Source organism: Streptomyces camponoticapitis (genome assembly GCF_014646115.1).
In the GTDB taxonomy this organism is placed as follows: domain Bacteria; phylum Actinomycetota; class Actinomycetes; order Streptomycetales; family Streptomycetaceae; genus Streptomyces; species Streptomyces camponoticapitis.
This window is the reverse complement of record NZ_BMMV01000027.1, coordinates 57,672-109,800: the sequence shown is the minus strand read 5'-3', so window position 1 is coordinate 109,800 and position 52,129 is coordinate 57,672. Positions and strand designations below refer to the sequence as shown.

Here is a 52,129-nt window from a genome sequence, read left to right as displayed (position 1 = left end):
AACTCATGACGTCTCACCACGACTTACCAACGACCAACAGACTTTGCGGACACGCCCTAGGGCCTGTCTCGCGGCGGCGCCTCCCGCAGCGGCGCCGTCGCGAACTCCGCCATGCCCTCCCTGAAGCCCACCTCCGGCTTCCAGTCCAGCTCCTCGCGCAACGCCCGCGAATCGGCCGTGACATGGCGTACGTCCCCGAGCCGGTACTCACCGGTGACCACCGGCGCCGGCCCGCCGTGCGCCGACGCCAGCGCGGCCGCCATCTCGCCGATGGTGTGCGGCTCGCCGCTGCCGGTGTTGTACGCGGCGAAGCCCGAGCAGTCCGCCTCCGACACCGCGTCCAGCGCCGCCGCGTTGGCGGCGGCCACGTCCCGTACGTGCACGAAGTCCCGGCGCTGGCCCCCGTCCTCGTAGACGCGGGGCGCCTCGCCGCGCGCCAGCGCGGAGCGGAAGAAGGAGGCGACCCCCGCGTACGGGGTGTCGCGGGGCATCCCCGGCCCGTAGACGTTGTGGTACCGCAGGGACACCGCGCGCCCGCCCGTGGCACGGGCCCACGACGACGCCAGATGCTCCTGCGTGAGCTTCGTCGCGGCGTACACGTTACGGGGGTCGGTGGGCGCGTCCTCCGCCACCAGGCCGGGTGTCAACTCCGCCCCGCACACGGGGCAGTTGGGTTCGAAGCGCCCCGCGTCGAGATCGGCGGCCGCTCGCGGTCCGGGCCGGACCACACCGTGGCGCGGGCAGTCGTAACGCCCCTCGCCGTACACGACCATCGACCCGGCCAGCACCAGCGAACGCACCCCCGCGTCGGCCATGGCGGCGAGGAGCACCGCCGTACCGAGGTCGTTGCACCCCACATACGCGGGCGCGTCGGCGAAGTCCTTGCCGAGGCCGACCATGGCGGCCTGATGGCACACGGCGTCGACCCCGCCGAGCGCGCCGCCGACCGCGTCCCGGTCCCGCACGTCCCCGACCACCAGCCGCTCCCCGTCGCGCATCGGCCGGGCCGGCGCCCCGCCGTGCGCGGAGGGCAGCAGCGCGTCGTACACGACGACTTCGTGGCCGCGCGAGACGAGGGTGTCCGCGATCTCCGACCCGATGAACCCGGCTCCGCCGGTGACAAGTACACGCATGCCGCCCACGCTAGGCGCGCGGTCACGGAGCGGTCGGTACCCGCCACGGCATGTCACGGGACCGTAAGATCACGCGCGCGTCACCGAGCCGTCCGTCGCCGGGCCGTACCACCCCGTCACCACCCCTCGAAGGAGACGTTCATGGAGTACTTCGACCTCGGGACTCTCACGCGGCCCGTGTCGACGCGCTCGCCCGAGGCGCAGCGCTGGTTCGACCGGGGGCTGGCGTGGACGTACGCGTTCAACCACGAAGAGGCCGTCAGCTGCTTCGAGAGGGCGGCGGCGGCCGATCCCGACTGCGCCATGGCGTACTGGGGCATCGCGTACGCGCTAGGCCCCAACTACAACAAGCCGTGGGACTCGTTCGACCCGCTCGACCTGGAGCGGACCGTCCGCAGGACGCATGCCGCCGTCGAGCGGGCCCGCGCCCGCGCGGCCGGCGCGACCCCGACCGAGCGCGCCCTCGTCGACGCGCTGCTCGCCCGCTACCCGCGGCCGGAGGCGGCTGCGGACTGCACCGTCTGGAACCTGCCCTACGCCGAAGCCATGCGCGGCGTGTACGAACTGGCGCCCGACGATGTCGACGTCGCCACGCTCTACGCGGACGCCCTGATGAACCTCACCCCCTGGTGCCTGTGGGACCTGCGCACGGGCGAGCCCGCCTCCGACGCCCGGACGGCGGAGGCGAAGGCGGTCCTCGACCGGGCACTGCTGAGCGAGGGCGGGGCCGACCACCCGGGCGTCCTGCATCTGTACATCCATCTGATGGAGATGTCTCCGACACCGGAGGACGCCCTGGTGATCGCCGACCGGTTGCGCGGATCGATGCCCGACGCGGGGCATCTGCACCACATGCCGTCGCATCTCGACGTTCTGTGCGGCGACTACCGCCGGGTCGTGTCGGCCAACAGCGAAGCCATCAGGGCCGACGAGAAGTACCGGCGGCGGGCCGGAGCGATGAACTTCTACACGCTCTACCGCTCGCACAACTACCACTTCAAGATCTACGGCGCGATGTTCCTGGGACAGTCGCGCACCGCCCTGGAGACCGCCGCGGAGCTGGAAGCCTCCATCCCCGAGGAACTGCTGCGCGTACAGAGCCCGCCCATGGCGGACTGGCTCGAAGCCTTCCCGGCGATGCGCGTGCATGTGCTGATCCGTTTCGGCCGGTGGGCGGACATCCTCGCCCTGCCGCTGCCGGCCGACGCCGAGCTGTACTGCGTCACCACCGCGATGATCCGCTACGCCCGGGGAGTGGCGTACTCGGCGACCGGCCGGATCCCCGAGGCCGAGGCCGAGCGCGAGGCATTCCGGCTCGCCGTCGGGCGAGTGCCCGGGACCCGGATGCTGTTCAACAACACCTGCCACGACATCCTCGCCGTCGCGTCGGCGATGCTGGACGGCGAACTGCACTACCGCAAGGGCGAGTACGACGAGGCCTTCGCCTCGCTGGAGCGCTCGATCGAGCTGGACGACAGCCTCCCCTTCGACGAGCCGTGGGGATGGATGCAGCCGACCCGGCACGCGTACGGGGCGCTACTGCTCGAACAGGGCCGCGTCGCGGAGGCCGAAGCCGTGTACCGCGCGGATCTCGGACTCGACAACACCCTCCCCCGACCCTCCCAGCACCCCGGGAACGTATGGGCGCTGCACGGGTTCCACGAATGCCTCGTACGGCTCGGCAGGACGGGGGAGGCACGGATCGTGGCGCACCAGCTCACGATCGCCACCGCGCTCGCGGACGTACCGGTCAACGCGTCGTGCTTCTGCCGCCTCCCCACCGCCGGCCCGGCGGAGGACTGCTGCTCCACCTGACCCGCGCGGATTCGCCCCCTGTCTGTCACTCGACGTCTATGCCGTACTCCTCCACGAGAGCGACGAGCCCGCCGGGATACCCCTTGCCGCCGGTGACGAAGTCCCAGTCGCCGCCCGCCCGTTTGCGGAACGAGCCGAGGACCAGCGCGGTCTCGCCGGCCCGGCCGTCGGACACGGGCAGCTCGTCGATGCCCGTTCCCGACGGGTCCGACAGCCGGATACGGGCGTTGGTGAGGCCGGACAGGTCGGCGTCGGGATTGGCCTCCGGATCGACGGCGGCGACGAGCACCAGCCGGTCGGCCTCCCGGGGAAGCTGCTCGAAGCGCACCCAGACGGCGGCCTTGTCCTCACCGAAGCCCGGCATCATCTGCACGCTGTCGTCGGGGGTGCGGGGATTGTTGAAGAAGACGAACTGGTCCTCGGCGAGGACGCGTCCGCCCTTGCAGACGAGCGCGCAGACGTCCAGCGAGACGGACCCGGACCAGGCCAGACCGAGCACGCTCGCGTCGTCCAACTCGGGTTCGGGATCCGGTTCGGCTCCTCCGGCGGGATCGACATCGGGCGCGGGGTCCGCGCGTACCGGCTGCTGGGAGGGCCTTCCGAGCCGTCCGCTCAGACCGTGGCGGTGCAGCAGGTCGACCAGTTCCGAGCCCGCGATGAGCGTCAGCGGCTTCGCCACGGCAAAGGCGTGCGACCCGGGACCGAAGGTCGATGTCGTGATCAGCACGCCCTTGTTGGCGCCCGCGTCCTGCACCGTGCCGTAGAGATCGCGCACCGCGCTCGGCGGAACGGTGTTGCGGTACCGCTTCACCTGCACGATGATCTTTCCGCCCCGGATCGGCTCGGGATCCAGGGCGTCGACGTCCACGCCGCCGTCCCCCGACCGTTTGGTCGTGACGGCCTGCATGCCCATCGCCCGGAAGAGCTCGGCGACCAGCTCCTCGAACTCCAGGGGATCCATCTCGTAGAGGTCGGGCTCCTCGTCGCCGCCGTGCGTGACCACGTTGCGCCCGGCCTCGCCGGGCAGCCGGCCCGGCCGTACGGCGGTGCCCCGGTCCGGACGGTCGGAGAGCTGGCCCCGCAACCCGTCCACCAGGCAGTCGGGGGCGCTGACCTGGGCCAGATTCACCTGGTCGAACGCAGCCCGCGAGACCATCACCGTGGCCAGGAACTTCTGTGCCCGATGCCCGGTCGCGGGGTCGGTGTCGTCCACGAATCCGTTCAGGACCACCGAGTCCAGCACGCCGAACCGGTCGGCCGCGAACAGGTCGTGCAGCGCGAGGAGTACGCACTGCGCCAGGACGTCGCGGTAGAGCGTACGGCGCTCGGTCGCGGGACGGCGTACCTCCTTGTCCCGGTCGGCCCCCGGCATGTACCGCACGAGTGACGCGTCGGGTACGATCGACAGCGCCGGTAACTCCCAGTTCAGGATGAGCTGTCGGGCCGGGGCGTCGAACGACGCGGAGACCTGCCGGGGGATGTCCTCCGGCCAGCCCTGCGAGGCGTACAGCGCGGCGGTGAAGTAGTCGACGACGGCGCCGGGTTCACCCCGGTGCAGCGTGGCGACCAGCTCCGCGATGCCGGCGTTGTGGTGGCGTACCGCTGCCAGCTGCTCGTCCGCCCACCGCTGGTACTGCGCGCGGTACGCGGCGAGCTGCTGCTGTCTTCTGGCCTCCGCCTCCTGCGCGGCCCGCCAGTCGTACTCGAACCGCGCACGGGCCTGCTCCTGCGCCTGCCGGTTGGCACCGAACCCCCAACCGCCCTGCTGGGGCGGGTAGTTGTTCGGGTCCGGCATCGGTACGGGTACGCCGAGTTGCCCCGGCGCGAACGGCTCGACCTCCTCGGGCCTGGCGAGCGTGGCCGGCGTGAACGCCGCCGCCGCGCAGCCGGTGGCCAGCAGGTTCTCCAGGACATGGACCCGACGGTCGAGCTCCTCGGTGCGCTGCCGGGCATCGGCCTCCCGCCGCTGCCGGTAGGCGGCCTGCTGCTCACGCCGGTTGCGCGACGCGGCCCGCTCGGCGGCCCGCTGCTGCCGCTCCTGCTCCCGCTGCGCCTGCGCCCACGACCGCCGCTGCGCCTCTTCCTGTCGCCGTTGCTGCTGCTGGATCTCCGCCCAGGTACCTATCAGTCCGTGAGAACGGCGGCTCATTGAGTTCCGGCTCCTCCCCGGCACGCCCTCGGGCGCCCCAGATGCGGCAATTGGTTGAAGCCGCGACATTATCGCTCCGTGCACGTGGCTGCGACCTTTTCGCACAACTGGCTCATTTCCTGAGAAATGCGCAGTGTCAGACCCCTGGTGCAGGATCGGAGCACCGGCTCTTCGGAGGGGATGGGGATCAGCGTGTCGATCACGAACCAGCTGGTGGCGGAGCGCGCGTTTCTGCGGGCGTTGTGCGCCGACGAGTACTTTCCGGATCACCTCCTCGACAAGGGGCGGGACATCCTGACGCGCCTGTGTGAGCGCGTCGAGGCGGAGCGGCCGGCTGATCTGGCGGGGCTGTACGCGCTGACCGAGGCGGCGAGGGGTGCGAGGGATTGGCTTATTGGGGAGGTGGACACCGTGCGTCTGCGAAGAGGGTCTGGACGGGGCACAGTTCGGACGCGCGGGAGGGTCCCGCCGTTGCGTCCGTACGCCGCGTGGCTGAAACTTCCCGCTGCGCGAGCCGAGTCAGTCGGCGATCAGCCCCACGAAGCTGGCCCACGCGCCGGGTCCCAGGGTCAGCATGGGGCCACTCGGCCACTTCGAGTCGCGGATGTGCACGTGTGTGGGGGCGGCGGCGACCTCTACGCATTCGCCGCCGTTACCGGTGCTGTAACTGCTCTTGAACCACTCCAACCGCGGAGTAGTCGGTTCAGTGGGCTGAACAGTCATCTCTCCCCCAGCAGTTTCTCAATGAACTCCGAAGACTCACGCGGGGTGAGCGCCTGAGACCGGATGATGCCATAGCGGGCTTCCAGCTCGCGGACCTTTGCCTGGCCAGTGTAGAGACGACTGTCGCCCTGCACTTCGGCGTAGGCGATGCGCTGGCCTTTAACAGTGTCGATCAGCGTGAACGGCCCACCCAACGCCGCATGGTCCTCTCGGTTGGTCGGCATCACCTGGATTTCGACGTTTCGTTTATGGCTGACGAGGAGCACATGCTCCAACTGACCACGCAGAGCTGCCGCGCCACCGATTGGACGACGAAGCACGGCCTCTTCAACCACAAAGCTCAGCAGCGGCGCGGGGCGTCGGTCGTGAATATCCTGCCGGGCCAGCCTGGCCGAAACACCTTGCTCGATCACGTCGTCGTTCAGCAAGGGGCGCTCCATCTGGAACCCGGCTCGTGCGTACTCTGCCGTTTGCAGTAGACCGGGGATCGCGTACACGGCGTACACGCAGAGCGCCGCGGCCTTCGCCTCCAGCCTCGCCGCGTCCCGGAAGAACGCCGGGTACTGCGCCCGCGCCACCTCCTCCTTCAACGCCTGCAACACGCCCCCGCCGTCCAGCACTTCATCCGCACGGTCGATGAACACCGGCTGCGGGATCCGTCTGCCCTGCTCGAACGACGCGATCGACTGGGCCGCGTACCCCACCCGCTTCCCGAACTCCGTCCGGTCCAGTCCAGCCCGCACCCGCAGTAACTTCAGCTGCCGACCGAAGGCCAGGACCACCCCGGAGCCCGCCCGTCCTCCGGCGGCTGCCCGGAATCCGTATCCGTATCAGCGTCCTGACCCGCCTGCGCGTCCGTCTCGTCCTGTGTCGTCATCCCGTCACCTGTTCCACGCGCGTACATGCCGCACGCCGACGCGTACAACCGGTCCGCGACGGCGAGTCACCTCTGGTCACGCTATGCCACTGAGCGTCACCGTGAGGGCATGAACAGAAAACCGCCCCTTCCCGTACGTCCCATCCGTGCCACCCAACCCCCCGTTCCCACGCACCACTTCGCGATGCGCTTCTCCTCAACCCCGCGCGGTGCCCGTCTGGCGCGACGCCTGGCCGGGGAACGCCTCGATGTGTGGGGCATCGCGTACGGGAGTGACGCGCACGACGCGCTGACGCTGATCGTGGCGGAGCTCTGCGCGAACGCCGTGTGTCACGGGCACGTGCCCGGCAGGGACTTCCGGTTGGGGCTGACAGCCGCGCGCACGGTCGGCGGCGTTTCCGTAGGAGTCGAGGTCACCGACACGCGCGGCGAGAAGCCCCCCGCCCCCATCCCCGTCGGCACACCCGGCCCGCCAGATGACGAGGACGGTGGACGAGGACTCATTCTCGTGGCCGCGCTCGCGGACGACTGGGGTTGGTACCCCCGCTTCGACGGGCCGGGCAAAACGGTGTGGGCAACGTTGGGCGCGGGTCACAACCCCGCCTGCGGCTGACCGCCGTCGACCGGGACATGCGCGCCGTTCACGGCTCCGGAAGCCGGCGAAAGCAGGAAGGCGATGACACGGGCGACCTCCTCGGGGTTCAGCAGGCGCCCGCTGGGGTTGCGTTCCGCGTACTCCTCGTAGGTCTGCGGGTCACGCTGCCGCAGGCGGTCCCAGCTCTTGCCCGGCAGGAGGATCGAACCGGGGCTCACGGTGTTCACGCGGACCCGGTACGGGGCTAGCTCTTGGCACAGGGCGCCGGCCAAGTAGATCTCCGATGCCTTGGCCGCCCCGTACTGTGCCGGAAAGCGGGCCTTCCAACCGGAGATGGAAGCGACGATCACCACTGAGCTGCCGGGGCGCAGACAGTCCAGTGCCGAACGCACCGTACGAACCGCATGGCCGCCGTTCAGCTCCCAGGTCGCCTGCCAGTCCTCGCGGGTGGAGTCAAGGAGCCCGGCGCCGCGCTTGCCCCCGATATTGGCCACCAGGCCGTCGAGACCACCGAGTTCGCTTCCGGCCTGGCGCGTGAAGTCCTCCAGCTCGTCCGGCGCCAGGACGTCAACCGCTCCCGTCACGATGCGGGCGGCCTCCGGAAATTCCTCGCGCAGCGCCGACGACGCCCGCGCCAGGATCTCCGGATCGCGGCCACAGATCGCGACCGACGCCCCCTCGGCGACGAGCAGCCGGGTTACCGCGTACCCCAGTCCCCGGCTGCCGCCGGTCACCAGGAACGATCTCCCTCGCAGTCCGTAGCTGACAGCCGCCGCCCCCGCCCGTGCGTCAGCGTCCGCGCTCTCTTCCATGACGGCCACTCTGGCACGTCGGCCCACGACCGACCCGAATCTCAACGCACCAGCTTGCGGATGACCATGCCGACGATCAGCGTGGTGAACAGCAGCCCCGTCGCGGTGAACGACACCGCAAGTGCCGTCCATTCGGCGGTCTTGAGCTCCGACGGCATACCGGTTCCGACGTTCAGCCACAACGCGATGGCCAGAACGAAGGACTTGCCGACGGTGGTCAGGTCGGTCAGACCCTGGTCCGGTTCGCGTATCGCGCCTACGAGATGAAGGATCACGCCTGTCAGAAAGACCCCGGAGGCGAGCACACGTGCTGGGTTGCGGGCGCGCACTCCCCAGCCGAGGACACCACCGAGGATCCCTCGCCCGATTGCCCGCCGCAGCGGTGGGAGGTCGGCCGTCTCACGTTGTCGCGCGAGGTAGTAGAGCTCGTCCACCTCGCGGTTCCTGTTCCTTCTGACCAATGCGGACCGTACGGACTCCAGTGCCACAGCAGTCACTTCGGTGAAGGAGCGCTCCAGGAACGACAGGATCTGACCGCCGTCGCGGAAGACCTGGCCGGCGAGTTCCATGTCACCGACGCTGGAGGAACTGTCGAGGCTGTAGCGGGCATTGCCCGACGGAAGTCCGAGGGTGCCCGTGATCGAAGAGCCGTGCAGGCCGATCACCGATGACGCCTCGGACGAGGAAGTCAGCGAGGCGACTGTCGTGTTGTGCAGGGAGAGTCGTGCGGCGGCGTCCGTCCGATTGCCGTCCGTGCTGGCGCAGAGCCCCAGGTTGCGGACTTCCAGGGGGCCTCGGAGGGTGCTGTTGGTGATTGTGCTGTCCTCGGCGGGAATCACCAAGCCGTTCACTCGCATTGTCTCGGTGCAGCGAAGCTCGTTGGCCCGCAGCGGTTCGTCCAGTCGCACCCGCTGCAAGGTGAACTCAGGAGTCTCGACATCATCGAGGTCGAGCGCGGACAGCCAGAGGTCGTCGAACGTGATGTCCTCGCGTGCGCGTAGTCCGCGCGCCGTCACGCGGGGCCGTCCCAGACGGCCACCCGTCGCCTGGCTGCGGACCACGAGCGACGACACGCGGGTGTCGGTGATCCGGACCGGTCCTCGCAGAACGTTGATCTGTACGAGTTCCTCCACGCGCAGGCGCTCCAGCCGGGTGGAGCCGCAGGAGTGCAGAGCAAAGAAGTTCAGCGAGGAGTCGATGATCGTGACCTCGCAACCCATCGAGGTATTACGGATGGTCAGGCGGCCGATTTGGGAGTTGACGGTCCCGTGCTTGAGCTTGGTGACGAGTTGGAAGCGTGCGTCCTCTTTGCACAGAGCCGCCGTCACCGTGTCCTTGCCGGCGGTGGGCGGCCCGTAGAGAAGTACCGCGTTCACGAGTTCTCCCGCATCCGCTGCGCGATTGACTCGACCTGCTCGGCCAGCGGACGTGAGGTGCCGACGCGGTTGTCGATCACGTGATGAGACATGACCGGTCTACGACCGGTGTCGATGCCGCTGGTGTACGTCGGCCAGTGCGTCAGCTTCCACGTGTCGCGCGAGGCGTTGCGCGAGATGAGCCGGTCACGCATGGATTCCAGATCGCTGTGCACCCAGACCGTCTCAAGCTGGGCACCTGCCCTGCCGCAGCGGCGTGCCAGCCGGGACGCCCACTCCGCGTCGGCGCTCTCCATCAGGAAGGGCGCCACGGCGACCACGGATGTGCCGCACTCAAGGTTCTCCCAGGCTGCCTTCATGAGACACGCGTACTCCAGCGGCCTGGCATGCTCCAGATAGGTGGGACTGTGGCGGTCGTCCGGATCACCGCCCAGCGCCTGCAATAACCGCTCGGTCATGGGACGGCTGATGGTGTCCTTGTCGAGCATGGCCCAGCCCGTCGCCGCGGCAAGCAGCTTGCCGGCCTCGGATTTGCCCGAACCGGCGTACCCGGCGACGAGCGCGAGAGTGCACGTCCCTAACACGGTGGTCACGCTGCACGCCCCCGGGTCTCGAAGCAACTCTGCCCACCTTAAGGGTGGTTGGCGGGGACGAGTACGTGAACTCCCGGCATGTCGAGAAAGCAGGCCCGACGGAGCCGGCCCTTGACCGGAAAGTAATTACTCAAAGCCACGCCCACGCTCTGTCACAGTCGTGCTACAGATAGCCATACCGGGAGACTCGACTCCCAGCCACGCAGGGGCGGTGTCACCGCCAGACCGGTGGCACGTACACGCACACGCGGAGGCAAGGTGTCACGGCAGCCGATCGCCGGTCGTTACGAACTCCTGGAGCAGCTCGGCAACGGTGGCATGGGGGACGTGGCGCGGCTACGACGCCGTACTCGACCGGCCCGTGGCCGTGAAAAAGATCCGGCAGCAGGCTCGGCGGATCTCCGTAACCCGGCGATCGTCCAGCAGTTCTTGCGCGGCAGGTCCGACATTAGCCCGAGCGCCAACCGCGCAGCTCGACGCCGGGGTTCGACCCGGGCAAACCGGCTCGCCACGCGGCCCATCATGTCCTCGAAAGCATCTCGCCAGCGGGTCCCCTCGGGCGGGAATTCGCCGCGGGGCGCTCCCGCCCGAGGAGGAAGGTTCACAGCCCGGAGCCGCCCGTCGCGTCGATCACCCGTCCGGTCACCCAGCGTGCGTCGTCGGATGCGAGGAAGGCCACGATGTCGGCGACATCTTCGGGCTGCCCGACGCGGCCCAGCGCGGCCAGGGACGCGGCGTGAGCTTCGGCGTCCGGATTGCCGCGTAGCCAGCTTGCGTTGACGTCTGTGTCGATGATGCCGGGTGCCACTGAGTTCGCCGTGATACCTCGGGGCCCCAGTTCCTTGGCGAGGTTGAGGGTGAAGGTGTCGAGTGCGCCCTTGGTGGCGCCATAGGCCATGATCTCTGGTAGGGCGAGGCGGGCCGCGCCGCTGGAGATGTTGATGATCCGCCCTCCGTCGCACAGCCGCTTCAGCCCTTGCTGCACGATGAAGAACGGTGCGCGGACGTTCACGGCGAAGACCTCGTCGAAGCCGTCCTCGGTCAGCGACGCCAGGTCGGCGCTGCGGCCGATGCCAGCGTTGTTGACGATGATGTCGACGGCACCCCCGGGCGTGTAGTCGTCGGCGTATGCGTCGAAGGCACCCCACAGGGAGGCCGCGTCACCGTGTCGTCCCAACTCCGCATGTAGTGCGAACGCCCGGCCGTCGTCCTTGCGGATGCCTTCGACGACCTCGTTCGCTGCCGCCTCGTCGCGGGCGTAGGCGACGGCGACGGTGGCACCGTCGCGGCCGAGACGTCGCGCAATGGCCCGGCCTATGCCGCGGCTACCGCCGGTGACCAGCGCGATCTTGCCCTCAAGTGTGCGTGTACCCATCGCTGTTGACCACTCCTCGATTTGTTGAGTGATTATTCAATAAAGAACGTAGCATGCTTCTTGAGCGGACGTTCTAAAATGGGGGTGTGACTGACACACGCGCGAAGCGAGGACGGCCACGGGCCTTCGACCGCACTGCGGCACTGACCGCGGCCACCCGGCTGTTCTGGGAACGCGGCTACGAGGCCACCTCCATTGGCGAGCTGACCGAAGCGATGGGCATCAGGCCTGGCAGCTTGTATGCCGCCTTCGGAGACAAGAAGTCCCTGTTCAAGGAGGTAGTGCAGCACTACGGGCGTTCACCCGTCGGCGCGTTCGTTGGCGTCGCCCTGGAGCAAGAACCCACCGCCCACGCCGCGTTCACCCGCATCCTGCGGGAGGCAGCGGCCATCTATCCCGACCCCTCCCACCCGGCCGGCTGCCTGACCATCAGCGCAGCCACCAACGTCACCCCGCAAGACGTCGAGGTGGAGACGTTCCTCCGCGACCTTCGCAACGGGAACCTGGCCGTCTTCGAAGCCCGCCTACGGATGGCCCAACAGGCAGGCGAGCTGTCCGATGCAGCCAACCCCAGTGCCCTGGCCGCGTACTTCGCCACGGTCATCCAGGGCATGTCTCAGCGCGCCCGCGACGGGGCAACGGCGGCCGAGCTGACCGAAGTCGCCGAACTGGCACTGGCTGCCTGGCGCACCACACGACACTGATCCCCGCACCCCAACTGGCCATCTCGCATGCCCAGCCACACCGACCTGCCGTCGAGATCAGGATCTACGGCTGGAGTACTGAGTGTGGCCCGGGGGATACCCCCACCCACGGATGCGTGCCTGCCGCATGGGAAACATCCGGCCCTTCAACAACCCTTGCACCATGACCACTTACCGGAACATCAGCCAGAGAGCCCTCGTCCTCGCACTGTCCGTCGCCGCTGTCGCGGGGTCGTTGGCCGTCGGGGGGAGCGGGGTCGCGGCGGCCGTCGAGGGGCAGGGGGCGCGGGGGATCGTGTGGGAGCCGTGCGGGCAGGTCGGGGGGCCCGTGGGGCAGGAGTGCGGGGAGTTGGAGGTGCCGCTGGACTACCGGAAGCCGGGCGGGAAACAGGTGACGCTCGCCGTGAGCCGGGTGCGCGGTGAGCGGCCCGGGGCGCGGCGCGGGGTGCTGCTGATGATCCCCGGCGGGCCCGGGGGGTCCGGGGTGCAGGCGCTGACGCGGAAGGGGGCCGCGTTGCAGCGGGAGATGGACGGGGCGTACGACCTCGTGAGTTTCGATCCGCGCGGGGTCGGCGGCAGTACGACGGCGAGCTGCGGGCTCGACGCGGACGACCGGTATCTGGCGAACATGCGGTCCTGGCCCGGCCCCGACGGGGAGATCGGGGAGAACCTGGCCCGCTCGCGCCGTACGGCCGAGGCGTGTGACGAGAACGGGGGCCCGGTCCTGCGGAGTCTCACCTCCGCCAACGAGGTGCGGGACATCGAGCGGTTCCGGCAGGCGCTGGGGGAGGAGAAGCTGTCGGCGTGGGGGACCTCGTACGGGACGTACATCGGGGCCGTCTACGCGCAGAAGTACCCGAGCCGCACCGACCGTTGGGTGCTGGACAGCAGCGGTGACCCGGACTCGACACGGGTCGAGCGGGGCTGGATGGCCAACACGTCGAGGGCCGTGGAGGACCGCTTCCCCGACTTCGCGGCCTGGGCCGCCCATCCGGACCGGGAGGCGGAAGGGCTGCGGCTGGCCGAACGGCCTTCGGACGTAAGGTCGTTGTACCTCACGCTCGCGGCGAAGCTGGACCGCGAGCCCAAGGAGTCGACCACCGAGGGCAACCCGCTGACCGGCGGCATGCTCCGGCAGGCGTTCCTCGGCGGCCTCTACGCCGACACCAACTTTCCGCAGCTCGCGCGGCTCGTCCAGGCCGCCCAGGACCCGGCCGCCACACCCGTCCTGACCCCGGACGTCGCCCAGCCCGCGCGGGACGAGGACGCGGCGGTCACGATGGCGGTCGTGTGCAACGACGTGCGCTGGCCCAGCTCCGTCGCCGGATACGCGCGGGCCATGAAGGATGACCGCGCCCGCTACCCCCTCACCGCCGGCATGCCCAGGAACGTCCTGCCCTGCGCCTTCTGGAAGACCGGCCCGGCGGAGAAGCCGACCCGTATCACGGACCGGGGCCCGTCCAACATCCTGATGATCCAGAGCCTGCGCGACCCGTCGACCCCCTACTTCGGCGCCCTGAAGATGCGCGAGGCCCTGGGGGACCGCGCCCGGCTCGTCACCGTCGACCAGGGCGGCCACGGTATGTACCTGGCCAACGGCAATGCCTGCGGCGACAGCAAGGTCACCACCTTCCTGAAGACCGGCGAGCGCCCTGAAAAGGATGTGTACTGCGCGAGTTGATCCCGGCTACCGCGCCGCGCCGAACAGCTGGGTCCAGTACGTACCCCTCTCGCCGCCTCCACGGAAGCCGATGCCTATGTGGGTGAAGTCCGGCCCCAGGATGTTGGCCCGGTGTCCGGGGCTGTCCATCCAGCCCCGGACCACCTCGGCCGCCGACCGCTGACCGCAGGCGATGTTCTCGCCGATGCCACGGTGCGTGCAGCCTGCGGCGGCGGCCCGGTCCCACGGCCCCCGGCCGTCGAGGCCGGTGTGGGAGTAGAAGCCCCGCGCGACCATGTCGTCGCTGTGCGCCTGCGCGGCCGCCGTCAGCCGGGGGTCACCGGCCAGCGGGCGCAGGCCGGCGGCCCCGCGCTCCGCGTTCGTGAGCGCGACGACGTCGGACGCGAAGGCCGCCAGTCCGCGCGGGGTCAGGGGGCCCGCCCACACCGCCGTCCAGAAGATGTCACCGTCTGGGGCCGGGGCATGGGCGACCCCCACATCCGAGAGGGCGGGATCGCGCACCGTACGGCCCAGGCGCGCGTCGAGGAGGCAGTACGCCAGGAAGTCGGCCTCCGTACGAGGACCGGAGACCAGCTGCTCGGCGACCGTCAGATACGCGTACCCCTGGGCGGTGACCCGCTGGTAGAGGGAGACGCCCGGCCGGCCGGGCGCGGAGCCGAGCCGGCCGTCGGCCGCCATGGCGGCGCAGTGCGCCTGTGCCGCCGCCATGAGCCGGGCGTCGGCCCTGACGGGCGGCGCGCCCGACCGCGAGCGCTCGGCGTTGACCAGGGCGGTGAAACCGTCGTCGGGCGTGGGGTCGTCCTCGGCCACCTCCACGCCGAAGTCGCGCGCGATCCCGGCCAGCCCGTCCACATAGCCCTGGCCCAGGGCCCGTAGCTTCCAGCCGCCGCCCCGGCGGTAGATCTCCACCAGCAGCAGCACGCTCTCGTGCGCCGGGCGCGGTGGTGTGAACCGGGCGAGCCCCCGGCCGCCGCTCCCGGTCACCGTCAGCGTCGGCACGGGCAGCCGCCCGAGCGGGACCGCCGGATCGGCCGCGCTCACCACCACGGTGACCCGGCTCGCCCCGGCCCGCAGCCGCCCAGCGTCCACCGTGACCGTGTCACCCCGCAGAGTCGCGCCGGGCGCCGACGGCTGGTTGTAGAAGACGAAGTCACCGTCGCCCGAGACCTTGCCGTCCTCGCCCGTGACCAGTACGGACAGGTCGAAAGGCCCCGGCACCCGGATCACGAGCGCGCCCCCGGGCAGGGACACGTTCCCCCCGGCGATCAGGTCGAGCATCGTGCCGCCCTCCTCCCCCTCTGTTCCGAATCGTTCGTCGATCCGTCGATCCGTCGAGGAGAGAACGGCCGGTGCGAGCCGCCGGGTTCCCCCACCGCCCGCCATGGCCACCTCTCGCCAATTCGCGCGCACCGGGAACTCGGGCCCGCCACGCCGCGACAACTCATGAGGACGCGGACGGACGCACGAGGACACGTGGAGGCCGATGTGACACGCGACGACTGGTACGACGACGACAGCCTGTGGGTCGACTTCGCCCCGGCCATGTTCTCCGGCACCCGCGCCGAGACCGTCGCCGAGCTGGTCAGGACCGCCCCGCTGCTGGACTTCCCGCCCGGCTCCCGGGTCCTCGACCTCTGCTGCGGCCCCGGCCTCTTCCTCGTCCCCCTCGCCGCACGCGGCTACCGCGTCACCGGCGTCGATCTGAGCCCGGCCATGCTGGAGCGCGCCGAAGCCGCCTGCCGCGAAGCCCGCGAGGCCCCCGAAGCCCCCCAGGCGGCCGAGGCGGACATCCGGCTCGTACGCGAGGACATGCTCACGTACACCGCCCCCGAGGCGTACGACGTGATCCTCAACGTCTTCACCTCCTTCGGCTACTTCGAGGACGCCGCCGACAACTTCCAGGTGCTGCGCAACGCGTGGCAGAGCCTCGCCCCCGGCGGCCGGCTGCTGGTCGACGTCATGGGCAAGGAGGTGCTCGCGGGCTGGATCGGCCGTCCACAGGCTGTGGATCTGCCGGACGGTTCGTACGTCGTGCAGCGTGACACCGTCCTGGACAGCTGGCGCAGGCTCCGCACCGACTGGACGCTCGTCCGCGGAGACACCGCCCGCACCGCGTCCATCAGGTCCTTCCTCTACAGCGCCGCCGAACTGCACGACCTCTTCGTGGCGGCCGGGTTCACGGACGTCGAGTGCTTCGGGGACTTCGACGGCGGTCCGTACGACCAGAGTTCGCGCCGTCTGATCGTCCGGGGTCTGAAGAAGTGACGCCCGGCGACACCCGGGGCAGGGGCCCGCCCGGACCGCCCCGCCCCCCACTCCCGTACGCCACGCTCCACAGCCCCGGAGGACCCGTACGCCATGCCCCAGCTCAGCCCCGCCACCCCCCGCCTGTCGGTCCCCGTGCACGACCACATCACCGATGCCATGAAAGCCCCGGCCTTCCTCCGGCTCTCCGAGAACGTGGTGCTGGCCCGCTTCGAGACCATGAAGGTGTACGCGGCGCTCGGCGCCGTGCGCGAGCTGCTCGAACGCGGCCGGGTGGTACCGGGCCAGACCCTCGTGGACAGTTCGAGCGGTATCTACGCCCTCGCGCTCGCCATGGCCTGCCACCGCTACGGTCTGCGCTGCCACATCGTGGCCTCGACCACCGTGGACGCCACGATGCGCGCCCAGCTGGAGGTGCTCGGCGCGACCGTGGACCAGATGCCGCCGTCGCAGAGCCTCAGACTCGACCAGGAGCGACGGGTCCGGCACGTACGCCAACTGCTCGACTCCCGGCGGGACTTCCACTGGATGCGGCAGTACCACGACGGCGTGCACCACACCGGCTACCGGGAGCTGGCCGACCTGGCCGCCGCCGCCCTGCCCGGGGCCGAGCTGACCGTCGTCGGCACCGTCGGCACCGGCGCGTCGACCGGCGGACTCACGCGGGCGCTGCGCGCCGACGGGCGCCCGGTACGGCTGGTGGGCATCCAGCCCTTCGGCAGCGTGACGTTCGGCAGCGAGGGCTTCAGCGATCCGGACGCGATCATCGCGGGCATCGGCAGCTCCATCCCCTTCGGGAACGTGCGGCACGAGCTGTACGACACCGTGCACTGGCTCGACTTCCGGCACGCGATGGCCGGCGCCGTCGCGCTGCTCAAGGAGCACGCGGTGTTCGCGGGGCTGTCCACCGGCGCCGCGCATCTCGTCGCGGCCTGGGAGGCGGCGCGCGATCCGCGCCGTACGCACCTGGTCCTCGGCGCGGACACCGGACACCGCTACGCCGAGCGGGTGTTCGCCCGGCACACCGAGGCGTCCGAACCGGGCGCGCTGAAACCCCACCCGATCGACGAACTGGCCGAACTGCGCCCGCCCTGGGCCGTGATGGAGTGGGCGGGCCGGCCCGCGCCCCCGGGCGCCGTCGTCACGACGGAGAGCGAGGCCGGCCGATGACGATCGCCGCCCTGGAAGCACTCTCCTTCGGCCTCGGGCGTACGGCGCGGGCCTGCCGCGCCGCCGGGCACCGCTTCGTCCTGCTGACCGGCGACCGGAGCGTCTACCGCCACGAGCTGGCCACGGCGGACGGCGCCGACGGCGTGGAGGTCATCGACGTCGACACCTTCGACCCGCCCGCCGTACGCCGCGCGCTCGCGCGCGTGCCCGACCTCGCCGGGCTGATCAACACGACGGACACCTGGAGCGGGCCCGCGGCCGACCTCGCACAGGAACTCGGGCTGCCGGGTCCGGATCCGGAGGCCGTAAAACTGCTTCGTGACAAGGCGCGCGTACGGCGGACGCTGCACCGGGCGGGGTTGAGCGCCGGGACGTCCGTGGTGGTCCAACCCCGTCCGGACAGCGCAGAGTCGGTGCGCGAGGCCGTCGGGCTGCCCGCCGTGCTGAAGGTGTCCGCCGGGACGTCGTCGCGGGACGTGTGGATCACGCACGACGACGAGGCGCTGCGTGCGGCGCTTGCGGAGGCCGAGGAGCGTGCGCGGCGGCCGGGCGGGCTGAACGGAAGCCTGTTCGCAGAACCTTTCCTCGCCGGGCCTCTCTACAGCGCCGAGACCCTGAGCTGGGAGGGGCACACGCGGCTGCTGGGGGTGCTGAGCCGCCAGACGTCGCGCCGTCCCGCCGTACGGGAGGAGGCCGCCGCCTTCCCGGTGGCCCTGCCCGACGATCAACTGGCCCTGATCGAACGGTGGGTGGGCTCCGTCCTCGCCACGGCCGGGCACGACCAGGGCTTCGCGCACGTCGAGTTCGTCCTCACCGGGCGCGGACCGGAGCTGGTCGAGATCAACCGCAGGATCGGCGGCGCCCTCGTCGCCGAGGCGATGTGCCGCACGCTGGAGGTCGACGTCTACGAGGCGCTGGTCGACGTCACGCTCGGCCGCCGCCCGCGCCTGCTGGACGCCCCGCTGCGCCCGACCGGGCCTGCCGTGGCTTTCGTGCTCGTGTACGCGGACGAACCCGGCGTGCTCGACGGGTGGGCCGGGCTGGAGGGCCTCAACGCCTTCCCCGGCGAGGTGGGTTGGTACCCGGTGCGGGCTCCGGGCGACGCCGTGCAGCATGTGGGCGACCAGCGCGGCTGCACGGGCATGGTGCTCGCTCAGGGGGCGACCGCGGAGCTGGCGCAGCACCGGGCGTGGAGCGCGGCGACGACGGTGCGGCCGGTGATGAAGACGGCCGAGGGGAGGTGAGGGGGCGGCTCGGCGCGCCCGGCGCCCTGACGGGGCCTCAACTCTTCCTGCTCGGCGCCTCGTTCCTCATCACGATCGGCAGCTTCGCCGTACTCCCCTACATGTCGGTGCTCCTCCACGAGCGCTTCGGGCTCGGCCTCGGGGTGGTGGGCGCCGTACTGGCGGTCGCGTCGCTGGTGCAGTTCTCCGGCGGTGTCGTCGGGGCCGCGCTCGCGGCCCGGATCGGGTTGCGGGCCACGATGCTGGTGGCGCTCGCCGTACGCACGGCGGGCTTCGCCGCCTTCGTACCGGGCCTGACCCGGCCGGCTGTCGCGGTGGGCGCGCTGTTCCTGGTGTCGTGCGGCGCCGCGCTGTACCTGCCCGCCAACAAGGCGTATCTGGTGGCGGGTTGCGGGCAGGAACGGCGGCCGGCGCTGCTCGCGGCGAGCGGTTCGGCCTTCAACGCCGGCATCGCGCTCGGGCCGCCGGCCGCCGCTCCCTTCGTACTGACGTCGCCCGCGGGGCTGTTCACGGGCGTCGCGGTGCTGTTCGCCCTGGTGGGAATGGGGCACGTGCTGCTGCCGTCCGTGGCGGACGAGGCGGGGGCGGCGGAGGAGGAGCGCGCCCCGGGGACGGAGGAAGAGGCCTCCGGTGCCCAACGCTCGCTCCCGCTGCCGCCGTTCGCCTTCACCGTGCTCGCCGTCTACGTCTTCATGTTCTTCCAGCACTACCTCGCCCTCTACGCCGTGCCCCGCACCTCCACCGCCTTCTACGGGACCGTCCTCATGGGCTGCGCGATCCTCCTCGTCATCGCCCAGCCGCTGTTCGCGCGGCGGCTCGCGGCGCTGCGGTACGCGGCGGCGCTGCGGGTGGGTTTCGGCGCGATGGCGGCCGGTACGGCGGTGCTCGCGCTCGGCGGCCGGGCGGGGATCGCGGTCGGCGCGGTCCTGCTCTGCTTCGGCGAGATCGTCCTCTTCCTGAAGAACGACCTGGAGGCGCTCGACCGGTCGGCGGCCCCGTCCGCGACGGTCTTCGGCAGACAGCGGCTGGCGGCCGGGCTCGGGGCGTTCGCGGCGGCCGTGGTCGGCGGACAGCTGTACGAGGCGGCCGAACGGGCTTCGGCGGTACCGGTGTTCTGGGTGCTGGTCAGCGCCCAGGCGGTGCTGCTGCCCGCGCTGCTGGTGATGTACGTCGCCGGGACCGCGCGGCGCCGCGCGGGCGGCGAGCTTGCCGGGGCTCGCCACCCGCGCTGACACACGATTACGGGAGCGTCACCCGGCCAGGGCGGTCAACGCGCGCTCGTCCGCCGCGCGCGGCCCGCCCGCCCCGCTCCCGCCTGCCGCCGCCCTCTCGTCCGCCGCAGCTCTCGCGCCCTCGGGCTGCCAGACCGCCGCGAGATCCCGCCGGGCGCGGGCGACGCGGGACCGTATCGTCCCGACGGGGCAGCCCAGCGCGTCGGCGGCCTCCGCGTACGAGAGTCCGAGAAGCCGGGTCAGCGCGAACGCCTGCCGCCGCCCCGGCTCCATCGTGGCCAGCGCGTCCGCGAGCGCCACGGACTCCTCGAAACCCGGCAGATGACGGGGCTGAGCACGGTCCGCGACAGTCACCCAGTCCGTGGTGTCGGCGATCCGGGGCCGTACGGCCGCCCGCCGGTACCGGTCGACGACCACCCGGCGCGCGATCGCCAGCAGCCACACCCGCGCGCAGGAACGTCCCGCGAACCGCGCGAGGCTGGCCAGCGCCCGCAGATAGGTCTCCTGGGTGAGGTCGTCCGCTCCGCGCACGTCGGAGCTGAGGTGCGCGACGAAGCGGCGTACGTCGTCGTACGTGGCCCGTACGAACAGCTCGGCGGCGCGCCGGTCACCGAGACCGGCGGCCAGCGCCCACGCGGTGATCTCGGAGTCGTCGGGCCGCGCGCTTCTTCCGGTCGTCGGATGTATGCGGGTGGGGGGTATCTGTCTGGGCGCGGGCGCAGGGGTGTGCGGGGCAGCAGTTATCACGAGAAGTCCTTCGCGTCCGGGCCGCGTGGCCCGTGGAATCAGAGCGGTGAAGGTGGGGAGCGGAAATGCGCTCAGAACGCGAGGACCGGCGGCCCGCGCCGCGACACGACGTGCGGGGCCGGGAGTTGGGCCGGTGGCCGGATCGGCGGGTACGCGACGGGAGACGGCCGACGTACCGGGCGGTGCTCGCGCCCACCACCGCTCAGCACCGCGTGGGCGAAGCGGAGACGTTCGTACGCGAAGCCGTACGCGAACTCGGCGGCGAACAGGGCGAGCGCGCCCATCAGCCGTACGAAGGCGCGGTCGCCGCGCCACAGCCACCAGCCGCACACGAGGCCGGCGAGCAGGTGCGCGCCGAGCATGCCGGAGGTGAAGCCGGAGCTGTCGAGCAGTCCGGCGAGCCCGTTCAGGCTGAGGAGTTCACCGAATGCCTCGTGGGACAACTCGCCGCCACCGCCGGTGCTTTCGTGGCCGCCCCCGCCCGCGCCCGTACCGCTGCCGGTGGTGCCGGTGTGGCCGGCGCCGTGTCCCGCGTGGACGCCGCGCGGACGGGGATGCAGACCGCTGAACACCGCGTGCAGCAGTAGCTGTCCGGCGGCGCTCGCGCCGACGATCACGGCGCCGCCGCGTTCCCTCCCGGACAGCAACCACCCCGCGCCGCACACCGGCAGGAAGGCGAGAGCGAGCACGCGCGGCGGCAGCGGGCCACCGGACGACAGGGCGTGGCCGAGCCCGGACACCAGGACGCACACGGCGGCGAAGACCGCGGCGCGCGCGAGGCGGAGTGCGGGTCCGGCTCCCATGGCCGTCATGGTGCCAGCGTGACACGGCTGTCGCGAAAGGCCACCTGATGGGTATACATCGGATGTTCAGGCGCTTTGCGGGGACAACGAGTTGGTGTGATCCAGCTCACATAAAGAGCTCGGGAACTTCTCGGCTCCGGCCACCGACACCTCCAACAGTACGACCGTGCACCAATCCGTACGACGGCAGATGACGGAACCGGAGACCGCCCGATGAATCCGCCCCCAGAGCCTGTGACGCCCGACGTGCCCGACGCGCCCGAGGCAGAGAAGACCCCGGCCTCGTCCCCGGCGGCCGACCCCGTCGTCAACGGCCGGACGGCCACCCCGGCCGAGTCCGGCGCCGCGGCCACCCCGGCGCCGCCCGCCCCCGCCACGCCGCGCGTCACCCTCCGCTCGGACCTGCGGGCGAGCTGGCTCGACGGTCTGGTCGCCCTGGTGGTGACGGCCGTCGTCTTCGTCATCCTCTATGTGCGGATCGAGTCGGAGACGTCGTCCACCCTGACCGTCATGCCGTTCATGGCGGACACGAGCGAATTCTGGATGTACTACCTCAGCCAGGCGTTCGGCTGGGCCGCGCTCCTGTGGGCCTGGGGCACCGTCATCATCGGGCTGCTGCTCTCCGGCCCGCGCCCGGCCCGTCTGCCGCTCTCCGGCCCCCGTCTTGAGCGTCTGCACCGCACCACCAGCCTCAACACGATCGCGCTCATCGTCGCCCACGCGCTGCTGTTCGCCGCCGAGTTGATCTACCAGGACACCGACTCCTGGCCCTCGCGGCTGGGCAGCGCCGTCCTGGAGACGTTCATCCCCGGCGGTTACAACTCCGGCACCGGCGTCTGGGCCATGCCGATCGGCCAGGCCGCCCTCTACCTCGCGATCCCGCTCGGCCTGCTCTTCTACGTACGCCACCGAATCGGCCCGAAGACCTGGCGGATCCTGCACCGTTTCGTACTCGTCGTCTACGTCCTGAGTGTGTGGCACACCCTGCTGTACGGCACGAACGTCTGGTACGACGGTGCCTTCCGCAACACCGTATGGCTCCTCCAACTCCCCATCGCCGCGCTCTTCCTGCTGCGTCTCCTCCGTCCCGCCCGCCGCTCGGAACGGCTCGCGGCGCCGAGCGCCCACCGCGGGTCGAAGTCCGGCTGGACCCTGCGGCTGACGGGTCGTGTGGCGGCCGTGGCCATCATCGGTGTGCTGGTCGCGGTGATCGCGTCGGGACGCGACGGCGGACGTACGGTGCCGCCGGAGGACACGTCGTCCACACACGTGCACAAAGACTGACCACGCAGCGGGCAATGCCCATGTGAATTCCATTCAGTTGCCATGGAGCACGGCAGCCGAGGTCGCCATACTTTCCAGAGGGACAACCACCCTCGACATGGTCGATTCGGAGCGTGCTGTGATCGACGAGACGACAGCGGGTCTGCTGGAGGCGGCAGGCCCGCAGATGTACCGGCGGAACGCTTTCCGTATCACCGGGCTGCCTACGTACGCGGACCGGCGGACGGTACGGCAACGGCAGCAGCGCATCACACCCGCGCTCGAACTCGGCGCCGACGTCGACCTCGGGCACTCGCTCCCCGTCGGGCTGGACGAGGTCCGCGCCGCCTTCGACCGGATACTCGGCGACCCGCGCCGCCGGCTGGTCGACGAGCTGTTCTGGCTCTGGGACGCGGAGGGAACAGCGAACGGGAGCGCCAACGGGAGCGCGAACGGGAGCGCGAACCGGAGCGGGAGCGCCAACGGCAACGGGCCGGCCGGTCCCACCTGCGAGTGCCCGCGTTCGCTGCACACCGACCACGACGCCGCCGTACGCGCGCACAGCGCGGCGCTCGACATGAGCACCGACGACCTGTCGGCGGGGTGGGGCGACTCCGAGGCGACCCAACTGTGGACCGAGGCCTCGCGGTTGTGGGGCCAGGTGCTGCGCCGAGCCGTCTTCTGGGACCACGTCCGGCACCGTATCGCCGTCCTCGACGACCGGCAGCTCGACGAGTCCGTGATCGACACGCTCCGCGACGCGATGCCGGCCACCCTCGTCAAGCCCCTGATCGAGCTCGCTTCGACGGCCTCGAACACCGCCGACCGTCTGCTGCTCACCAAACTGGCGCACGGCTGGCCGCTCGTACCGTCCAGCCTGGTCGAGGACCAGTTGGAGGAGGCCGCCGCGCCTCACTACGAGTCGCTTCGTGCGACCGCCAAACGGGCGTCGTCCCAGTTGGAAGGGGGAGACTGGGACGGCGCCGCCGGTCAGGTGTACGAACACGCCCTGCCCGCCCTGAAGCAGCTGGAGGCACTGGTCCCCCACGCCAGGCACCGGCGCACCTCGACCGCCCGCAACGACGTCGCGGTCCTGCTCAACAACTGCGCCACCGCCGCCACGGACGCGCTCGGCCCCGGCGCGAATCTGCAGGCGTCGAAGTGGTTCCGTACGGCGGGCGAACTGGCGACGGACCCGATCACGCAGGAGACCATCAGGAACAACCGTGACGGTCTGCGCAACATGATGGAGACGTTCAACCAGATCCGGACGCAGGTCGACCAACTGGTCGCCGCGGGCCGCATCAGCCTCGCCAGAGCCATGCTGCTGAACGTCAAACGCCAGCTCGCCGGCGGTCCGGGCACCGAGGAGATCGACCGCATGATGGACGATCTCCGCAACTGGCCCGGTGCGTACGGAAGGAGCGGCTCGGGCGGCTCCGGCACCCCCGGCCGTGGGCGGAAGGTGTTCGCCTTGGTCGTGGCCGTCGTGCTGCTGCTCCTCCTCGCGCGGGCGCTCACGGGGGCGTTCGACAACGACGGCGGCGACAGCGGAGCCCGGCCGGGGGCCGGCACGTTCGTCCTCTCCGCCGCCGACGCCGAGGAGAACGATCCGGTGGGCGGGTGCATAGAGCAGGAGACGGACTGGGAGGTCGGCGCGCGTGAGGTGCCCGTGGTCCCGTGCGACGAGGCCCACTGGGGTGAGGTGGTGGCCTACGAGCCGCTGCTGAGCGCGGAGTCCACGTATCTGACCAGGACCTACCCGGGAGTTGACCAGGCGGTGGCCCTCTCCCGCTTCCGGTGCGAACTCGTACTGGCCCGGCTGGGCACGGAGGGAGAAGGACTGGCGGTGAAGAACACCGTGCCCGGCGAGGAGGCCTGGGGGCTGCCGGTCAGATCCCCGCTGGGCGGCGAGTACACGACGTGCGTGGTGCACCGGGCGGACAACGGGACCATGACGGAGGAGGACCGGGTGCCGGCGAACTTCACGGAAGGGGACCAGCCGGCGCTGATGGACACCTTCAGCCCGTTCATCCGTGACAACGCGCCGGTGGGGTCGTGCGTCCAGACCAAGAAGGACCTCTCCGCCGAGTCCGTCGATCTCCCCATCGTGCCCTGCGAGGAGCTTCATTGGGCGGAGATCGTGGGCTACCCCGTTCTGTGGACCGACGAAGAGCTGCCCGCGTGGCCGGGCAACGAAGCTGTCTACGCACGGGCGCAGGGCGCGTGCGAGGATCTGACGAAGGGCGTGCCGAACACCATGCAGCGGCACGTCGTCTATCCCGCTCAGGACTGGTGGAGCGGCCTGGACACCCCGATCTACGCCATGTGCGCGGTGTCCTACGTGGGTGACAGCAGCTTCGGCGGTGGGCTGTGACGATACGCCCGTCCGACCGGCGACTACCGATGATGACCATGGAGGAGAGACGGGTGGTGGGGGTCAAGGGGGCAGCTCTGCGGGTGAGTTCACCGGAGGGCACACAGACCGTCTTCGAGCTGAGCGGCGTGTCGGTCACCGTCGGGCGCGCCGTGCCCGAGCGGGCCCCCGACGTGGGGCTCGGTCCCGACCCGCAGCGCTGGGTCGGACGGCTGCACTGCACCCTCGACTTCGCCGACGGCATGTGGTCGGTGACGGACAACGCGAGCGTCAACGGGACGCTGCTGAGGCACGGCGACACCATAGAGCGGCTCCAGGCGCGCAAGCGCATACAGCACGGGGACACGGTGCTGATCCTGGGCGACATGGACCCCGAAGGGGAGCCGGTCTACTGGGAGTTGACCTTCCTGGACCCGCACACCACCCGTCCGGCGCCGTTCGGCTCGCCGTCCGACGTACGCCACACCGGGCCGTGCCTTCGGTACGACTGGGTCGCCGCCAGGGCGTACCGCAACGAGGACGGCGAGGAGACGCTGATCACCGGACTGCGGCCCCAGGGACACCAGTTGCTGAGGTACATGGCGGGGCGCAGCACAAGCGGTGCGGCCGTCGCCTGTGAACACGCCGAACTCATCACGGCGTTGTGGGGCTCGAACGAGGAGTGGGCGCCGCACCGCTCGTACAGCAGGGCCGACATCGCGGGTGTGGTGCGCGCGGTACGGCGCTGTGTCGAGGCGGATCCGTCGAATCCGAAGATCCTGGAGACGGTGACGGGGATCGGGTACCGGCTCAACGTCCTCGCGGGCGGGGGCAGTACGGGGCAGTCGGCGTCCGGTGAGCGGAAGGACCCCGCATGAGGGCGGCGGCCGTGGGCCGACCGGGGACATCGGGGACGACGAGGGCAACGCGGACCACGGGAACCGAGGCGACTACGGGGGAACAGGGGGAGTTACGGCGATGACACTGCTCGTCAGTGGTGACCGGGTCAGCGACACCCTCGTGATCGACCGCCCGCTGGGTGAGGGGGCGTTCGCCGAGGTCCACCGGGTGCGCCACGAGTACCTCGGCTGGCAGGCGATGAAGCTGTTCAAGCGGGTGGCGTCCCTGGAGGAGACGCGGCGGATGCTGGACGAGGCCCGGCTGCTGTCGACTCTCGGACACCCGAACATCGTGCGGCTCTTCGACGCCAACACCGTGCGTACCCGCGAAGGGCTGCGGGGCTTCTTCACGATGGAGTACGTCGCGGGCGGCAGCCTCGAACGCCTCGCCGCCGCACACAAGTCGATGGTCCCCAGGGATCTCGTCGCCGAGGTGATGACACAGATCGCGAGCGGCCTCGCCGTCGCGCACGCCCAGGACCCGCCGATCGTGCACCGGGACGTGACCCTGGCCAACGTACTGATCGGGTACGACGGTTCGGGCATGCGCGTACGGGTGAGCGACTTCGGGCTGGCCAAGCGCGCCGATCCGTTCACGCATCTCGCCAGCGCCCAGGGGACGTACGCCTTCATGGCACCCGAAGTGATGCGTAACCAGGGCTACTCGTGTGCCAGCGATGTTTGGTCGGTCGGCGTGATCGCGTATCTGCTGCTGACCAACCGCTTCCCGTTCCACGGGGGCGGGGAGGAGTTCTCGTCGTTCTCCTTCGGGCGGTTCAACCGGTCGCTGCTCCCGCCGAGCAGTTACAACGACGAGGTCGACGCGGACCTGGACCGCATCGTCCTCGCCACACTTGAGATCGACCCGCAGAACAGGCCGGCCACGGCCCAGTTCCTCGCGGACGCGCTGCGCGAGCGCGCGGAGTCCATGGCCGGAGCGGCGGCCGAGGCGGCACAGGCGGCGCGGCGCGGGGACGGGGCGACCGGCCCCAACTCCGTTGGCGCCGAGGGCACCTCGTCCGCCGAGCCGCCCAAGGCCTCGACCAAACGTGCCAACAGACCGCCCACGGAACGCGCCAGGCGGCTGGCCGAAGAAGCACTCGCACTGGCCCGCTCGCCGGGGGAACTCGACCGCGCCGCCGACCTCATGGAGGAGGCCGTCAACTTGTCGCCATACCTGCGCGACCTGCATCTTTCCAAGCTCACGCTGTGGCGCCGGGGGGTGATGATGTGAGCGGGCGCATCTCCCGGCTCAGGGAGAACCTGAAGCAGCGTCGGCACCACCGCGCGTTTCGCATCGCGCCGCTGCCGTGGGACGAACCGTCTCGCGAGGAGCTGGAACGGTTGCTCGCGTCGGTGGCGGAGGCGGCGGCGGTAGCGGAGTCGTCGGCGTCGGCTGAGGGTGTGGGGGCGGGGGCGGGGGCGGGGCCCGGGGCTGACGGCGTTGCCGGTTCCGTATCCGCGGATGAGCCGACGGGTTCGGACGGCTCCGGAGAGTCCGCCGATCCTGTCGGCGTTCCCCTGGACGCCAAGGCGCTGGCCGATGCAGCGACGAATCTGTGGCGCGCCCAGCGAAGGCTCAACCGCCAGGGCGAGGCGGCGACTTCGCGCTCGCGGCAGACCAGCCGCTATCTGCGTTCGTGTCGCGAGGCGCTGGACGAGGCGGGTCTGCTTGTGCAGGAACACGAAGGCGACGCGTTCCACACCGGCCTGTCGCTGGAGGCACTGACCTTCCAGGACGATCCCTCGCTGACGGCCGAGACGGTCCTGGAGACCATCAGGCCGACGATCTATCTCAACGGCCGTCGGATCCAGATGGGCCAGGTGATCGTCGGCTGCCCGCCGGCGCCGTCGCTTGCGCCGTCGCCCGAACCCGTTGACGCCGTGCCGGTGCCCGAGGACTCCGTCCCCGAGCCCGAGCCCGCTGCCGCATCCGCCCCCGCATCTGCCTCTGCTCCTGCCCCTGCCTCTGTCTCAGAAGCACCGTCCAGCTCGGACCACGAGAGGACCGATCATGCGTGACACCGTCGACTTCGGTATCGACCTTGGTACGACCAACAGCGCCATCGCCGTCGTCGAGGGCGGCAACGTCTCCGTCATCAAGAACAACGACGGCTGGGACATCACACCCTCGGCGGTGTGGATCCCCAAGGAGGGCAGGGTCCACGTCGGCCGCCAGGCGCGGGACCGTGTGGAGCACGATCCGGCCAATGCCACGGCCGAGTTCAAGCTGGAGATGGGCCTGGCCGACTCGCGGAAGACCTTCGCCAACGCGGGCGCCTCCCTCAGCCCGCCTCAACTGTCGGCTGAGGTCCTCAGGTCGCTCCGCGCGGACGCCGCGCACCACACCGGCACCCCGCCCGAGTCGGCGGTGATCACCGTCCCTGCGGCCTTCGCGCTGAACCAGAACAAGGCGACCATCGAGGCCGCCGAGCTGGCCGGCTTCACCTCCGCGTGCCCGCTGGTGCAGGAGCCGACGGCGGCGGCCTTCGCGTACGGCTTCCAGGACGCCACCGACCGGGCGTACTGGATGGTGTTCGACTTCGGCGGCGGCACCTTCGACGCCGCTCTCGTCAGCAAGCGCGACGGCGACCTGCGGGTGCTCAACCACGCGGGGGACCCGTTCCTCGGCGGGAAGCTGATCGACTGGGCGTTGATCGAGCGGCTGCTGGTGCCCGCCGCTGCCGCCGAGCTGGGGCTCGCGGACATGCGCAGGGACAACCCTCAGTGGCGCGGGAACTTCGCGAAGCTGAAGCGCGCGGCCGAGGACGCGAAGATCCATCTCTCCCGGCGTGACCAGGTCGAGATGATGATCGATCTCAACGACGCCAACGGCAATCCCCTCACCCTCGAACACACGCTGACCCGCGGCGAACTGGACGCGATCGCCGAACCGTTCTACGTCCGCGCGATCAATCTGTGCCGCGACGCGATCGCCGAAGCCGCTCTCGGTCCGGACGACATCGACCGTCTGCTGCTCGTCGGCGGTGTCACGCTCTCCCCCGGGCTGCGCGAACGGCTGGCCGACCCGCGTCATGGCCTCGGCATCGAACTCGACGTCAGCCTCGACCCGACGACGGTCGTCGCCCGTGGCGCGGCGATCTTCGCCAGCACGGTCCGGATCCCGCGGTCGAAGACGGCGCCGGTCCCGGCCGGGCAGTTCGCCGTCGAGCTGTCGTACGAGCCCAGTGTCACCAACCTCCAGCCCACGGTCGGCGGACGGGTCCGCGGCTCGTCGGGGGCGGTTTCGGTGTCGAAATCCGGGTCCGGGTCCGGGTCCGGGTCGGGGATGGACTTCACCGGCTACACGGTGACCGTGAACAATCCGGACGGCCAGCCGCCGTTCCACTCCGGCGCCATCTCGCTGAACGCGGAGGGCGTCTTCATCACCGACGTGGCTCTCACCCCGCACACCACGTCGAAGTTCTTCGTGGAGCTGACCGACCCGTCGGGGGCGCGCTGCGAACTCACCTCCAACACCCTGTCGATCACCCATGGGGACGTGGAGTTCGGTGGCGTACGGCTCGCGCACTCGCTGGGCATCCAGCTCGCCGAGCAGGTCTTCGCTCCGATGCTGCGCAAGGGCGCGACCCTGCCGACGTCGGTGCGTGAGGTGTTCCGTACGTCGGCGGCCCTGCACCGCTCGGACGCCGACGCGGCGATCCGGATCCCGGTCATCCAGGGCGAACGCAGCCGGGCCGACCGTAACCGTGGCGTGGGCCTGCTGGAAATCCGGCCGCGCGACATCCGGATCGATCTGCCGGCGGGCAGCGAGGTCGAGGTGACGGTCGAGGTCGACGCGTCCAGCATGGTCACGGTGATCGCCGATGTGCCTCTGGTGCAGGCGCAGTTCGAGGCCGAGATCAACCTGGACTACATCCGGGCCAAGGACCCCGAGGAACTTCGCGACATCCTGGACGAGGCCGAGGGCCGGCTGGCGGCGCTGCGCGGATTCGTGGCGGACGCGGGCTCGGCCGACGCCGAGCGCCGGCTGGCCAAGCTGGACGAGGAGCGGTCGGTCCGCACGGCCCGCGAGCAGGTGGACGCCTCGGCTGTGGACAACGGCGCCGCGGCCACGGCGGAGGAGCGACTGCGCGACCTGCAGGCCGAGTTGGACGACATCGCGGACGCGGTGGGGCTGCCCGGTCTCGTACGGGACCTGCGGTCGGCGCTCGCCGAGGCCGAGGAGCTCGTGCGTCAGCAGGGCGAGACGGCCGACCGCCAGGAGCTCGCCGCGATCCAGAGCCGGGCGGACGAGGCGATCAACGCACAGGACTCGGTGGCCGTGCGCGGGCTCATCGACCGCACGGGGTCGCTGCTGTTCGAACTGGAGCGGCGAAGCCCCGACTGGTCGGTGAAGCTCTTCTACACGCTTCAGGAGATGCTGCGGGCGTCCGGGCAGGCAGGGCCCCTCATCCAGGAAGGGCACCGGGCCATCGCGGCGAACGACCGGCAGGGTCTGGACGCGGTGAACCAGCGGCTCTACCGGCTGCTCCCCAAGGATGAGCAGGACAAGGTCGTCTGGCTGGGCAGGGCGTGAGCGACATGACTGGTGTGAGTGGTACGAGTGGTGGGGCGCCCGGAGCGCCGGGGGTACCGGGGGCCGGGTCGGCGCACGCGCGGGCTCTCAGCCTTCAACTGACCGTGAACCGTGCGCACTCGGCCGCACGCGCGGGCGACCTCGACCAGGCGGCGCGGCTGCTGGACGAACTGGACACGGGCGGCCACCTGGACGCCTCGCGAGTCAGCTTCGCGAAGACCGGCTCCGGCTCCGGCGGTGATTCGAGGGCTGAGCGGGCGACGGTGGTGGCCGCCCTCAATCTCCGTGCCAAGGTGCATGCCCAGCGCGGCGAGCTGACGGAGGCGGACGCCTGCTGGACCCGGGTGGAGGCGCTCGCGCCCGGTGACCCGGACGCGGCGGCCGGCCGCCGTACGCTCGCGAAGATCGCCACCGGCCGTCGGCACGCCCGCCCGGTCGTCAACACCGGGCGAGTCGCGGTGGTCGCCGCGGCGCTGGCCGCCACGGTGGCGGGGGTCGCGCTCGTCGGCGGCGCCGTCCGGCTGATCTCGGACGGCGAAGACGACGGCGGTCGCGCCTCGGGATCGGTGACCGAGGCGGACACGGGGTCGGAGCGGCTGCGGGCCGAGTCGCAACGCGCCGACGAGCTCAAGGAGCGCCTGGCGGCACTCGAATCCGACAACAAGGCCGACGCGGATCGCCGCGACAGCACGCTCGACGAGGCCGCGGAACGGCTGGCGATGCCGGGTGTCGAGATCCGGCGGCATGCCGACGACATCCAACTGGTCTTCAGTACGGGGGTGTTCCCGTACGACTCCGTGATCAGCCGGGAGGGCGCCACGGCCCTGACGGAGATCGGCCGCAGGCTGGCCGACCTGGGGTCCGGGCCGGGATCCGAATCCGAGGCCGGGCCTGCTGCTGGGGTGGAGACCACGGTGGTGGGCCACTCGGTCGCCGTGCCGGGCGGGGCTCCGAGCGGCGGCTCCGTGGTCGCGCTGGAGCGCGCCCGGGTGGCGGCGCAGTATCTGGCGCAGGACAGCGATCTGCGGCTGACGGACTTCCGGCTGGTCAGCGCCGACCAGCGGCGAGGCCCCTTCCCGGCGACGGAGGCCAACGCACCCCGGAATCGCACCGTGACGCTGCTGATCACCCCGAAGGAGCCCTCTGCCGCCCGTTGACCTACCCCCCCCCGTCCTCGGCCCCTTATTACCGTGCGGCGAACTGCGTGAGGATGGCCTGCACTTCATAGATGTCGACGCCCTTGGTGAAGGTCTTCTGGATCGGCACCGAGGCGCCGGAGAGCCAGATCTTCAACTCCGCGTCGAGATCGAAGGTGCCGGCCGTCTCCACGGCGAAGTGCGTGATGCTCCGGTACGGGATGGAGTGGTACTCGGTCTTCTTGCCGGTTATCCCCTGCTTGTCGATGAGGATCAGCCTCCGGTCGGTGAAGAGGATGCTGTCCCGGATCAACTGGTAGGCGGCATGCACCTGTTCGCCCTGTCCCAGCAGCCGCGCGTAATCCTGCTGGGCGGAGTCCGGATTGATGGTGTGTGCGTTACCGAAAAGCGCCATGAAGTCCCCGATTCATCCAGCTTGCACGATCTTCGTACTGTAGGCCGTGAGGACCGGGGTTGGGGAGAACCCGGTGAGCTCGGACCGACCGACCGACCGCGCGCCGCACGACGAAGTCACCGTGTGTCGTGGTCCCGCGAGGGGCCCGACTCGTCGATCTGGATGTCGCCGTGCTGGGTCTTGAACCGGCATTCACCGATCCGGCCCTCGTAACTGAGCCCCGCCACGGCCGACTTGCCGGAACGAGCAACCCTGCTTCGGTGCCTTGGTCAGCAAGATCCCCCGCAAGTAGCTGACCTGCTTCTCGTCGGCGACTTTCTGGTCGCTCGCACTCTGGACGTGCCGCACGGCCGCACGTCCACGACGGTCTCGCCTCGCCCTCCGCGGACAACCGGGTCACGCGTCGCGGAGTTTGAACACCGTCGCCCCCGCCAGCAGCCCCGCTCCCGCCCAGGCCCCCATCACCGCGAGGCCCGACCAGGGGCCGATCGGCAGGCCCTCCAGGTTCTTGGTGGCCTGTACGGCCAGCCCCGCCGAGGCCGGGGCCCACTCATGTATTCGCTCCTGCCACTTCTCGTCGCCCACCAACTCGACCAATGCCGGTAGCGCGTAGAGGAGCCCGAGCACCGTCGTGATCGCACCGGCCGTGTCCCGGACGACCGCGGCCACACCCAGCGACAGCTGCGCTATCAGGCCCAAGTAGAGGACCGTGCCCACAGCGGCACGCAAGGCCGGCCCCTCGGAGAGGGAGAGCGGCGTCGAGCTGAAGCCGTTGCCCGGCAGGATGAGCCGGCCGACGAGCAGAGAGCCGAGGACGGCGACCGTCCCCGCCGCCAGCGTCGCGCCCGTGACAACGGTTGCCTTGGCGGCGAGAACACGACCCCGCCCGGGGACGGCAGTCAACGTGGAGTGGATGGTCCCGGTCCCGTACTCGCTGCTCATCGCCAGCACCCCGAACGCCGCCACCGCCGCCTGGCCGAGCCAAATTCCGGTGAGGCTGAGCTTGACGGTGTCCTCGTGGCACTCGTCCGGCGACGGACACTGGTCCGTCGACACCGTCCCGGTCGTCACCGCGCCCAGCGCCCACGTCAGCGCGGACACGGCGAACAGCAGCCACCATGTGCTCGGCACCGTACGGAGTTTCGTCCACTCCGCGTGGAGCGCGCCCCTCATGCGTCCCTCCTGCGCAGTCTCCAGACCGCCACTCCAAGGAGGACGACCGCCCAGGCGCACAGCACCGAGAGCCCCTCCCAGGGGCCTTGCGGATAGCAGCCGTTCTCGGGCATGCAGACCGCGTCCACGTGCTCGTAATCCGGCAGCGTCCGCTGCACGGCGAAGCCGGCGAGCGGGGTCAGCCTCATCACCCACTGCGCCGCATCGAGAGGCAGCCCCGAGAGAAGGACGAGCGGCAGGACAAGCGCGACCACCATCAACGTCACGGCCACGGCCGTGTTCCGCAGGATCGCGCCCAGTGCCAGGGCAAGCACGGCGACGGCGGCCAGCAGCACGGCGGTGCCGACAACGGCGCGCAGCACGGGGGCGTCGGTGAGGGCCACGTCGGGATGGAAGAGGGGATTGGGCATACGGTCGCGCAGCTCGGGCTCGCTGAGCAGGAACGACAACGTGGCTCCGACCAGACCGGCCACGAAGGTGACTCCGGCCAGGACGACGGCCTTCGCGACCAGCACCCTGCCCCGGCGCGGACTGGCCGTCAGCGTCGTGAGGATCATGCCGCGCCGGTACTCGGCGGTGATGAACAGCACGCCCAACGCCACCAGCGGGATCAGCCCTATCTGCGCTCCCGCGAGGGACTGCTGCGCGATGTCGACGTCCGGCGTGTAGGGCGCGACGTCGCCCGAGCCCGTCAGTGTCCAGGTGCCGGACTTCTCCGTGGCACTGTCCGGTGTCCCCTTGAGGCCTCCGCCGACGCCCCCACCGACGGTGTCCTGGGGCCAGGCGCCCTGTCCACCGTCCACCGTGACGTGGGCGAAGGCCGCGGTGACCCGCGCGGGACGCCCTCCGACCGAGGTGGAGCCGAACTGTCTCTGCACCATGGTCTCTTCGGGCGTGGCCACGAACAGCCCCGCCTGGACGGTCTCCGGCAGGCCGGCGACTCGCGTCGTACCGGCCTTCGCCCACGTCGAGCCGTCGGCCGACTCGTACGCGGTGAACTCGTCGCCCGAGCGGGTCAGCCGCAGCCAGTGCGGCCGGTCACGGTCGACGGTGCCGCCCGCGGTGTCGTGGGTGAAGTCCGACTGGAGCCGGACTCCGTGCCCGGGGGTGATCATGACCGCCGCATAGGGCGATCCCGCCTTCGTACTCTCCTTGATCACCAATCCGGCCTTCGCCCAGGGCTCGGGCGCGCGTCCCTCCCGGCCGGTGAGTGGGGACACCCGGGCGGTGATACTGCCGTCGCCGCTCAGCGGCTGGTGGACGAAGGGGAAGCTGTCGGAGACGACGCCCCCGTGCGGCCCCACCGGGGGCGCACTGCGGTCTCCGGAGACGCTGCTGCTGCCGCTGAAGGCCGAGAGCAGTGAGACCAGCACCGTGATCACCACGCCGGCGAGCAGCGTCAGGCTCCAGCGGCGCACCGTGCGCAGCTTGGTCCACTCGGCGTGCAGCAACTGGGGGAACCCGTCGCGCGCGGGCGGGAGTTCGGAGCGGTAAGGGGTGATGGTGGGAGCGGTCATGAGCGCGTCCCCTCCGCCTCGTTCGCCGTGGCCGTGGCTGCTTCGGCACCGGGCGCCGTGTCCGCGCCCGCCTCGACCGTGCGGAACTCCGCCGCGTCACGCGTCAGTTCCATATACGCCTCCTCCAGCGTGGCCCGGTGGGCGCCGATCTCCGAGAACGGCACCCCTCCCGTGGTCAGCAGTTCGACGATCCGCTCCGTTGCCAGACCGCTGACGGTGAGCGACTGCGGCCCGTCCGCCGCGACCGTCGCCCCTTCACGGGCCAGCAGCCTCATGGCGTCCGTACGCGCGGACGTGCGCAACGAGACCCGTTCGCCCGAAGCGGCGGCCAGCAACTCGGCGACGGAGGTGTCGGCGATGAGCCGGCCCCGCCCGACGACCACGAGATGGTCGGCGGAGTCCTCCAGCTCGCTCATCAGATGACTGGACACCAGCACCGCGCGTCCCTCGCGTGCGAGCCCGCGCAGAAAGCCACGGATCCACCGGATTCCTTCCGGATCAAGACCGTTGACCGGCTCGTCCAGCACCAGCACCGGGGGATCGCCGAGCAGCGCGGCCGCTATGCCGAGCCGCTGCCGCATGCCCAGCGAGTAGTTCCCCGCCCGGCGCCGGCCCGCCGACGCGAGCCCCACCCGCTCCAGCAGCTCGTCGACGCGGGAGGCCGGAAATCCGTGCGAGTGCGCGAGCCACAGCAGATGGTCCCGGCCCCGCCGACTCGGGTGCACGGCCGCCGCGTCCAGCAGGGCCCCCACCTCGGTCAGCGGCCGACGTAGCGTCGCGTACCGCCGCCCGCCGATCAACGCCTGCCCGGAATCGGGTGCGTCGAGGCCCAGGAGCATACGCATGGTCGTGGACTTCCCCGCGCCGTTGGGCCCGACGAAGCCGGTGACCTGACCCGGCCGCACGGTGAAGGACAGACCGTCGACCGCGACCGTCTGCCCGAACTGCTTTCGCAGCTCCTGAATTTCGATGGTTGCCTGCATGCCCGAAAGGCTAGGGAGCTGGGGTGCCCCGGGTCGTCACGCGACAGAGCGCACTTCGGCACCCCTGGCACGGGGGAGGAACCGCCGCCAGTATCGCTCGCGTGGGGGATGCCAAGAGGGCTGGTCAGGGGGACGCCAACTGGTCTTGGCGCCGGGACAATGGTGGACGTGAGCGAAGAAATCAAGCGCGTGGCGAAGCGGATCGCCGACTCGCCCGACCGGCAGGCGGCGGTCGGGGCGGTGCTCGCCCTGCTCGCGTGCGGGGAGACCGCGGTGCGCGGGGGAAGTATCGACACCGATCTCCCGTTCGCGCTCACGCTCGCCATCAGCACCACAACACCGGTCGGCTTGCTGCGCATGCCGCTGGCCACGGCGGCCACCGTCTGCCTCACGGCCGCGGGTGTGGTCTCGCTCGTGAGTTTCCATGTGCTGACCGTCGCCGGGCTCGTCGCGCAGCTGCTCGCCCTGCGCTGGCTCGCCGGTCGCGGCTCCCGCCGCCTCGCCGTGCTGCTGGTGCTTCCCTATGTCGCGACCGCCCTCGTGGGCCCGCAGATCAACGGGATACGGGTGTACGGGGTGGTGACGGCCGTGCTCGCGGCAGCGGCCGTCGCGGACGGTACGGGTCGTCGTGCGCGCGCCGAGGAGGTGGCCCGCGACGCGACCGAGAGGGCGATGGCGGACACGCTCCACGAGCATGTGGCGCGTGGCGAACGGGCGCGCATCGCACGCGAATTGCACGATGTCGTCGCGCACCACATCTCGATGATCTCCGTGCAGGCGGAGACGGCCCGGCTGACGACTCCCGGCATGCCCGAGGCCGGGGCGAAGCGGCTGCTGGACATAGGTGACACGGCCCGCGCCGCGCTGACCGAGATGCGGCGGTTGCTCGGCGTGCTCCGTGAGGATGCGGGCACCCCGCCCGTCACCCGAAGACCCCAGCCGGGGCTCACGCAGCTCAACGAACTGCTGGACGAGGCGCGTGAGGCGACCGGCGCCGCCACGCGGCTGATCGTCAGCGGCCCGGTGGCCACGCTCGATCCGGGCATCGAGCTCACCACGTACCGCATAGTCCAGGAGGCCCTCACCAATGCCCGCCGGCACGCTCCAGGGGCTGCCGTCGACGTCGAACTGCGCTACTACCCGGAGGTGCTGGAAGTGCGTATCAGGGACAACGGTCCGGGACCGGCGCCCGGGACGGGGGGCCGGTCCCCGGGGCACGGGCTGTTGGGCATGCGCGAGCGCGTCGCAGCGGTCGGGGGCGAGCTCCGCGCGGGCCCGGCGCCCGGTGGCGGGTTCCTGGTGGAGGCGAGGCTGCCGCTCCCGGTGCCGGGGGACGTCCGATGAGCACGAGCATCGTCATCGTGGACGATCACGAGCTGGTGCGGGCCGGCTTCGCCGGACTGCTCACCACACAGAGCGACTTCACGGTGTCCGGCACCGCCTGCGACGGGGCCGAGGGGGTGCGGGTCTGCCGCGAACAGCGCCCCGACGTCGTGCTCATGGACGTCAGGATGCCGGTCATGGACGGCATCGAGGCAACCGGGCGGATCGTGGCCGAGGCAGGGGAGGGGGCGGGTCCGCGCATCATCATCCTGACCACCTTCGACCTGGACGAGCACGTCTACGACGCCCTCGGCGCGGGCGCCAGCGGGTTCCTCCTCAAGGACGTCGCCGCCGAGCGGCTGTTCGACGCGGTGCGGGTGGTCGCGGCGGGGGACGCGCTGCTCGCGCCGGCGATCACCCGCCGTCTCATCGGCGAGTTCGCACGGCAGCGCCGAAAGCCGGCCGCGGCGCCGGCCCCGGCACTCGCGGCACTCACCCCGCGCGAGACGGAGGTGTTGCGCCTGATCGCCGGGGGCCTGTCCAACCCGGAGATCGCGGCGCGGCTGGTCGTCAGCGAGGAGACGGTCAAGTCGCACGTCAGCCGCGTGCTCAACAAGCTCGGCCTGCGTGACCGCACACAGGCGGTGGTCGCGGCGTACGAATCGGGCCTGATCGTGCCGGGCGTCGGTGGACAGGAGGGGTGAGGGACATGGGGGAAAGGAGCGGACCGGGAAGTGGCCGGGGCGCCGACGTGGAGCCGGGCCGATGGCCGGTCAGGCCGGCTGGGGAGCGCCGAATACCTCCGGCTCGCCTGCGTAGGGCAGGCCTTCCAGCGGGCGGTCGGTGCAGAAGCGGGCCATGAGGTCGGCGAAGTCGGCGATGCGTTCCACCGGGGCGAGGTGGTCCGTCTCATCGATGGTCATGAACCGGGCCGACGGCAGGCAGGCGGCCATCGTGCGGCCCATGGCGGGTGTGGTCAGGGTGTCGTGCTCACCGGTGACGACCAGGCTGGGGATGGCGGGGGTCGGCTCGGGGCGGTACCACTCGTGGCGCATCAGCCGGGAGTTGTGTTCCGCGGACATACGCAACTGTTCGGGGCTCTGCGCCGCGATCTGCTGGTAGACGAGCCGGGCGACGGCGGCCTTCTTGCGTACGTGCCCGGTGCCAGGAGGCGACATGAACCGGTCGGCGAGTTCACGGGCGATGGGCTCTGTCTCGCCACGTCGGATCATGCCGTCCCAACGCTCCATGGCCATCGCGTAGTCGGCCGGAATGACGGTGGTCATCCCGACGAGCATCATCCGTTCGAGGAGGTGGGGGTAGTGCTGGGCGAACCGGACGCCGATGGCACCGCCGTAGCAGGCGGCCACCAGGTTGATGCGGGAGACGCGGAGTTCCTGGACGACATGGCGTACCGCGGCGGCAAGGAAGTCGACACCGTATTTGGCGGGCAGGAAGTCGGCGGTCCCATAACCGGGCAGGTCGAGGGTGATGACGGAGCTGAGGGGGGTGAGCCATTTCTCGTGGCGTTGCCACGAGTGGCGGTCCTGGGAGGACCCGCCCAGGATGACGATGGGTTCGGTGTCGAGGCGGCCCTGGCGGGCGATGCGGCAGGTGTAGCGGAACCCGCCGAAGGTCAGGTCGTGTTCGACGATCTCCGTCTCCGTGTGCCGCTCGGCGTCGTCGGTCCTTCCGTCGTCGGTCCCTCCGTCGGTGACCTGGGGCGGGACGGTGAGGTCGGCGTCGGAGGTGGGGGTGCGTGAGCTGGTGATCGCGTCGGTGGGCACAGGCACAGGGTGGCTCCAAGGACAGAGGTGGGGGTGTCGCCGTCCGGCAAGTGGCCCTGAACGTCCCGCAGTGGCGGCACACCGGATCCGGACGCGAGCGAGCAGGAGCATTTCCGCTTCACTGCTCCTACCAACGACCAGAATTCGCCACGAAATCATCTGTGGATGAGTCTTGGGCAGAAAGTGGAACGCAATTAGCCCGTACGAGTTCCAGGAATTCGCGCACATCTGCGCATTGCGGCCGGGTGCCCCACCGTGGCCGGGTAATCCTGCCGGAGGCGGAGCTGGCCGGGTGCTGTCTGTTGTGTGCATGTCGATGCGTGATAGGTAGCGAAGACCGGAGGGAGGTTGTCTGCGATTCCGTGCCTTGACGGGCCGGTACGGCGACCCGTGCGTGACGACCGTGAGGAGTGGGCCTCTCGTGCATGAACAAGCGTGGGAACGGCGATTGACGTCCGCGCTCCCCGGCGCCGGTGCCGGGCAGGAGCCGGCGCTGGTGTTGGTCGAGGGCGACGCCGGTATGGGGAAGAGCAGACTTGTGCACCGTCTGCTGGAGTTGCCGCAGGCGCGGGCGGCGGCGCGGCTCGTGGTGACCTTCCAGGCCTCGGGCGGCTTCGTGGTCGCCGATCCGCTCGGCCCTGAGCCACGCGTCGGCAGTTCGGCGGTGCCCGGGAGACGGCTGAGCGCCTTGGGTAACGGTGCGGGTTCGGGCGGAGCCGTGGCCGCGCAGGGAATTGCGGACGGGGCGCGGTCGCCCGCGAACGAGAGTTGCGAGTCGTGCGACTCGTCAGAACACGCGCCGGCGCCGGACGCGGCTTCGCTCGGGGTAGGGCTCACCGCGTACCAGGCGCTTGAGGCGCTGCTCGCTTCCACCCGTCCCGTGCTGCTCGTCGCCGAGGATCTGCACCACGCGGACGACGACTGTCTGGCCCTGCTGCGCGCTCTGCTGCGGGAGCCGCCGACGCCTTTCGCGGCGGTGCTGACCTACCGACCCGAGCAACTGCCGAGAGCCGGGCTGCCGTTGGGGAGGGCGGTGGATTATCCGGCGCGGTTGTCGGTCGTGCGGTGGCGGCTGGAGCCGTTGGACGAGGGGAGTGTGCGGGGGGTGGCGGGGGAGTTGCTGGGGGCGCGGCGGTGTCCGCAGGAGTTCGTGGCGCGGTTGTGGCAGCGTTGCGGCGGGGTGCCGCAGGTTCTCGTGGACCTGTTGCGGATGGTGCGGGACGCCGCAGCCGACCGGGAACGGGGCCGGGGCGGGGACGCGGGGCGGGCTGGGAGGGAGTGTTTCAGCGCCAGGGACGTGGACGAGGCCGGAGTGCCGGTCCGGCTTGCGGAGTTGGTGCTGGACAGGACCGCCGCGCTGCCCGAGCCGTACCGCCAGATCGTCTGGGCGGCGGCCGTACTGGACGAGCCGGCGGGTGCCGAGGACCTGGCGGCGGTCGCGGGAGTGGGCGGAGACCTCGGCCGTACGGCGCTGATCGCGGCGCTGGAGGGATCGGCGCTGCGGGAGACGAGCAAGGGACGGTACGGATTCGCGGTACCGCTGGCGGCGTCGGCGGTGTACGCGGAGTTGCCGGGCCCGGTGCGGGAGGGGCTGCACGACCGGGCGGCGGGGATGCTGGCCGCGCGGGAGCCGGTGCCGTGGGCGCGTATCGCACGCCACTGGCGCGGCGGCGGCCGTACGGAGGACTGGCTCCGGGCCGCGGAGCACTTGGTGAACGAGGACGAGGCGGCGGTCGCGCTGCTGGAGGAGGCGCTGGACGCGGGTGGCCTACCGCCGGAGAAGCGGGGGCGATTGGCGCTGACGCTCGCCCGCGGCGCGGTGCTCGGGCGCAGGTCGGACGGGACGGCGCGCGTCCTGCGCGGGATCGTGGAGGACCCGGCGCTGCCCGCCGCCGACCGGGGCGAGATACGGCTCGAACTGGGCCTGCTCCTGCACAACCGCAAGAGACGTTTCGAGGAGGGGCGCGAGGAACTGCGCGCGGCGGCGGAGGAGTTGGCCGAGGCCGGACGGCCCGCTCTGGCCGCGCTGGCGATGGCGGCGTTGGCGAACCCGTTCTTCCCCGGCGCCTCCCTTGCCGAGAACGTGGTCTGGCTGGAGCGTGCCGAGGCGGCGGCCGAGGCGTCCGGGGACCACGCGGCCCGCACGGCGACGGCCGCCTGCCGGGCGACCGTGCTGATGAACACCGGCGACCCGGAGGCCTGGCGGCTGGTTGAGCGGCTGCCCCGCGACGGCGTGGACCGTGCCGCCCGTCAGCAGGTGGCGCGGGGACTGTGCAACACGGCGAACGGCGCGGTGTATCTGGGCCACTACCGCCGCGCGGACGAGCTGCTGACGGAGGGCATCGAACTGGCGGCACGGAGCGGGGCGCCGTTCCTGGAGAGGGTGGGGCGGGGTACGGCGCTGTTCCGCGACTGGCTGACCGGCCGCTGGGAGGGCCTGGCCGAACGGTGCACGGGTCTGGTGGCCGAGGACGGCAGCGCGAGTGATGCCCGGGTGGTGCTGGCCCTGCTGGCGCTGGCGAAGGGGGACTGGGCGGCGGTACGGGACTGGCTCCCCAGAGGCGCCTCGCCGGACCCGCCGGACACGTTGTGCGAGACCTGCGAGGCCCCGGTGGCGGCCACGGCGGCCGGCGCCCACATCCGGCTCCTGCTGGCCCGGCAGGACGTGGAGTCCGCCGCCGAAGCCGCGACATCGGCCTGGGCGTGGCTCGGCAGGAAAGGCGTCTGGGTGTGGGCCGCCGAACTGGCTCCCTGGGTGGTGGAGGCCCATACCCGCGCGGGGCAGCGGCAGTCGGCGCAGCGGGTGGTGGCGGAGTTCGCGGCCGGTCTGACCGGGCGGGACGCTCCGTCGGCGACCGCGGCCCTGCTCTGGTGCCGGGCGGTGCTGGCGGAGGCGGACGGCGAGTTGACGGAGGCGCGGGCGCGGTTCCGGCAGGCGGGCGTGGCGTATGCCGGGTTGCCGCACCCGTACGCGCGTGCGCTGATGGCGGAGGGCGCGGGCCGTTGCGCGCTCCTGGGGGGCGGAGACGAAGTGGACGAGGCGGTCGGTGAACTCACGTCCTGCGTGGAGAAGTTGACCGACCTCGGCGCGGTCTGGGACGCGGCGCGGGTACGGGCGACGCTGCGCGCGCACCGCCCCGAGGCGTCTCGGCGGCCCCCCGGCCGTCCCGCGTACGCGGAGCGCATGTCCCCGCGGGAGGGCGAGGTCGCGGAACTGGCGGCGACCGGGCTCACGAATCGCGAGATCGCGGCCACGCTGTATCTCTCACCCCGCACGGTGGAACAGCACGTGGCCCGGGCGATGCGCAAGCTCGGCATCGCCAGCCGGCAGGGCTTGGCGAACGAGGTCTCGCGGGCCCGCCCGTCGTACGGCAACGGCGAGGGGGTGGGTGGGGGAGGCGCGGAGGGCGGCACCACCTGAACCGGCGGCCACCCGCCATGAACGAGCGGGCGAACTGCGCACGCCCGGGGTGCTGGGGGGTGGGGGCGGGCACCACGAGGGGCGGCCCGGTAGGACCGTGGCCGGCCGGGGGCCGGCCTGCCGCCGACCGGTCGGGACCGTAATACCCGAGGGCACGGCCGTCGCCGACCGGCTGGGACCGGGCCGTCGGGTTCGAACGGTCGGCACGGATCTGTCAGGCACGGACCCGTCGCCGACCGGTCGGGGCCGTGGTGATTGGCTGCCCTGCGTACGGTCCCTGGGACCCGGCCCCGGAGCGGGTGGCTCCGACGAGGACCCCCATCGCCCTTCCGCGGCGCCGACGTCGGCCCGGTCGGGGGTGTACAGCCGGGCGACCTCCGTCGCTGTGGGGCAACCCATCGTCGACCGGCCGGGGGCGATGGTGGCTGACCCGCCGTTGACCGGTCGGACCCTGGTGGCTTGCCGTGGGCGACCCACCGTCGACCGCTCAGGACCGCCCCCGGCCCCCAGAAGCCACCCCCCCCAACGAAAAGCGGGCCGACCGTTCTGCTTGGTCGGCCCGCTCGTTCGGGTCGTGGTGGTTCAGGTCGTCAGCTGCACATCGTCGTGCGCATGACGTCCGCCTGGCTTGCCCAGCTCGCGCAGCCCGTGCCCGAGTGGCCGTACCAGTTGTGGCCGAATTCGTGGGCGGCCAGGAGCGCGAAGTCGCCTACGAGGGTGGAGAGTTCGATGCGCTGGCCCGCGCCCCAGTTGCAGCCCACGACGTTGCCGCCGCCGCAGCCCTGGATATAGCCGCCGACACAGGAGACCGGGGTGCCGCTGGAGGCCGTCTCGGTCGCGCTGCCCCAGTAGTTGGCGCCCTGGCGTATCGCGCCTTCACGGCCGCTGCAGGACGAGGTGATGTGGTAGCTCCACGCCGGTACGCGGACGTCCCGCTTGTCGGCACTCACCGGCGGGAGGTTCGAGATGTCGCCGGTCTCGAAGCGGGGGGAGGGGGCGGGGTCGGCGACGGAGGCTTGGGCGGCCTGCGTCACGGCGGCGGGACGGGCGGTGTCAGTGTTCTCGACGGCGTTGGCCGACATGGGGAGCGCGAAGAGAAGGGCGGCCGCTACGGCTGATGCCCCAGCGATTCTTCGGATTGACGAGAGCATGACATATCTCCTTGTGGGGGGAGTGATGCACCGGGCCCGTGGGGTGGGCCCCGTACGTGGGGGGATCGCCAGCAAAGTACGTGCGCCCGCGCCGCCCGCCTATCCGGGTACGCCGACATACGGATACGCAAAGAACCCCCGCCCGTGGTCAGGGCGGGGGTTCAAGGGGGCGTCGCTCAGCGCAGGTTGAAGCGTTCGGCCCAGGAGAAGACGTCCGTGGTGGTCGCGTTGCCACCGCACAGGACCAGGCCCAGGCGCACATCGCCGTCGATGCGTTCCCGTACGAGTCGGGCGGCCGGGAGGAGACAGCCGGCGGCCGGCTCGGCCCAGACCTTCGCGTGGTTCGCGAGGTCGAGGGTGCCCTGGACGGCCTCGGCGTCCGAGACCACCAGTACCTCGCTGACCAGGGCCGACACATGGTCGTAAGTGATCTGCGAGACCGTGGGGGCGCTGAGTGTGGAGACGATCGACGACAGCCGCACCGGCTGCGGGCCCTTCGCGGCCAGCGCCTCCGACATGGCCTGCGCGCCTTCGGTCTCGACGCCCCAGATCCGGACGCCGGGCATACGCGCGTGCAGAGCCGCCGCGACGCCGGAGATCAGCGCGCCGCCGCCGATGCTGACGAGCACATCGGTCAGCCCCTCGCCCTCCTGGCCTCCCGCCGCGCCCGGGGCGTCGTCGGCGAATTCGAGGCCGACCGTGCCCTGGCCCGCCACGACCACCGGGTCGTCGAAGGGGTGGACCAGGCTCAGTCCGTCGGCCTGGAGCTGTGACATGAGTGTGAAGGCGTCGTCCATCGTGTCCGTCAGCCGCACCGTCGCCCCGGCCGCCTCCGCGATCTCGACGGCGCGCGCGGGCGCGGACTTCGGCATCACGACGGTGGCCTTCACGCCCAGCGCGTCGGCCATGACCGCGACGGAGATGGCGTGGTTGCCACCGCTCACCGCCACCACCCCGGCCGCGCGGTCGGCCTCGCTCAGCGAAAGCAGTTTCGCCGTCGCGCCGCGCGCCTTGAAGGAGCCCGTGCGCTGCAACAGCTCCAGCTTCGCGGTGACGGGTACCCCGAGCAGCGCCGACAGTCCGGGGCTCTCGACCGTCGGCGTCCGTACGACGTGTCCGGCGATCAGTCGCGCCGCCGCTTCGATGTCCGAGATGCCGATCACGACACGTACCTCCTGTTGACGCCTGGTTGCTGCCGCCTCAGGAGAGACCGTACAGATCGGCTGCCGCCTGAGCGGGCGGGGGTGCGGTTACGGGTGCGGCCCCCGGCCCCGGCCCCGTAAACGCCCGGCCCCGCCCCGGCCCCGTAAACGCCCGGCCCCGCCCCGGCCCCGCCCCGGCCCCGTGACGCCCGCCCCCGCACCCGGCCCCCCACGCGCAGACGCCTGCCCCCCACCCCCTTACGCGTAGACGCCCGCCCTCGCCGCCGCCGCGGTCGCCTCCGCCGCCCGTACCCCCGCCGCCTCGTCGAGGGGCGCGTCGCTGGTCAGCAGGCGGTAGTACAGCGGCGCCGAGACCGCGCGGATCACCTCGTACGGGTCCGTCCCCTCCGGCAACTCGCCCCGTCGCACCGCCTGTTCGACGCACGGCGCCCACTCGGCCACCCGGATCTCGTAGAAGCGGTGCAGCGCCTCGGCCGTCCTCGCGTCCGTCGTCGCCGCCGCGATCACCGCCTTGAACAGCGCACCCTGTCGCGGGTCGGCCAGCGTGCCGCGTACGAGTTCGGCGTTGGCCCGCAGGTCGCCGAGCAGCGAACCGGTCTCGGTGCGCGGCAGCGACTGCTCCGCCATGTCGCTCAGCAGGTCCGCGACGAGGCCGGCCACCGTCCCCCAGCGCCGGTACACCGTCGACTTGCCGACATCCGCGCGCCGCGCGATGTCGGCGAGGTCGAGGCGGGCGAAGCCGTGTTCGGCGAGAGCGTCCCCGGCGGTGCGGAGCACCGCTGCCCGCACCCGAGCGGTACGGCCTCCGGGACGGACGGTCCCTGGGTCGTCACAGGCATCGTCCTTCTCCTCAGCGCTCATGGGCACGCCGCTCACTCATAACGGGACTCCAGTTTCATTAGTGGCGCTTCTCTGTTACGTTGAGGCCATACTAAAGGGACAGGCGTCCCGTTAAGGCTCTCAGTGTCTCCTGGAGAGGACGATCATGGAGTACAGGCAGTTGGGCGCGTCCGGGCTCAAGGTCCCGGCTCTCAGCTTCGGAGCAGGCACGTTCGGCGGCCAGGGGCCGCTCTTCGGTGCCTGGGGCAACACCGACGCGCAGGAGGCGCGCCGGCTCGTGGACATCTGCCTGGACGCGGGCATCTCGATGTTCGACACGGCCGACGTGTACTCGGCGGGCGCCTCCGAGGAAGTCCTCGGCCAGGCGATCAAGGGGCGCCGCGACGCGGTGCTGCTGTCGACCAAGACGAGCCTGCCGATGGGCGACGGGCCGCAGGACGCGGGTTCCTCCCGCTCGCGGCTGATCCGGGCGACGGAGGACGCGCTGCGCCGGCTCGGCACCGACCATGTCGACCTCTTCCAGATGCACGCGTTCGACGCCGGGACACCCGTCGACGAGGTGCTGTCGGCGCTCGACCAGCTGGTGAGGGCCGGGAAGATCCGTTACGTCGGCGTCTCCAACTTCTCCGGCTGGCAGCTGATGAAGTCGCTGGCCACCGCCGAGCGGCACGGTTACCCGCGCTATGTCGCGCACCAGGTCTACTACTCCCTCGTGGGCCGCGACTACGAGTGGGAGCTGCTGCCCCTCGGTCTCGACCAGGGCGTCGGCGCGATGGTCTGGAGCCCGCTCGGGTGGGGGCGGCTCACCGGCAAGCTGCGTCGTGGCGGGCCGCTGCCCGAGGGCAGCCGTCTGCACCGGACCGCCGACTTCGGGCCGCCCGTGGACGACGACCATCTCTTCCGCGTGATCGACGCCCTCGAAGGAATCGCCGAGGAGACCGGCAGGACCGTTCCCCAGGTGGCCATCAACTGGCTGCTCCGGCGCCCGACGGTCTCCTCCGTCATCATCGGCGCCCGCGACGAGGTGCAACTGCTCCAGAACATCGGCGCCGTCGGGTGGGAGCTGGCGCCCGAGCAGGTGGCCCGGCTCGACGCGGCGAGCGCCAAGGTGGCGCCGTATCCCTACTTCCCGTACGAACGCCAGGAGGGCTTCGCCCGCCTCAACCCCTCACCGCTCAATCCCTCCCCGCTCACCCCTTCACCGCCCAACCCCTCCCCGCTCAACCCCGCACGGCTCGCCCGGCGGTGAGTGTTCCCGCGTGGGCGCGCGGGTCCCGGGTACGAGGGCCAGGTACCGAACATCCCCCCGACAGGGCCGGTCAGCCTCTGCCACTGCCCCACCCCCGCTGTGCGACGGTGACCGGGAGCAACGGACGAGGACAAAAAGTGACGACGTGACGGAGGCTCCCCATGCGGCAGGAGAAGCGGACGCCGAAGGCGAAGGACGGGAAGGGCACGTCGGTCGCGGAGCGACACACCGTCCTGACCGGCGAGGAACTGACCGCACTCGACGCGCACTGGCGCGCGGCGAACTATCTCGCGGTCGGCCAGATCTATCTGATGGACAACGCGCTCCTCACCGAGCCCCTTCGCCCTGAGCACATCAAGCCACGGCTTCTGGGCCACTGGGGCACATCGCCGGGTCTCAACCTGGTCCACACCCACCTCAACCGGCTCATCAGGAACCGGGACCAGTCCATGCTCTGCGTCTGGGGTCCCGGACACGGCGGACCGGCCGTGCTCGCCAACTCCTGGCTGGAGGGCACGTACACCGAGACGTATCCCGACGTGACCCGGGACGCGGCCGGCATGAACCGGCTCTTCCGGCAGTTCTCCTTCCCCGGCGGAGTCCCGAGCCATGTCGCCCCGGAGACACCCGGCTCCATCCACGAGGGCGGCGAACTCGGCTACTCGCTCGCGCACGCGTACGGCGCCGCCCTCGACAACCCCGACCTGCTCGTCGCCTGCGTGATCGGCGACGGCGAGGCCGAGACCGGGCCCCTGGCCGGGTCCTGGCACGCCAACAAGTTCCTCGATCCGGTCCACGACGGCGCCGTGCTGCCGATCCTGCACCTCAACGGCTACAAGATCGCCAATCCCACCGTCCTCGCCCGCATCCCGGACGACGAACTGGACGCTCTGCTGCGCGGATACGGCCACGAGCCGCTGTACGTGGCGGGCAGCGACCCGTCCGAGGTCCACCGCGCCCTCGCGGCGGCACTCGACCGTGCGGCCGACCGCATCACCGCGATCCAGCGGAACGCACGGGACTCCCGGGACGGAAGCGCCCGGGACGGGGCCGCGTACGAGCGGGCGGCCTGGCCCATGATCGTGCTGCGCACACCCAAGGGCTGGACCGGTCCCGCCGATGTCGACGGGCTGCCGGTCGAAGGGACGTGGCGGTCGCACCAGGTCCCGCTCCCGGCTGTCCGCGAGAACCCGGCTCACCTCGCCCAACTGGAGGCGTGGCTGCGTTCGTACCGCCCCGACGAACTCTTCGACCGCGACGGCCGCCCCTCCGACCAGGTCCTGACCTGCGTCCCGGCCGGCACCCGTCGTCTCGGCGGCACCCCGCACGCCAACGGTGGCCTGCTCGTCCGCGATCTGCCGGTCCCGCCGCTCGACGACTTCGCCGTCCAGGTCGACAAGCCCGGCGTGGCACTGCACGAACCCACCCGCGTCCTCGGCGGGCTGCTGGCCCGGATCATGGCCGACACCGCCGACCGCAGGGACTTCCGGGTCGTCGGCCCGGACGAGACCGCCTCCAACCGTCTGGAAGCCCTCTTCGAGGCCACCGGCAAGGCCTGGCAGGCGGGCATCCTGCCCACCGACGAACATCTGGCGCGCGACGGCCGGGTGATGGAGGTCCTCTCGGAACACCTGTGCCAGGGCTGGCTGGAGGGCTATCTCCTGACGGGCCGTCATGGACTGTTCTCCTGCTACGAGGCCTTCGTGCACATCGTGGACTCGATGGTCAACCAGCACATCAAGTGGCTGAAGACATCGAGGGAGTTGGCCTGGCGCCGGCCGGTGGCATCCCTCAACTACCTGCTGACGTCCCATGTCTGGCGTCAGGACCACAACGGGTTCTCCCACCAGGATCCGGGCTTCGTCGACCACGTACTCAACAAGAGCCCCGACGTCGTACGGGTCTATCTGCCGCCGGACGCCAACACCCTGCTCTCCGTGGCCGACCATGTGCTGCGCAGCCGTGACTACGTGAACGTCGTCGTCGCCGGCAAGCAGCCCGGCTTCGACTGGCTCACCATGGACGAGGCCCGCGCGCACTGCGCGCGCGGCGCGGGGCTGTGGAAGTGGGCCGGTACGGAGGACGGGACCCGGGAGCCGGACGCCGTCCTGGCCTGCGCGGGTGACGTACCGACCCTGGAGATCATCGCCGCGGCGGGCCTGTTGCGCAGGCATCTGCCGGAGCTCGCGATCCGCGTGGTCAACGTCGTCGACATGACCCGGCTGATGCCGCGCGAGGAGCATCCGCACGGGATGACCGACGCCGAGTACGACGACCTGTTCACCACGGACAAGCCGGTGATCTTCGCGTACCACGGCTACCCGTGGCTCATCCACCGTCTCGCCTACCGCCGCACCGGCGACGCGAACCTGCATGTCCGCGGCTACAAGGAGATGGGCACCACGACCACACCCTTCGACATGGTCGTCCGCAACGACCTGGACCGCTACCGCCTGGTGATGGACGTCATCGACCGGGTGCCGGGGCTCGGAGTCCGCGCCGCCGACGTACGCCAGGTCATGGAGGACACCCGGACCCGCCACCACAGCTGGATCCGCGAACACGGGGTGGATCTGCCGGAGGTCTCGGACTGGAGCTGGGAGGGCTGAGGCTCAGGTGCGCTGCCGCGCGGCCCGCCGGGTCCCGCGACGGCGCCGCCCCCGCCGGGCACCCCGACCGCGCTGAGGCCCCTCACCGCGCCGAGCGCCCTGACCGCCCCGGCCGCCGCCGGACCGCACCCGTACGACCACGTACGCGACGACCGCGAGCACGACCAGGACGAGTACCGCCTTCGAGACCACTCCGACGTACGTCTCCACCAGATCCCACCGGTCGCCCAGCCAGTAACCGGCGAGCACCAGCACCGAGTTCCAGATCAGGCTGCCGAGGGTGGTCAGGGCGACGAAGACCGGCAGCCGCATGCGCTCGACCCCGGCGGGCACCGATATCAGACTCCGGAATATCGGCACCATGCGGCCGAAGAAGACCGCCTGGGTGCCGTGCTTGGCGAACCACTCCTCCGTACGCACCAGATCGGCGGCCTTGACCAGCGGGAGCTTCGCCCAGATCGCGCGCATCCGCTCGCGGCCGAAGAGCATCCCGACCCAGTAGAGGATCACCGCGCCCACCACCGAACCGAGCGTCGTCCAGAAGAGCGCGGACGCCAGGCTGATGACCCCCTGCCCCGCGGCGAAGCCGGTCAGCGGCAGGATGACCTCGCTCGGCAGCGGCGGGAAGAGATTCTCCAGCGCGATGGCGAGGCCCGCGCCCGGAGCCCCATCGCGTCGACCAGATCGGCGGCCCAGCCGGCGATACCTCCCGCCGGTTCCTGCGGGAGGGCGAGCTGTACGACATCCATGTGCTGTCTCCAAGCCGGCGAAAAGCGGTGAGTGAGGCGGCGGAAAGGGACCGGAAGGGCATCGGGGGGAGGACCGGAGGAGGGCCGGGAGAGGATTCCGTCTCCTGTGTCGCGCTTCTCCACAACAGTAGAAAAGTGCAGGCCGCCCCCGGTATGCGGGCGCGGGTTACCACCCGGCTCACTGCGGGATTCCGCAACGGGCACCCTGCGGGTTTCCGCAAGGAGCGCCCGGGTCGCCCGGATCACCCCGCCCGTCATAGCTGACCGATCGGACAGTTATGGTGGGGGCATGGCACGCCCGGCCTCCGCCCTGCGCGGACACATCCTGGAATCGGCGTTGCAGCTGTTCGCGACGCGCGGCTACGAAGGCACGTCGCTGCACGACATCGCCACGGCCGTGGGCTGCTCGAAGGCGTCCCTGCTCTACCACTTCACCAGCAAGGACGCGATCCTCACCGAGCTGCTGACCCCCGCGGGCGAGGGACTCGCCGCTCTCCACGCCCGGCTCGCCCCCCTCGACGGGCAGGAGGCGGCGGAGGCGGCCGTGACCGGTTACGTCGATCTCGCGATGCGTTTCCGGCGCGAGGTCAAGATCCTCTTCGCCGACATCCCCGGCATGACCACGCACCCGGCGCTCGGCAGCATCCCCGCCATCGCCGACGGCCTGCTGAGCGCGCTCGCGGGCCGGTCCGCCGAAGCGCGGGACGTGGTCGCGGCCCACATGGTCCTCGGAGCCGTCTTCGTCGCGGGTGCGAGCGACATCGCCGTACCGGACGAGCGGTTGCGCGCCGAGCTGATCCGCGGCGCGCTGCGCACGCTACGACCCGAGCCCGACCCGGAGTTGACCCCCGACCCCGAACCCGAACCCGAACCCGAACCCGAACCCGGCCTCGAACCCGACCCCTGCCCCCGGCCGCCCACCGACTGACCCCCTCGCCCCTCTCCGGACAGTTCCCAACCCCCGGCCCCCGCCGACCACCGAGAAGAGAAACCTCCGCCATGGCTTCCCTCCTGTACCGGCTCGGCCGGTTCTCCTTCCGCCGGCGCAAGCGCGTCGTCGCCGTATGGCTGCTCCTGCTCGTCCTGCTGGGCGGAGCCGCCGCCACCCTCATGGGCCCCACCAGCGACAAATTCGCCATCCCCGGCACCGAGTCCCAGCGTGCGCTGGACTCGCTCAGGGAGCAGTTCCCGCAGGCCAGCGGCACGACCGGCACGATCGTCATAGCCGCGCCCGAGGGCGGCAAGCTCGACAAGGCCGCTGTCGCCCCGGTGGTACGGGACGCGGCCGCCGTGCCCGGTGTGGTCGGCGCGGTGGACCCGTTCCAGGCCGGCACCGTCTCCAAGGACGGCCGGTACGCCCTCGTCCAGGTGCAGTTCGACGCCCCCAAGGACGAGGTGACCGACGCGCAGCGCTCGGCGTACGAGAAGGTCGGCGCCGCCCAGGAAGAGAACGGGCTCCGCGTCGAGCACGGCGGTGAGGTCCTCAGCGCCGAGGTCGAGGTGGGCTCCACCGAGGCGATCGGTGTCCTGATCGCCGCGGGCGTTCTCGTCGTCACCTTCGGCTCGATGGTCGCCGCCGGCATGACGCTGCTGAACGCGCTCGTCGGTGTGGGGGCGGGGATGGCCGGGCTCTTCGCCGTGAGCAGCGTGGTCGAACTCACCAGCACCGCACCGATCCTGGCGCTCATGCTGGGTCTCGCCGTCGGTATCGACTACTCCCTGTTCATCACCTCCCGGCACCGGCAGTATCTGACCGAAGGAATGGACGCCGAGGAGGCCGCCGGCCGCGCGGTCGGGACCGCCGGTTCGGCCGTGGTCTTCGCGGGCGCCACCGTCGTCATCGCCCTGGCGGGGCTGACCGTCGTCAACATTCCCTTCCTGAGCGTGATGGGCCTGGCCGCCGCGGGTACGGTGGCCGTCGCCGTCCTGGTCGCGCTCACCCTGCTGCCGGCGCTGCTCGGGTTCGCCGGCCACCGCGTACTGCCCCGCAAGCAGCGCTCCGGGCACTCGTCGGCCGACACCGCCGACCTCGCCGAGGAGCCCCGCGAGGGCTTCGGCTTCCGCTGGGGCCGTACCGTCACCCGCTTCCGCGTCCCGGTCCTCCTCGTCGGCATCCTCGGCCTCGGCGTACTCGCCCTCCCCGCCGCCGACATGCGCCTCGCGCTGCCCGACGCGGGTACGGCGGCAGCGGGTTCCGCCACCCGTGAGGCGTACGACCTGACGAGCGAGGGATTCGGCCCCGGCTTCAACGGCCGGCTGAT

Annotated in this window: 40 protein-coding genes and 3 pseudogenes (1 of these 43 running past the window's edge); 23 read left to right on the top strand and 20 right to left on the bottom strand. The window is 71.1% G+C overall.

The window, feature by feature from the left end; all coding sequences use genetic code 11:
• Positions 1-56 precede the first annotated feature (56 nt).
• On the bottom strand, positions 57-1,133 hold the full coding sequence (locus tag IEY79_RS31320; protein ID WP_189111026.1) for an NAD-dependent epimerase/dehydratase family protein: 1,077 nt from the start codon (positions 1,131-1,133) through the stop codon (positions 57-59).
• Positions 1,134-1,274: 141 nt separating this feature from the next.
• Between IEY79_RS31320 and IEY79_RS31315 the strand changes: the two genes are divergently transcribed.
• Positions 1,275-2,948, top strand: coding sequence for a tetratricopeptide repeat protein (locus tag IEY79_RS31315; RefSeq protein ID WP_189111025.1), 1,674 nt, complete (start codon positions 1,275-1,277; stop codon positions 2,946-2,948).
• Between the two features lie 25 nt (positions 2,949-2,973).
• Here IEY79_RS31315 and IEY79_RS31310 read toward each other — a convergent pair whose 3' ends face one another.
• Positions 2,974-5,097: a restriction endonuclease gene (locus IEY79_RS31310; RefSeq protein WP_189111024.1), complete on the bottom strand. Its 2,124-nt coding sequence runs from the start codon at positions 5,095-5,097 to the stop codon at positions 2,974-2,976.
• Positions 5,098-5,277: 180 nt separating this feature from the next.
• On the opposite strand from IEY79_RS31310, the pseudogene IEY79_RS37655 reads away from it, so the two are divergent.
• A pseudogene (locus tag IEY79_RS37655) lies at positions 5,278-5,469 on the top strand (DUF5713 family protein); the annotation flags it as partial.
• Positions 5,470-5,616: 147 nt separating this feature from the next.
• On the opposite strand, the gene IEY79_RS31305 reads toward IEY79_RS37655, so the two are convergent.
• Positions 5,617-5,820 (bottom strand): DUF397 domain-containing protein, encoded by a 204-nt coding sequence (locus IEY79_RS31305; protein ID WP_189111023.1) that lies wholly within the window; start codon positions 5,818-5,820, stop codon positions 5,617-5,619.
• Positions 5,817-6,697: pseudogene (locus IEY79_RS31300) on the bottom strand (helix-turn-helix domain-containing protein). Before IEY79_RS31300 ends, IEY79_RS31305 begins: the two are co-directional and overlap by 4 nt.
• A 109-nt stretch (positions 6,698-6,806) precedes the next feature.
• Between IEY79_RS31300 and IEY79_RS31295 the strand changes: the two are divergent.
• Positions 6,807-7,310 (top strand): ATP-binding protein, encoded by a 504-nt coding sequence (locus IEY79_RS31295; RefSeq protein WP_229701273.1) that lies wholly within the window; start codon positions 6,807-6,809, stop codon positions 7,308-7,310.
• Here IEY79_RS31295 and IEY79_RS31290 read toward each other — a convergent pair.
• The 4 genes from IEY79_RS31290 to IEY79_RS31275 all read right to left on the bottom strand — a co-directional run bounded on the left by IEY79_RS31290 (position 7,289) and on the right by IEY79_RS31275 (position 11,448).
• Positions 7,289-8,026: an SDR family NAD(P)-dependent oxidoreductase gene (locus tag IEY79_RS31290; protein ID WP_229701272.1), complete on the bottom strand. Its 738-nt coding sequence runs from the start codon at positions 8,024-8,026 to the stop codon at positions 7,289-7,291. The genes IEY79_RS31295 and IEY79_RS31290 overlap by 22 nt on opposite strands.
• 119 nt (positions 8,027-8,145) lie before the next feature.
• The gene (locus IEY79_RS31285) at positions 8,146-9,480 is read right to left on the bottom strand and encodes a hypothetical protein (protein WP_189111020.1); all 1,335 of its coding nucleotides are present in this window, start codon (positions 9,478-9,480) and stop codon (positions 8,146-8,148) included.
• Positions 9,477-10,073, bottom strand: coding sequence for a P-loop nucleotide/nucleoside kinase family protein (locus IEY79_RS31280; protein ID WP_189111019.1), 597 nt, complete (start codon positions 10,071-10,073; stop codon positions 9,477-9,479). The genes IEY79_RS31285 and IEY79_RS31280 overlap by 4 nt, the downstream gene beginning before the upstream one ends.
• Before the next feature lie 601 nt (positions 10,074-10,674).
• Complete coding sequence (locus tag IEY79_RS31275; RefSeq protein ID WP_189111018.1) at positions 10,675-11,448, bottom strand: SDR family oxidoreductase; 774 nt, start codon at positions 11,446-11,448, stop codon at positions 10,675-10,677.
• An 86-nt stretch (positions 11,449-11,534) separates the two neighbouring features.
• Here IEY79_RS31275 and IEY79_RS31270 point away from each other — a divergent pair, with 86 nt between their 5' ends.
• Together IEY79_RS31270 and IEY79_RS31265 are read left to right on the top strand one after the other, a co-directional pair.
• Entirely contained in the window at positions 11,535-12,152 is a 618-nt protein-coding gene (locus tag IEY79_RS31270; protein WP_189111017.1) for a TetR/AcrR family transcriptional regulator, read from the top strand.
• A gap of 163 nt (positions 12,153-12,315) precedes the next feature.
• Entirely contained in the window at positions 12,316-13,833 is a 1,518-nt protein-coding gene (locus tag IEY79_RS31265; RefSeq protein ID WP_189111016.1) for an alpha/beta hydrolase, read from the top strand.
• Between the two features lie 6 nt (positions 13,834-13,839).
• On the opposite strand, the gene IEY79_RS31260 is transcribed toward IEY79_RS31265, so the two are convergent.
• Positions 13,840-15,111 (bottom strand): CAP domain-containing protein, encoded by a 1,272-nt coding sequence (locus IEY79_RS31260; RefSeq protein ID WP_189111015.1) that lies wholly within the window; start codon positions 15,109-15,111, stop codon positions 13,840-13,842.
• Positions 15,112-15,276: 165 nt separating this feature from the next.
• Between IEY79_RS31260 and IEY79_RS31255 the strand changes: the two genes are divergently transcribed.
• The 4 genes from IEY79_RS31255 (at position 15,277) to IEY79_RS31240 (ending at position 19,744) form a co-directional block, all read left to right on the top strand.
• Positions 15,277-16,098, top strand: coding sequence for a class I SAM-dependent methyltransferase (locus IEY79_RS31255; protein WP_189111014.1), 822 nt, complete (start codon positions 15,277-15,279; stop codon positions 16,096-16,098).
• 93 nt (positions 16,099-16,191) lie between these two features.
• A complete protein-coding gene (locus IEY79_RS31250; RefSeq protein WP_189111013.1) occupies positions 16,192-17,268 on the top strand; it encodes a pyridoxal-phosphate dependent enzyme in 1,077 nt (358 codons plus the stop codon).
• Positions 17,265-18,512 (top strand): ATP-grasp domain-containing protein, encoded by a 1,248-nt coding sequence (locus IEY79_RS31245; RefSeq protein WP_189111012.1) that lies wholly within the window; start codon positions 17,265-17,267, stop codon positions 18,510-18,512. The genes IEY79_RS31250 and IEY79_RS31245 overlap by 4 nt, the downstream gene beginning before the upstream one ends.
• A complete protein-coding gene (locus IEY79_RS31240) occupies positions 18,509-19,744 on the top strand; it encodes an MFS transporter (RefSeq protein WP_189111011.1) in 1,236 nt (411 codons plus the stop codon). The genes IEY79_RS31245 and IEY79_RS31240 overlap by 4 nt, the downstream gene beginning before the upstream one ends.
• Before the next feature lie 18 nt (positions 19,745-19,762).
• Here the strand turns inward: IEY79_RS31240 and IEY79_RS31235 are convergent, their stop codons facing one another.
• A complete protein-coding gene (locus IEY79_RS31235) occupies positions 19,763-20,491 on the bottom strand; it encodes a sigma-70 family RNA polymerase sigma factor (RefSeq protein ID WP_373292665.1) in 729 nt (242 codons plus the stop codon).
• A 71-nt stretch (positions 20,492-20,562) separates the two neighbouring features.
• Entirely contained in the window at positions 20,563-21,303 is a 741-nt protein-coding gene (locus IEY79_RS31230) for a hypothetical protein (protein ID WP_229701271.1), read from the bottom strand.
• A 204-nt stretch (positions 21,304-21,507) separates the two neighbouring features.
• On the opposite strand from IEY79_RS31230, the gene IEY79_RS31225 reads away from it, so the two are divergent.
• The 7 genes from IEY79_RS31225 (at position 21,508) to IEY79_RS31195 (ending at position 31,509) form a co-directional block, all read left to right on the top strand.
• Complete coding sequence (locus IEY79_RS31225; protein ID WP_189111010.1) at positions 21,508-22,578, top strand: ferric reductase-like transmembrane domain-containing protein; 1,071 nt, start codon at positions 21,508-21,510, stop codon at positions 22,576-22,578.
• 97 nt (positions 22,579-22,675) lie between these two features.
• Positions 22,676-24,934, top strand: a complete 2,259-nt coding sequence (locus IEY79_RS31220) for a septum formation family protein (protein WP_189111009.1) — start codon at positions 22,676-22,678, stop codon at positions 24,932-24,934.
• A 38-nt stretch (positions 24,935-24,972) separates the two neighbouring features.
• Positions 24,973-25,791, top strand: coding sequence for an FHA domain-containing protein (locus IEY79_RS31215; RefSeq protein ID WP_189111008.1), 819 nt, complete (start codon positions 24,973-24,975; stop codon positions 25,789-25,791).
• A 100-nt stretch (positions 25,792-25,891) separates the two neighbouring features.
• On the top strand, positions 25,892-27,046 hold the full coding sequence (locus tag IEY79_RS31210) for a serine/threonine-protein kinase (protein ID WP_189111007.1): 1,155 nt from the start codon (positions 25,892-25,894) through the stop codon (positions 27,044-27,046).
• Positions 27,043-27,834: a hypothetical protein gene (locus IEY79_RS31205; protein ID WP_189111006.1), complete on the top strand. Its 792-nt coding sequence runs from the start codon at positions 27,043-27,045 to the stop codon at positions 27,832-27,834. Before IEY79_RS31210 ends, IEY79_RS31205 begins: the two co-directional genes overlap by 4 nt.
• On the top strand, positions 27,827-30,352 hold the full coding sequence (locus IEY79_RS31200; RefSeq protein ID WP_189111005.1) for an Hsp70 family protein: 2,526 nt from the start codon (positions 27,827-27,829) through the stop codon (positions 30,350-30,352). Before IEY79_RS31205 ends, IEY79_RS31200 begins: the two co-directional genes overlap by 8 nt.
• 104 nt (positions 30,353-30,456) lie before the next feature.
• Entirely contained in the window at positions 30,457-31,509 is a 1,053-nt protein-coding gene (locus IEY79_RS31195; protein ID WP_189111004.1) for a hypothetical protein, read from the top strand.
• A gap of 28 nt (positions 31,510-31,537) precedes the next feature.
• Here IEY79_RS31195 and IEY79_RS31190 read toward each other — a convergent pair whose 3' ends face one another.
• From IEY79_RS31190 to IEY79_RS31175, 4 genes are all read right to left on the bottom strand, one after another.
• Positions 31,538-31,903: a PH domain-containing protein gene (locus tag IEY79_RS31190; RefSeq protein WP_189111003.1), complete on the bottom strand. Its 366-nt coding sequence runs from the start codon at positions 31,901-31,903 to the stop codon at positions 31,538-31,540.
• Positions 31,904-32,299: 396 nt separating this feature from the next.
• Positions 32,300-33,076, bottom strand: a complete 777-nt coding sequence (locus IEY79_RS31185) for an ABC transporter permease (RefSeq protein WP_189111002.1) — start codon at positions 33,074-33,076, stop codon at positions 32,300-32,302.
• Positions 33,073-34,593, bottom strand: a complete 1,521-nt coding sequence (locus tag IEY79_RS31180) for a DUF1349 domain-containing protein (protein ID WP_229701270.1) — start codon at positions 34,591-34,593, stop codon at positions 33,073-33,075. Before IEY79_RS31180 ends, IEY79_RS31185 begins: the two co-directional genes overlap by 4 nt.
• Positions 34,590-35,576 carry an ABC transporter ATP-binding protein gene (locus IEY79_RS31175; RefSeq protein ID WP_189111001.1) on the bottom strand — a complete coding sequence of 329 codons (987 nt, stop codon included), beginning with the start codon at positions 35,574-35,576 and terminating at the stop codon, positions 34,590-34,592. The genes IEY79_RS31180 and IEY79_RS31175 overlap by 4 nt, the downstream gene beginning before the upstream one ends.
• 168 nt (positions 35,577-35,744) lie before the next feature.
• Here IEY79_RS31175 and IEY79_RS31170 point away from each other — a divergent pair, with 168 nt between their 5' ends.
• Together IEY79_RS31170 and IEY79_RS31165 are read left to right on the top strand one after the other, a co-directional pair.
• On the top strand, positions 35,745-36,920 hold the full coding sequence (locus tag IEY79_RS31170) for a sensor histidine kinase (RefSeq protein WP_229701269.1): 1,176 nt from the start codon (positions 35,745-35,747) through the stop codon (positions 36,918-36,920).
• Positions 36,917-37,603, top strand: a complete 687-nt coding sequence (locus IEY79_RS31165; RefSeq protein ID WP_189110999.1) for a response regulator — start codon at positions 36,917-36,919, stop codon at positions 37,601-37,603. Before IEY79_RS31170 ends, IEY79_RS31165 begins: the two co-directional genes overlap by 4 nt.
• Positions 37,604-37,672: 69 nt before the next feature.
• Here IEY79_RS31165 and IEY79_RS31160 read toward each other — a convergent pair whose 3' ends face one another.
• Positions 37,673-38,686, bottom strand: coding sequence for an alpha/beta fold hydrolase (locus tag IEY79_RS31160; protein ID WP_229701268.1), 1,014 nt, complete (start codon positions 38,684-38,686; stop codon positions 37,673-37,675).
• Positions 38,687-39,107: 421 nt separating this feature from the next.
• Here IEY79_RS31160 and IEY79_RS38105 point away from each other — a divergent pair, with 421 nt between their 5' ends.
• Entirely contained in the window at positions 39,108-42,107 is a 3,000-nt protein-coding gene (locus tag IEY79_RS38105; protein WP_189110997.1) for a LuxR C-terminal-related transcriptional regulator, read from the top strand.
• 590 nt (positions 42,108-42,697) lie between these two features.
• Here IEY79_RS38105 and IEY79_RS31150 read toward each other — a convergent pair.
• The 3 genes from IEY79_RS31150 to IEY79_RS31140 all read right to left on the bottom strand — a co-directional run bounded on the left by IEY79_RS31150 (position 42,698) and on the right by IEY79_RS31140 (position 45,282).
• The gene (locus IEY79_RS31150) at positions 42,698-43,189 is read right to left on the bottom strand and encodes a hypothetical protein (RefSeq protein WP_229701267.1); all 492 of its coding nucleotides are present in this window, start codon (positions 43,187-43,189) and stop codon (positions 42,698-42,700) included.
• A gap of 245 nt (positions 43,190-43,434) precedes the next feature.
• The gene (locus IEY79_RS31145) at positions 43,435-44,421 is read right to left on the bottom strand and encodes a threonine/serine dehydratase family protein (RefSeq protein ID WP_189110995.1); all 987 of its coding nucleotides are present in this window, start codon (positions 44,419-44,421) and stop codon (positions 43,435-43,437) included.
• A 237-nt stretch (positions 44,422-44,658) separates the two neighbouring features.
• Positions 44,659-45,282, bottom strand: coding sequence for a TetR/AcrR family transcriptional regulator (locus IEY79_RS31140; protein WP_189110994.1), 624 nt, complete (start codon positions 45,280-45,282; stop codon positions 44,659-44,661).
• Positions 45,283-45,406: 124 nt separating this feature from the next.
• Here IEY79_RS31140 and IEY79_RS31135 point away from each other — a divergent pair, with 124 nt between their 5' ends.
• Both IEY79_RS31135 and IEY79_RS31130 read left to right on the top strand, forming a co-directional pair.
• Positions 45,407-46,510 carry an aldo/keto reductase gene (locus tag IEY79_RS31135; protein ID WP_189110993.1) on the top strand — a complete coding sequence of 368 codons (1,104 nt, stop codon included), beginning with the start codon at positions 45,407-45,409 and terminating at the stop codon, positions 46,508-46,510.
• A gap of 161 nt (positions 46,511-46,671) precedes the next feature.
• Positions 46,672-49,119, top strand: coding sequence for a phosphoketolase family protein (locus tag IEY79_RS31130; protein ID WP_189110992.1), 2,448 nt, complete (start codon positions 46,672-46,674; stop codon positions 49,117-49,119).
• A gap of 3 nt (positions 49,120-49,122) precedes the next feature.
• Here the strand turns inward: IEY79_RS31130 and IEY79_RS31125 are convergent.
• A pseudogene (locus IEY79_RS31125) lies at positions 49,123-49,868 on the bottom strand (DedA family protein).
• Positions 49,869-50,157: 289 nt separating this feature from the next.
• On the opposite strand from IEY79_RS31125, the gene IEY79_RS31120 reads away from it, so the two are divergent.
• Positions 50,158-50,796, top strand: a complete 639-nt coding sequence (locus IEY79_RS31120) for a TetR/AcrR family transcriptional regulator (protein WP_189110991.1) — start codon at positions 50,158-50,160, stop codon at positions 50,794-50,796.
• Positions 50,797-50,867: 71 nt separating this feature from the next.
• On the top strand, positions 50,868-52,129 hold the 5' portion of the coding sequence (locus IEY79_RS31115; RefSeq protein WP_189110990.1) for an MMPL family transporter. 979 nt of this gene lie beyond the right edge of the window; only the first 1,262 of its 2,241 coding nucleotides appear in the window; the start codon lies at positions 50,868-50,870; its stop codon lies off the right edge, out of view.

Excerpts from the sequence above, each read along its gene's own strand:
- IEY79_RS31320 (WP_189111026.1), bottom strand. The coding sequence starts at position 1,133 with ATGCGTGTACTTGTCACCGGCGGAGCCGGGTTCATCGGGTCGGAGATC.
- IEY79_RS31315 (WP_189111025.1), top strand. The coding sequence starts at position 1,275 with ATGGAGTACTTCGACCTCGGGACTCTCACGCGGCCCGTGTCGACGCGC.
- IEY79_RS31310 (WP_189111024.1), bottom strand. The coding sequence starts at position 5,097 with ATGAGCCGCCGTTCTCACGGACTGATAGGTACCTGGGCGGAGATCCAG.
- IEY79_RS31305 (WP_189111023.1), bottom strand. The coding sequence starts at position 5,820 with ATGACTGTTCAGCCCACTGAACCGACTACTCCGCGGTTGGAGTGGTTC.
- IEY79_RS31295 (WP_229701273.1), top strand. The coding sequence starts at position 6,807 with ATGAACAGAAAACCGCCCCTTCCCGTACGTCCCATCCGTGCCACCCAA.
- IEY79_RS31275 (WP_189111018.1), bottom strand. The coding sequence starts at position 11,448 with ATGGGTACACGCACACTTGAGGGCAAGATCGCGCTGGTCACCGGCGGT.
- IEY79_RS31265 (WP_189111016.1), top strand. The coding sequence starts at position 12,316 with ATGACCACTTACCGGAACATCAGCCAGAGAGCCCTCGTCCTCGCACTG.
- IEY79_RS31260 (WP_189111015.1), bottom strand. The coding sequence starts at position 15,111 with ATGCTCGACCTGATCGCCGGGGGGAACGTGTCCCTGCCCGGGGGCGCG.
- IEY79_RS31255 (WP_189111014.1), top strand. The coding sequence starts at position 15,277 with ATGAGGACGCGGACGGACGCACGAGGACACGTGGAGGCCGATGTGACA.
- IEY79_RS31250 (WP_189111013.1), top strand. The coding sequence starts at position 16,192 with ATGCCCCAGCTCAGCCCCGCCACCCCCCGCCTGTCGGTCCCCGTGCAC.
- IEY79_RS31245 (WP_189111012.1), top strand. The coding sequence starts at position 17,265 with ATGACGATCGCCGCCCTGGAAGCACTCTCCTTCGGCCTCGGGCGTACG.
- IEY79_RS31230 (WP_229701271.1), bottom strand. The coding sequence starts at position 21,303 with ATGACGGCCATGGGAGCCGGACCCGCACTCCGCCTCGCGCGCGCCGCG.
- IEY79_RS31225 (WP_189111010.1), top strand. The coding sequence starts at position 21,508 with ATGAATCCGCCCCCAGAGCCTGTGACGCCCGACGTGCCCGACGCGCCC.
- IEY79_RS31220 (WP_189111009.1), top strand. The coding sequence starts at position 22,676 with ATGGTCGATTCGGAGCGTGCTGTGATCGACGAGACGACAGCGGGTCTG.
- IEY79_RS31215 (WP_189111008.1), top strand. The coding sequence starts at position 24,973 with ATGGAGGAGAGACGGGTGGTGGGGGTCAAGGGGGCAGCTCTGCGGGTG.
- IEY79_RS31210 (WP_189111007.1), top strand. The coding sequence starts at position 25,892 with ATGACACTGCTCGTCAGTGGTGACCGGGTCAGCGACACCCTCGTGATC.
- IEY79_RS31200 (WP_189111005.1), top strand. The coding sequence starts at position 27,827 with ATGCGTGACACCGTCGACTTCGGTATCGACCTTGGTACGACCAACAGC.
- IEY79_RS31190 (WP_189111003.1), bottom strand. The coding sequence starts at position 31,903 with ATGGCGCTTTTCGGTAACGCACACACCATCAATCCGGACTCCGCCCAG.
- IEY79_RS31185 (WP_189111002.1), bottom strand. The coding sequence starts at position 33,076 with ATGAGGGGCGCGCTCCACGCGGAGTGGACGAAACTCCGTACGGTGCCG.
- IEY79_RS31180 (WP_229701270.1), bottom strand. The coding sequence starts at position 34,593 with ATGACCGCTCCCACCATCACCCCTTACCGCTCCGAACTCCCGCCCGCG.
- IEY79_RS31175 (WP_189111001.1), bottom strand. The coding sequence starts at position 35,576 with ATGCAGGCAACCATCGAAATTCAGGAGCTGCGAAAGCAGTTCGGGCAG.
- IEY79_RS31165 (WP_189110999.1), top strand. The coding sequence starts at position 36,917 with ATGAGCACGAGCATCGTCATCGTGGACGATCACGAGCTGGTGCGGGCC.
- IEY79_RS31150 (WP_229701267.1), bottom strand. The coding sequence starts at position 43,189 with ATGTCGGCCAACGCCGTCGAGAACACTGACACCGCCCGTCCCGCCGCC.
- IEY79_RS31140 (WP_189110994.1), bottom strand. The coding sequence starts at position 45,282 with ATGAGCGCTGAGGAGAAGGACGATGCCTGTGACGACCCAGGGACCGTC.
- IEY79_RS31135 (WP_189110993.1), top strand. The coding sequence starts at position 45,407 with ATGGAGTACAGGCAGTTGGGCGCGTCCGGGCTCAAGGTCCCGGCTCTC.
- IEY79_RS31130 (WP_189110992.1), top strand. The coding sequence starts at position 46,672 with ATGCGGCAGGAGAAGCGGACGCCGAAGGCGAAGGACGGGAAGGGCACG.
- IEY79_RS31120 (WP_189110991.1), top strand. The coding sequence starts at position 50,158 with ATGGCACGCCCGGCCTCCGCCCTGCGCGGACACATCCTGGAATCGGCG.